This window comes from Agrobacterium sp. rho-13.3 (assembly GCF_033957765.2).
Lineage (GTDB): Bacteria > Pseudomonadota > Alphaproteobacteria > Rhizobiales > Rhizobiaceae > Agrobacterium.
Genome location: NZ_CP192778.1, coordinates 1 through 55,906 on the forward strand (window position 1 = coordinate 1; position 55,906 = coordinate 55,906).

Genomic DNA, 55,906 nt, shown 5'->3' on the forward strand with positions numbered 1-55,906 from the left:
GGATAGTATTATCTATGTGGCAACCGTCAAGGGACACGGCACGCTCACCGGGTATATATTCTATACTATTTTATACTAATTCGGGGTATATCATACCTTTTATACCCGCATTCTATAGCTAGCACTGCCAAATTGTACTATATTTATACTTAGCTAAGCAAATCTATGCTACGCGGTAAAAATCATCTAAATTATCGTAAAATATGGATTATATATGCTTGTAAGCCAGTGGGTTTGCGTGCTAGCATGGCTTCTATATGCGTCGCGCTGGTCGCTCAGCCTTTCCCTTGGGGTTGGCGGTCGCAGCTCAGCACACACAAATTACAAACCAACATATATTTCCTATTGCGCATTCGTCCATATTGGCATATATTTCCCATGTAGAACGCAATATATATTCATCGCAAACGGAGCGATCGCTGCATGTCTTGCCCACCTATCACGCTTTGCAACGTCCCTCAACGCAGGGCCTTCGACATCTCCCCATACATGCCTCTCATTCAGGATATCTGCGCTCTCGCCGCGATCGTCGCGTTCCTCGCAGCAACCTGCATCTGGATGCCAGAAATAGCCCCGCAATCCTTCCAGAAAGGCTGAAAAACATGGATGAAGAACACACCAACGATAATCCCGACATCAAAGAGGAGGTCGCGATCAAAGAGGTCGCAAAGCTGATCGCCGAGGCGATGACCGCTCTGCTAGCCGCGACTGACGCCGCCTCGACCCTGCTCCTTGATAGAGAGGGGAATTGGGAGGATAGCGACGTAGACGGTCTCCGCACCATTGCGATGGATGCAAGCGAGACGATCCACGAAGGGATCAACGAGCAACTGAGTTGGCGCAACCTCGCAATCACATTCGACAGAAACTACGCGGATTTCCGCCTGACGGAGATCACACGATGAAATATATTTGCCAGAATTGCTCAAACAGCTTTGCGGAAAACGAGCTGCGCGAGATCCGCAACATCACCGAACGAGTAATGCCAGGTGAAATCATGCCTGCTGGCGAGTGCCCGAGCTGCGGCGCACTCTGCCACGCTCCGCTGCATGATGCCGAAAGCCCTGTCTTCGATGCGCTTTTGCTCGCCTACGGCTCGCTGTGTGCTCGTATGGACCCAAACAAGCGGCCAAAGACACCCATCGACTGGAAAACCCTCGATGCTGCCATCGCAAAAGGCTCAGGTGGCAAAACCTACACGACCGTGATGGCCGAGCGCTGGAAGCCTCCGAAGCTCTAAATCATGCCCCAAGGTACCAAATGGTACCACGCCATACCAACCACGGAGATGCTGAAATGCACACACCAACAAACACAGATCGCGCAGCTTGGGCAGGAGAAGCCATCGCCACGTATCGAGCAATGCGCGGTAGCGATGAGCCGGTCACGGACGTGAAGGATCTGATCAACGACCTGTTGCACTATGCTCGCCTCGAGCTAGGTCTCTCGATTGACGAGTGCGAGGCGATCTCGCAGAATGCTTATGCCTCCATGGCGGAGGAAATGAGAGAGGACGAGGAATGAGGCGGCTCACACTGCCTCACGCTCCTTCCAGAACCTCCAAACGGGCATGATTCTCTGGCGGGGATCTGTAGTCCCGAATAATGGCGCTTAGTACGGCCTCAAACGACCGCGTGGCGCTCTCCCTGACGGAAGTGAGGGGTTTCCCTTGCGTCCAAAGTGCCAACGTGCCGTGGGCGACCAGCAGCAGCATATCGATCGCTATATCCACTTCAATCTGAAGTCGGCCTTCACGCTCAAGCCGCCCCAACTTCTGGCGAGCCGTTGCCATGGCCGAGGCCGTCGCGTCCGGACACTGACTTACAGTACGGTGGATCATCTTCATCAACTGCGGATGCAGGGCGCTGTAGTCGAGGAAAGCATGCCAGCCGAGCATAAGCCCCTCTATAGGGTCAGCAACATCTCCACAAGTTCGCTTGAACGCGATAAAATCAGTAATCCCATCAGCAACCAGAGCATGCAAAAGGCCGTCTTTGCTGCCGAAGTAATGGTAAAGTGTGGGTTGTTTTACATTCACAACTTGGCAAACAGCCCTAGCGGTAAGCCCCTTCTCGCCCTTTGTTTCGAGAAGTTCGCTCGCAGCAGCTAGAATTTGCCTTTCTGTCTCTGATTTTACACCACTGGTCATAAGGCCCATCATATTTTTTATCCCTTAAATAAAGCGAAAATGGACTCCCCCTACGAGATAGCCAAAAACCAAGCAGTCAGCTGCACGAAACGATTATGCAATCAGGTAGTTCCTCTAGTGACTGGCGTTTACCCGCCAACGTTGCCCATTCGAAACGTTGTCTTTGATTTTGGTGCCGAACGATAATATGGTTTTTCAACAAACGAACCGCACAAGCTGCGTCATGAACGTTCAAAAGAGGGACTTCAATGGCTGACAAGTACGACGAATACGAAGCATCAGCGAAGTTAGACCTTATTGCCGATAAGCTAAAGGAAATAGATCGCCTATTGCAAGCGGCATATCCTCATTTCGATCAGCACGTAATGGAACTCATTAATAAAGCCGATCCGAATAATGATATGGACCCTCACCATTGGGCAAATAAGATGAAGTTGATAGCTGAGACGATTCTCACAGAACGGCTGGACAAGGACGACGCCGCTTTCTCAACCAAAAGCACATCGTCATATGCCGAGCCTGACAACGACGGCCCGAACATCTAAGCGAGGATCAGTATGACCAAGATTGCCGACAAAAAAAGCGCTGTTGAAGCGCTCGATGCAGCCGCAGTCCTTTGGAAAGAGGTCGATGACGAGTTCTCTGCCATATGGATGAAATTGCCAGATGAAGCCAAAAAGCGCCTCAATGCCGAAGGGGGCGAAAAGTTCGACGCGCTGACAATGTCACATCGCCTGAAGGAGATTGCTGAAGCGGCCCGGTCTCAGGCCTCTACGTGAGCGTCACAACCCCATTATGCAGACTGAGCTTCGATCCTTCAGGAATTCGCTCCTCGATCTCTCCCAACGTCCGCTCACAGACATTGGCAATCTCCTCGGCTAAATCCCCGGATGCGTTGTGATGCTGATAGCTCCTTAGCGCGTGAAAGGATGCTGTGACGGTCTTGGTGACCAGCTCCAGCGGTAGGCTCCTCGATGTCAAATGCTCCGCCAGATCGACAGACAGTGGCGAGCCCTCCCTGCGAAGCGCCAAAGATAGCAACTCACGTTCAGAGCCGGTGAGGATCAGCACGCATGCCTGCCCATTCTCGGTCATAGCAATTTCCCTCGATCCTTGAGCCTGTCACTCAGCCTACAACGACTCCACGACCCGTATAGGTAGATAGGCCTAACCCTATCCAATGGACGCCCTTTCATCTTAGGTTAGATGTCAGAAGCTCAAAGCCACCCACTCGCCAGAGGCCGACTTTGAAAATCCTATCACACGATCGATTGGTCGAGCCCCCGGATTGTATTTGATCGCAAGCATACATGAGACACCGGGACCGGTTGCATTTTTTCCGCACTCGCCGAGAGCTATCGTGATCTCTTTTTCCGAGCCGCGCTCGGACATCGGGTTGCGAGAATAGGCCTCCTGGTAAGCGGCAAGAGCCTCAGCTTCGGTGGGGCCAGATGTTTGCCCCCAAGCCGGCACGTTGGTGAAGACACCAAGAATTGCAGATGAGATGACCGCTAATTTCTTCATAGGTAATCCTTTCGATTATCCGCTCAAACGAACAGACCGGAATTAAGGCATCGCTTATTGAAAATGGCGTTGAGATCATCGAGCCGCCACTTGTCGAGCGCGCCGCCTTTTCCGCGCTGTTCCAGTTCGGTGGCGATCTACGGTCTATGAAATCCAAGCAAGGCAACATGGAAACAGCAATCCAGAACGCCGAGGCGTTCGCAATGGCGGTATTCAAGAAACTGACGGAGGCACTGAAATGAGCAATGAATTTAATATCGCCGCACTAAAAAGGACACAGAAGCCATCGACCGAAACCGATATCGCCCGAGCGGATGCTGTGGGCGAGGCGCACGGCTTCGTTGATCGGTCACCACGCGGAAAGCCGGGACGCAAGAAGAGCGACAGAACCGGCCAGGTGCATGCCAAGGTGCTGCCGCATGTCTCGGAAGAAATTGCCGAGGAGGCGTTGCGGCGCGGAGTAGTGCAGGGGGTGATTATCGAAGAAGCATGGGCGCTTTATAAGGAAAATAAGCGCTAGGCCACGCCACGACTTTTGGAAACTGTCACCAGCGGCTAAATGGTCGCTGGCCCACAAATCGTGACATATCTTCCCCTTCGCAGCTTTGCTTCAGATAGCGCCAGATGTACTCAGGAATCATAAACGGGACTTGATGGGCAGCATGGCTTCCAGGCACGTTAAAAAGATAGCCCTTAGCCATCAGCGCCTTGATATCAGCATTAAAATAGGGCGCTGAGAAAACCTGCATTTGGTTGGCTACAGCCCAAGCCAAAATATAGCCCTCATCGTTCGGAAGTTCATTTATAGCAGCGACATGCTCCGCTTCCCACCGCGCTCGCCTCTTTCGTCGGATTGGCTTTTCTATCGCTTCAATCACCCACCTGATAAGCGAGACAGTGAGCACACTTCCACTTAGAACAAGAAGTATGAACGTCACTCCCAGAACCCACCCGGGGAGAGATTTTACATACGACAACTGAAAATAATCAGCAGAAAGAAGGCCAGTTGACGCGATCAACGGGTAATCCCCCCGTTTTGAACGGGGCTCCGCAGTAGAAATCACGCGGCCATTTTCAGTTTCTTTGCAGGCGTTATGCCGCCGATGCCCATATTGGGCCGTTCGTTGTTGTAGGTCCAGAGCCACTGCGTGGCGAATTCCTGCGCCTCCTCGATGCTTTCGATGATGTACTGGTCAAGCCATTCATGTCGGACGGTGCGGTTGTAGCGCTCGACATAGGCATTCTGTTGCGGCTTTCCGGGCTGGATGTGGCTCAAGGTAATTCCTTGCGTTGCGGCCCACTCCATCAGTTTGCCACTGACATACTCAGGCCCGTTATCCACACGAATGGCGAATGGTCTGCCTCGCCATTCGATGATCTGGTTCAGGCTGCGGATGACGCGTTCTGCAGGCAGCGAAAAGTCCACCTCGATGCCCAGCCCCTCGCGGTTGAAGTCGTCCAAGACATTCAACAGTCGGAATTGTCGACCATCCTCCAAACGATCTGCCATGAAGTCCATCGACCAGACCAGGTTCGGCGCATCCGGCACAGTCAAGGCATCGGGCTTGTCCCGCTTCAACCGTTTGCGTGGCTTGATCCTGAGGTTCAACTCCAGCTCGCGGTAGATGCGGTACACGCGCTTGTGGTTCCAGCGATGTCCCCGGACATTGCGCAGGTAAAGAAAGCAAAGGCCAAAGCCCCAGGTCTTCTTTGCCCGCGTCAGTCCGATCAGGAGATCGGCGATCTGCTCGTTCTCGTCGTTTAGCTTGGCGCTGTAACGATAGCAGGTCTCACTGACCTCGAAGGTGCGGCAGGCAAGCGCAATGCTCACCCCGCGCAATGCCACTGCTTTCCCGGCCATCTCTCGGCGTTGAGATGGCCGCGTCACTTTTTTCCCAAAGCCTCCTTCAGCAGTTCGGCCTGCATGCTCATCTCGGCATACATCTTCTTCAATCGCCGGTTCTCATCCTCCAGAGCCTTCATCTGGCTGATCATCGACGCATCCATGCCGCCATACTTCGAACGCCACTTGTAAAAGCTCGCAGTGCTCATCCCGTGTTCCCGGCATAACTCCGGTACAGGAACGCCGCCTTCTGCCTGGCGAAGGATGGCAAGGATCTGTGGTTCGCTAAATCTGCTCGTCTTCATCAAAATCTCCTCGATCATAAAGCCCGAGAAAATTCTACTTTTGAAGCCCGTTAATCGCCGGGGGGATTACCAACGTGCCTAAAGCGATTGGCCAGCTCGTTCCCATAAAATCGATCAGGTCTTTAATTGCTGGCATTGGCCCACTCCTAGCGCTGAAACGCTCTAAACACCCGTGGGCTTCTGCATCGACCCTTCGAGCTGCATAGCCGCGCAAAACTAATATTGCAAAGTGTACACAATACATGTATATTTAAGGTGGTTTCAAAAACCAAGTAATTTTTAATCAGCTCCAATTTTGAAAAGGAAAATTAAAATGGAAGCTATTTCAGGAGGAAAAAGATTTTGGAATTCGAATGGGATGACGAAAAACGGGAAAAAGTAATCGAAGAGCGTGGGGTGGATTTCGTCTATGCCGCGCTGATTTTCGAAGGGCCAGTCGTAACAAGCATTGATGACCGTAAGAACTACGGCGAGATACGATTAAGGTCCATTGGATTGGTTGGGGACGAGTGTTTTATAGTCGTCCATACACGTCGAGACGACGTGACACGCTTAATAACAGCGTGGAAAGGAGGTCGAAATGACCGCATCAAATATGAAGAGAGCATCACTTAGCGAGATAGCGCAGATGAGGACGAGGGGTGAGTTATACCACAACCCCAAAGCCCCGGAAGGTGAAAAGCTTGATGAAGCTTTTTGGAGTAATGCAAAAGTGGAGGGACCGGTTAAACCCCGGTCCGTTCACCTGAAGCTTGATCCAGAGGTTTTTGAGCACTTTCTGACAGAGACCGGTGGTAAAGGGCATTTGACACGGATGCAGGCTGTTTTGAAGGCCTACGCAAACGCTCAACGCAAAAGCCACACCACCTAAGACAAGCCGTCCGAAGAACATTCGGGCGGCTTTATTGATTCCGACGAACAGCAACTCATGAAAAAATATCCCGACGACCCCGGCCCACAGCCACGCTACCGCTGGCGCGAAACTTGGCCGGGAGAAAACCACGAAGATTATTTGGGGTGGGATGGCGACCGCTCATTCGGTCGCATCATGCTCGAAACCCACGGCACCATGCGCAGGAAATGGCGTTGGTCGATCAGCCACATGGATGGCGCTAAGAAAACCATTCTTCCACATAATGGCTGGGTCGATCACCCAAGGGTAGCCGCCGCCAAGGTTGAGCAGCTTTACGAACGGATTGCTGCATTGAATGGACTAAGGCTCAACACCCAGCGCAATCAGAACCAGTCAGGGCCAGCATCATCTGGCGACACTAACAAACCGGCTTCGTGAGCCGCAGCAATAAAAGATGCCCGCGCATCTTCTGCCGTATCATCTTCACCCCCAGCCAGAACGGCATCACATACCATCAGCGCTGTAACGTATGCCTCGCCATGGGTTCCATCAGGCCAATGCCGCAATAGGCACCGTGCCAAGGCCGAGACAGTGCCTAGCGTTTCGAAGCTGCCCCATTCGACCGTGACAGGCGCAATCGGCGGATCGTTTACAGACGACATGCAGGTGCTTTCATAGATGGGTGATCGAGAGGGGAGGGGAAAACCATTCCAACCAGGTCGCGCCGGCCGAGATCCTTTTTGAAACATTCGTTCGTGAAGGCGTAATTTAATTTCACGATCGATGCCGCCGGCAGCTCGTGTTTTTGAAGATCCGCAGAAATCTATTCCAAACGCCAAAACGCAAAAAGCCGCCCGGATCACACCGAGCGGCTTTCTTTATATCAGCGGTATTGGCGCGCAGTCCTTGCAGCTCATTGCTGAGGAAGAGGAAGCCATCAATCGCAAGATTGCGCATGCAGTCGTTTTCACAATGACCAGCGGCGCTACGCGTTGATCGCCGGCCCAATTATGAAACCCTTACAGCCGGGAAGAAATCCCATAGTTCCGCCAGATGCCAAGCCTGCCAAAATCAGCCACCAAACGAGACAGGAGTTTTCCGAATAGAAGGTTCCAGATGCCCCGCCAGGAATTTTTGCGTCGATCACCCCCGCTTTACCGAGGCCGATCTTCTCCCTGACGCTGCCATCCGGCTCGATTAGAGCAGATATGCCATGGTTCGCAGCCTGAACGAGGGGCATGCCCATCTCTGCCGCCCTGAGACGGGACTGCGCGAGGAGGATATCCGAACCTTGAGTAAGGACGAACCAGGAGTTATCCGATACTACGACCATCCATTCGGGTTTGACCGGCGCGTCATTGTAGGCGGCAACAATTTCGCCAGAAAACAGGATTTCAAAGCAGATGGCCAACAGTGCCGGCGCAGCATTGGGGATAGCGACTGCTTTGGACCTGGTGCCCCACTCAAGCGAATAGTCCGCAGCCGGGATGATCCAATTGGCAATGCCAAGAGCCTCGAATAGGCCGCGCCAGGGAATGAACTCTTCGGACGGTATCAAGTGCTGCTTATCGTAGATCGAGGACCACTTGCCCGCCCGACCAGTGAACACCGTGTTGAAGATTCGAACGCCCGTTACTGTGTGTTCAGAGCGCATCCCACCGGCAACGAAGGTAGGTGACCCGACCAATTGGGATACCACGTCGTTTACGACGTGAGGTTCCATTTCAGGAAAAAGGGCGAATGCCGTCTCGGGCCAAATGACGTGCGTCGGCCGCGAACCATCTTCCCGCGGCTGATTGGTTAGCTTCACCATAGAGGCGAGGTTCGCCGCCCTGACAGCAAGATCCGGGTTCCATTTCTCAGGAGGAGTGAACGCAGTCTGCAGAATCCTCACATCTGCAATGGGCTTGCCGTCTGCCGTCGATCGGCCGGCCTGAAGATAGATAATACCGCCTCCAATCATAACCAGGAGGATTGCAGTCACCGTCCAAGACGATCTCCGCCCAGCCCAAAGGGACATCCCAACGAGCGGCAGACATCCCACGACAGGAACAAGCCCATTAGCTCCCACGACGCCGATGGCGCCGACGAGTGGCGTCACCACCTTGCTGAAAAGCACGACCTCACCGACAGCCATCAGCGTGAAACCGGACAGCACCGTGCCGCGCAGCCACTCAGCGACAAAAAACGCCAGGCCGAGGGCAAAAATACGCCAAACCGAACTCGTCCACATCGCGCCCGCGATCGCGAACCCAATCCCATAGAACAGAGCCAGGTAAACCGGAAATCCGAATGCTAGAACCGGATATTTCCAACCATCCCCAGGAGTGATTGAGTAGGCCTCCCCGAGCCAGAGGAGGCCAAGAAAGAAGTACCCGTAACCGAAGAGCCAACCGACACCGAAACCCCGCCACGCCCTTCCCATGGCCGTATCGGCGCGATCGGCAGTAATGTCCATCAGACGCAGAAGAGCTGGAAAAATCAGGAAGATCGCCGCTGCGATCGACAGAGGTGCGTGGATCACCGTCAACGCAGCGCCGAGAGCAAGGCAAGCCAGCGCAAGCGGCCAGCGCTTGAGGGATCTCGTGTTCTTCATTACCGGCCCTACTTCAAAGGCGCGCAGTAAGCATAGGGCTGGCCATCGATCTCGATGATCTTCATCGCGCTGTCAGTTCGAAAGCTCATTCTTGATGTGGATTTTTCGCCTTGTGAATCGCAATCGAGCTGAGATTCGTACCGGCCACCGCCCTTGCTCTTGAAGTTTGATACCGTGCAGACGCCTTCACTCGTTCCCATCTCCGCGCGACCTTTTTTCTGGAAACGTAGAACCCAATCATAGACCTCGAAATTCGGATCTTTACAGCTCGCGGCCTGATCGCGAGGGGTATAGTAGCCATCCGCCCAGGGAACGTTTCTCGACGCCTCGGCCAAACCGGTCATGCTGAAAAGCGACGGACCCATGCCGACAACAGCAACCGCGAGTTTGATGCCCGATCTCATCGACTGGTCCTCTGTTCGTTGACGATCATGTGAGCCACAGCCGACGCCAACTGATTTTGGGCCGACATACCAAGCGAAGCGGCCTGGGCTTCATCCAGAGCAACGCGCGCCAGATCGAGGTAAATGGACCTGGTGTCGCCAGATGCCTGGCTGGAGGCGAAATCCTCGCCCTCGTTGCGGTATGATCCCAAGCCAGCCTCGGCGTTGGATACAGACGTTCCTGAGCCGGTACTCATCGGCTGGCTGGTCGCAATAGCGGGATCGAGTGAGCATGTTGTAGGAAGCGTTTTGGACGGATCTGCTCGCTCGGAAAAATAGCCCGGATACCCGCTTTGGAGTGCCGCCGGCACCGGGATCTGCTTATCCAAGAAGGGCTCCGGGTTGACGAAGTACCAGCTATCATTCGCAGCGCTGGAAATCTCGCTCGCAGAAAGAGGGGGTCGGGATTTGCTACCACAAGTAGGGCAAGCGCCGGTCGCCATCACGCGGCCACCAGCACCCGCCGACTGCAGAACAGATCCACGCACTGTCATGCCGAGATGGAGATGCGTCCCTCCTGTTCCATGGCCTTCGCCACTCGTGCCAGTATTGCCCATGTAGCCAATGGTGTCGCCCGCTGCCACAGTAGGATTTTGCTGCCGGAAGGTGTCCAGGTCCTTGTGGGCCAGATGGTAGTAAACAGTATTGTATTTATCGTTTTCAGCTCGAACAGAGACCCAATTGCCACCCGCGCCATTCAAGCGGAAGGTCGTTTTGCCGCCATGGCCGGCGTAGATCGGGTTATTTTCAACATTACCACCAGTGAAGCCGTTCACAATATCGAGGCCCTGGTGCATGCCCTTGGATGCGCCTGGCCGATTGGAACGGTCAGCACCATATGGCGACATGAGCTGAACGCCATTGTCCTTCATCAGAGGGACGAGGCACGCCATTTGACCACCAGCATTGCTTCCGCCACCGCCAGTAGTTCCACCCGCCTTTGCGGCCATGGTGCAGATATTCACGCTCCCATCGCCACCGGCTGACGAAGAAACACCGACACAGCCATTGTCGATCGATTTTTGACAATTCCCCACGCCGAGCTGGATACAAGCCGCGACCATCGCAGAGTCCACCTTGTAGCCGCCGACGCTCTCGCCGTTGGCCTGCATATCGAGCAACGTTTGGACCGAACCCGCATTGGCGATGGACTCATAATACTGCGCATAGATGTTAATCTGCTGCTGTCCGCTCATCGCAGCATACTGAGCCGACGTGCAGTCGCAAAACGTCGCCAGGTTGCCCTGGTTCATCTGCATAAGACCTGTGCAGCACGAGCCGTTATAGATGGCCGAGTTGCCGCCCATACTTTCGACCTTGTAGGACATGGCCGCGAAGGTAGAAGCATTTTGAGCGAGATACGAGTTCCCGCTGTTTTCGAACATCGTCTGGATCTGCGCCTGGCTGTATTGAGTGTTTGGCGCGAGATACGACCTCGCTTGAGACGGCGCAACATAGGCCAGGAAGACAATTACTGCGAGAATTGCTGTCTGAAGGATATACCGCATTGATCGCCCTCTACCTACTTCAATGGGAATGAGACTTCGCATCCTGGTATCGTGGCGTTCCCTTTGATCGCCTCTACCTGGATACTGTCGGCCTCGATGCGTGCGAAGGTGCCCGTATTTTCCAATGGCTCAACCTGCATACTCGGCCATATTCCACATGCGCCAGGCATCTCCGTCGTCGATGGCTGAGAACCGTCCTTTGGGAGAATGGTGAGGCGAGCGGGGCACGACGAATGGATCGCAGTCACAGCGCTCCCGTTCTCGCCGCTATCGCAGCCTGGGGGCCGTTGAAGCATGATCGAGACAATGTAGGTGGCTCTATCAGTCTGGAATTCGCTTGAAAGGAAATTGGTAGGCCGATAGCCACCGGCCGGCAGTACGGTCTGCTCTCCCTTAACGAACAGCTTGCCGCCACTCGCGCGGATCTTCTCGGCCTCGGAATCCATCACGTCCTTCCAGATTCGGACTAGGTCGCTATCACCAGGTTGGACTTCCGTTTTGACCTCTTTCATCTGCATCCAGCCCGCCTCATCTTGGGCTACTGCGGGGCTCAAACCAAAAGTAAACCCAATATTAAGAGAGGATAGAACAATTGCTCCAATGCTGAGGAAGCTGAGCTTGTGTAGACGTAATTTCCTGCACGCTATATGATCCTCAACCATCAAAAACTCCAGAATTTTCAGTCAAAATACACATATGAACGCTCAAGTGCCCCACCACGATTTCAATGTAAAGCGATCAGCTCTAGCTGAGATCGCTGCCGACAAGCGTTTAGGGCGTTCCGAAACGCGCGTTCTGCTTCACATGATAGCCAACTGTGAGCTGTTTATCCATAGTTCAGGCGTTGAAGATGAGTTTCATCGTTCCGATTTGTCGTTTTTGCAGCCTGGAACCTATGCTTCATTCATATCCAGCGGCACTCGTGACGATATTCGACGCGACCTTGAGTTCGTTTCGGCAAACTCCGTCACCAATCAACTGACAATTCTCCTAGAGGCCGGATACATCCGGCGCTTTAACTCTATCGGTATGCGTACATTGTTCTCATTTATGCTGAAGACATCGATGTTCACTATCGATTGAGATTGCGTCAACGTTCCTATAGGTTCGTGATCAATTTACGAACAGGATTAGACGATGGCACAGAACAACGGAAACGCTCCACAACACAGCGAATTCCTAATCATAGTCGTTCTTATGGGCGTGGTTATTGGAATGCTCAGCCTGCTCTGGTGGGTGGCATCGCCGATGATCGGAAAGGCCTACGCCTGGATTCGGATCGTTGAGACAGGCGGCGGATGGCTTTTCACAGGCTGGGGTCGGTATTTTTGGCGCATGCCCTTCGGAGATAAATATGCCTTCAGCTCTATTTTTCAGAGTAGCGTGACGTTCAACCTTGTCTTCGGCCTGTTTATTTTTGTCCTTGGACTGATCGCCCACCACAAGGTGAGCGAAAAGCACATCAGAGCCAAGGTCCAGCATAAAAAGCCGCTCGGATACAAGGACGTGATGAAGCTGCAGGCTCCTGAGTTTCCTGCAAACCAATTCTTCCTCGATTTTGAAATCGCCAAAGATTATTCGGTTTCAAAAGGACCGGCGAGGATGCCGATGACCGCACTGGAACTGCTGCTTGAGGTGGACGCTATTGAGGGCATTCACCAGGGTGACACCCTCTCCGATCCCGGTGCCGCGACAGGTTGGAAGATCAATGATGATCTTGTTACAGCCAGGCTTGTCCGAGACTTCGGCCCCCTCAATCCTTTTGCTCGCAAGAATTTTCCGTTCCGAAATAAAGACGCCATTCAAACTGCTATCGACGCTCTTCCATGGCACACGGTCTCGATCGTTTACGCTTCGGTCGCTCGACTTTATGCGCTCGACACAATGGAAACGGACGACTTCGAGGCGACAAATGCTGAGATCGAGAACTATCTGAAAGACATCTGGCGAGAGATCAACAAAGGGAAAAAGAGCCTCGGCGCACTCCTGGTGCTCGGCTATATCGATCAAGACGACAAGCGCCTGAAGCTTGAAGCCGCAAAAGAAGCCTTTCCAAAAAAGAAGAACCTCAACGTTCTCACGCTAACGGAATGGCTTAACGAAGAGGTCGAATTCGAGGACAGGCGAGTCAGCCGTGGCGAATCCTTTATAACTACGCAGCGCGCCCGCAAAGAGCTTCACCGCATCCTAACTGAGTTTGGGGACGTATCTCCGGACCGCCTGGTGAACATCAAGGACCACAAAGGCAAGATCAAAAAGCACAGCGACCTGTCGCAGCTCGAACTTGCGAAATACACTCAGATCCAGAAAAAGCAGGAACGAAGCGTAACAGTAGAAATTCAACGCCTCCTCCGGGCCAATGGATACCAATTTGGGCTGGCGTCCAGCCTGCTCAACGAAACAAGAGCGGGCGGCACACTGCCCCCTTCCCTCTTTCGCTGGATGCGCTTCTACGACTACCCTCTATGGAGCTACCTACGCGTGACCGGGATGAATACCCCCACTCCAGAAGTCGCCGGCATGTTCGATCACGCTCAAACTGAGATCAAAAGCGGCATGCCGCTCACGAAACCATACCTGGTATCGGCCGTAGAAGGCGTCCGCGTCGAGGCGAGCAAATACATCACCGACGATATGCGACGCAAATTCGTGATGATCCAGACCGAACGCAGCGCCCGTCAAAAGACGCTCGCCGCTCGTCCTCAGATAGAAGCGACGATTAGAACACTCGCCAAGAGCTTCGCGCAGCAAGCCCAACAGAAACAGGACGAAATCACCACTAGAGAATTATCGGATGGCGCAATCGAGGGCAACCACACGCCGACCGGAGGCGAATACTAGGAACGAGCGCGATTACGGTCGATCAGCTACCTGACAGCCAGGCAGTCTGGTAGGGCGTCTAGCGTCACGCTCCCTTGCCAAACACAGCCGACATCACGTCGTCGGGCACCTTAATGTTCAGCGAGGTCAAAGCTTCCTTCAACTTCGGTTGCTTGGTCTTCGGAATGTCGCCATCGGCCTTGTAGCGAAACAGCGTCCGTGTCGTCACACCCATGTAGTCAGCGATCCGCTTCCGAACGATATGGCTCTGCTGCTTGTTTTCAATGACGGATCGCTCGACTTCCTCAAATAGGAGCTGCGCCGGCTTCACGTCATCTCTGCGCGGTTGCAACAGCATTTCGAGTTCATCTTCGCTCATTTCAACACCGAGCGTCGTATTGAGAGACTTGAGCTGGTTGATGCGATTCCTTGGAACGCCGTCGTACTGCCAGATCCACGACCAGACCAACTGACGGCTCACCTCAACGCCAAGAAGCTCCGCGAATCGAGCTGCGGAGCCGTAGTTATTTGCCAGGACGCCCTTTGAGTAGGCCCGAGAAACAACGTTCTCGATATAGGCCGCAAGCTTCGGATGTGGTGTCTTTTCTTCAGAAGGCATCGCGAGGACCGAGGTCTCCAAATTCGAATTCTTCTATTATGTAGCACCTGAGTCGGCAAAAAAGAAGAACCCGCCGCAGATCGCTGCGACGGGGTCTTTAAATTCAAGCTTGGGAGGATCTTGAATTAGCCGCCAGAGCCAGTCGCGTAGGTCGTAACCAAGCCGACGATAATGGCAAGAATCGTGAGCATCGAGCCAACGATCAGTCCTACAATGTAGGACATGTTGCTACCTCGCGCCTGTTCGCCCTGCTGGATATTGGAATAGAGCTTGTAGGTGGAGATGCCAGCGAGAGCGACGCCGAGAACGCCGAAAATGATTAGGATGATGTTGAGGACGTTTGTACCCGTCGTGGTAACGTCTTCAACGTTCATGTTGGAGTTCTGCGCCGTGTCCCGCGCGGTCTTCAATACGTCGAGCGGCGCTGAAGGATCTACATCCTGAGCTTGCGCGACAGACGTAACCACCGTCGACAGAATTGCCGGCAGCGCAAAGAATGTCATTGCCCCCTTGATAAGCATGGCGTTGGCCCGTGCGCTTGCCTCGTAACCCTTTCGGATGATCATCATAATCCCTCTTATCGATCGATTTCACGTTGAATGTGACGTTAACTCAATGCGTGCTGATACCGTAACGATCCATAGAACCATTTATCGACGTTTTCAACGCTAAAGTTCAGACCTATACGTTAAACTATTTCGACTGATTCACGTTTACGACGGTCATTGACGGATTCAACGATAAGTCTATCCACAAGACGACGGGCGATTGAAGTTTCGTCAACGTTGTTTTGATTAGCCATAACGTCCCAATCCTGACCAACAGTCCCTTCAGGGTAACGTAGAGCGAGCATGCTCAACGCCTCATTTACCGAAAAGCGCTTGTAGCATTCCTCTCGAACGTTTCGGTCCTGTGCTCTTGTCGTAAGAGCCCAAAGGAGCGTCGGCCCTAGGAAATTGTTGAGCACAATCCAGCGCTCAGCCTGTTTCAGCTTGTAGTTGGCGAGGAAGTTGACGCCATCCGCGTTTTTCTTCCCGGTACCATGGACGTGCTTGTAAAGCTGTTCCTTGACCGCATCAGAGAAGCCAAACGTCTGCTGAATCTGCTCCCGCAATTCATTTGTCTCGGCTTTGAGAATAAAGATCGTGCTGGCCATGCTTTGCATAATTTCAAAGTCGCGCAGCAACTGAGACGCCAGTATGATCTCCATGCCCCATTTACGACCAACGCGAACGTCAGCAAGCACCTGCTGAGCGATACCCCCCGCACCACCGGTCATATGGTATTCGTCAAAGCAAAGTCGCTTCGGTGTTTCGGCGATATCCTCATAGCGCCGCTCCCAATACGTCTGGTAGAGCGCGCGCATCGGCCTGGGGAAATCCATGGATGATATTTCTTCAGCATCGCCACCGATCTTCTGAACGAAGAGGTGACGCGCAATCATATACATCAGAGAATTGTTGCGGTAGGAGGCCGCGTCTTGGCCATCCTGCTTCACGTCATTCAGATCGACAGAGATAACTCGCGCCTCGCCGAAATCGAGTTTCGTAGGATAGCTGAAAATCGGATACCGCTCGATTGCTGCGTTGATGGCCTGCTTCATGAACTTCACAGCATCCTCGTCATATTCCGAGATGATGTTCTGTTCGCTAAGGACACGAGCCACATCCTGAAGAAGCGGCATCGCGTAACGCTGCGCACGAATGGCTGAAACGAAATCCTTCTTCTCAACAAGACGGTCGACGATCGTCCACCATTTCTCGCGCGACGAAAGTGGAATGCCGTGCTTTTCGCAGGCTTCATCAACGCGCGGGTCATGGCCAGCTTCCCATGTGTTGGGAGACGAGGAAATTTCCAGATCGCTCTTGAGCTGGAAGATCCGGGTGACGACCTTCTGAACGATCTGTTCGTAATGCTGTTCGCGATCGGTGTCGCCGATGAGCGTTACAAGGAAGCGTTCGATGAACTTCTTCTCACGGGGCAGCGGAGTGCGCCGGCCCAAACCTAGATCAAGAAAATTCACAGAGTTGTCGCGGTCGTTGAATAGGCGGCGATAGTAAGCCTCGTGCTGCCTTTCGGGAGGCAACGCCTCCTGAATCAACCGAATGAAGCCCGAGGACGATACGCCAATGTCGATGACGCAGACAAATGGCATTGTCCGCCCCTTCGAATGAGCTGTAAACTCATAGTTCAGTCGGTTCATAAGAACAGACTTACCCGCGCCAGGCGTCGCAAAAATCAGCGTCAACCAATAGTTCTGCTCCGAAGAGAAGGCATTGTGAGGCGCAATCTTTCCTTCTGTAGTCGTGAATATCGTTTCGCCACGGTCAAAGACAGGCGCCGACGAGTGAAACGGCATGATCATTGCCATGTCACCCATCGGGACGAACGTCGGCTTGATTGAGTCAACACGCTTGACCATGCCTGGCACGGTTTCTGCCAGTGACATCATAGGATTCTTTGTTGTGTCACTCACTTGCGCATCACCCCAACCCATCATCGAGCGGATTAGGTACGATCGGCGACGTTCAAGCGTCTCCTCGCTTTCATTCGGCTCACGCCAGGTGCAGGCGACGATCCAGCTTTTGACGAATGTCTCGCGGTCCTGCTGAGCGATCCGAGACATCTCCTTCAAGTTTAGAAAGAGGTTTTTCGATTTCGGCCCGGTCAGGGAGGCAAATGACGCAAGAACCTGCTTCAGTCCAACGTTGAAAGGACCGCCTTCGATATGGAAGGCCACACGAAGTGGCATATCAGGATCTGCACCATTCTTGATCGACGCCAGAAGGTCATTGAATGGATACATGGACCGTGGAAAGAGCTGCATCGCAGCAAGAGCGTAGGCTCGGCCCCCAAGCTGCAAGGAACGCATGTTGTTCTTCGCGATCATGCCTGCGGACATGATTTGCATGGAAAGTGGTGGAGCAAAGAACTCGGACAGATCGTTATCGTGGGTCGATTTTACGCCCGGATATTTCCGATCGCCAGGGCCGAACGGCTTCCAATTATCAGGTGTTTCGTGAAACAGCAGCCCCTTGCGAACTTCAGCAAGATCGGGCCGATGACCATCTTCATCAGGGCCTAGTTCCACGACCTGGACGCCGGAAGCATCCAGCGCCGAGGCGACACGGCCAACGAAAGCGCCATGTTCTGCGGAGATTGGTTCAAGGCGAGAGAAGGGCTGCATCGCCTTGACGGCTGGCGGGAGGTCGGAACGTGCCTTTTTGTTGTCGCTCCGTGCTTCTTTCAAGTCGCCTTTCAATACCGCGTCTGGCTTAGTCCAGCACGCAACCAGCGTCTTCGAATAGCGCGCTCTTTTCAGCGTCAGTTCGAAGGCCTCGTTCACCAGGACTTCAACTGAAAGCTCCTTGATTTTCGCGGCGTCGCGGATCGGCCGGAACAGTCGCTCAACCTGCTGAAGTGTGTTTCCCGACGTTTCAAAGGACACAGATATGAAATGACCATGCTTTTTGAGAAGAGGCCCGATCTCGCTACCAAAGAAATCACGCATCGCCACCGTGGCTTCGTCAGTGGATAGGATGTCACGCATCCCCTGAACTTCAAGGATAGTGCATTCACTGCCGTCATGCGCGTAGAACACCGGCTGGTCGATATCGGGATCGAATCCGGACAGATGGCAGTAATCGTCAGAGAACTTAGACATCGTCGCCTCCCTCCGCTTTCTGTTTGTTTGCAAGATCGACAGGATTATCGACAGCGGAGATGCAGAAGATATTCGACAACAGGCTTTCCTTTATGCCCTCTGTCGAGGTGATTTTCGATTCGGCCCGGCCGGACAAAACCTCAAGTAGAAGACGCTCTCTGTTGGAAATCGCGCCACCCTCACTGGCGTAGCGGAACGCATCAGCATCACCGGCACGAACAGCGGAGGTCACGGTGGCGTCGTTGCCGAAAAGGTCCATAAAGCTGTCAGGTAAGGGCTTACCAGCGAGCTGACGCTCAAGCCCCTTTTCATAGACTGCACGGATCAGCTTTCGGACAAGGTGAATATCGTCGGCCTTCTCCTCGGGGTCGCTCGAACCAAGATAAATTTTCTTGCGCCTTGAAAGATCAGCCATCTAATTTCACCCGTAGAGCAATCCGAACCATGTAACGATGACAGACGAGATCGTTATGAGACCACCAATCACGATGGCAAGCAGGCACCCCGCTACGCTTCCTCGTGACTGCATCATCGCGTGGCTATCCTCCATCAACGTCGAGTGCAGCTTCATGCCCGCATATCCAGCAAGGACAACGCCGCCAACCCCGGCGAAGATGAGTGCAACGGTGCCGTAGTTCTGGAACATCGAATCCAGATTGGTGATGACATTCGAAAGGTCACCTTCGGTAGAGTTTACGGCCACACGTCACCTGTCGGGTTTACTTGGAAGCTTCAACGGTAACCTGCTGCAAGAACACGATACCTACATCAGTGCCAGCAGGGCTCGACATCGTCGGCTTGCGCTGGAAGTTTCTCGCCATAACCTGCGAAAGATTGTTGCCCAGAGGTTCAAGCGTAGCGAGGCCAACCTTCTGCCAATCAATACCTGCGCGGCCAGATGTGGTGGCAAAACCATCAGAAATCGTTGTTTGGGTATCATTGCGAACTAGCTCTTGGCCAGCTTGCCCGAGGCCCTGAAGCAGGGAGCCTGCGACAAGGCCACTCCATCTGGATAGGGTGTGGCGATCAACTTTTGCCGCCACGCCTGGTCGAACCTCGTCAAGAGTCGCGGCCATTGCTTGAATCGGTGCGGTGCGACCATCACGCAGTGTCATCTGCCTGAATGTCACTGCTGCCTGGTCGTTACTGTAGGTGACCTGGCCTGCCAACACGCCGCCGTGTAGTGGGCCATACGAGCCGTTGCCACGCTGATCGTAGATCGTGGCATAGACGGGCAAGCCCCTTGGATCTTCAGAATTGAAGCCAACCTTCAAGCTCGCGTAGAAAACATCACCTGGCTTGGCTGCGAGGATAACGGGACCGGAAGGTTTGCCTCGCCCGTTTCCGTTGCCAGCACCATTACCGGAGCCGTTGGATTCTTTTTTCGGTGGCTCTTTGTAGCCCTGAATATTGATATTGGGCTGCGCGTTGTTGGCGAGGAGCTGGTTGACCTGCTCCTGCACCTTCGCTGCGAGCTGGTTCCTGCGATCATTCTCGGCCTTGATCCGCTCCCGCTCGGCCGCAACCTGCACCTCCTGTTGCGGGTTCGGCTGACGCTGGACAACAACTCTTTCCGGCACCTTGATGTCTTCCGGCCGGATCGGTTTCACTTCCGGCAATTCAAGGCCAACTGGCGGTTTTTGAGCCAAGGGGCCATCAGCACCCATGTTGACTTCCTCAGCAATGACCGGGGGAGCCACATAGCTTTGATCAGGCTGCTGCTTTGCTTCTTCAGCCTTCTGGTCGTTTGCAGTCGCGCGCCGAGATGCTTCTTCCTGCCCAACGGGACTGAGCATGTCCGTATTGAGGCGCGGAGCATTCTGCGAAAGGTTGGTAGGTGAATTGCCACCCTGATCGACCGAAGGTCCACCAGTCGTGAGCAATACGACACCAGCCGCGACGATCACGGCCGCTCCACCGGCTGCGATATAGTATTTCGATGCTGCCATGGTGGTCGCCCCTTAATAGCCGATTGAGATGACGCGCTCGGAGCCATCTGCTGCCGAAGCGAGGACGCGGGAGGTTGCCGCACCAAAGCGGAAAATGTTCTTGTTGTTTCCGCTGGCGATCGCCTCATAATCCGGAGTGATCACCTTGTACGGAGCCACCAGATAGAGGCTTCCCTGGTAGAGCCAGGCGGTAGCGTTGCCATCATTGGTATCCATCCGGGTAGCACCGCTGGGCGGCGTGCCGTTAAGAAACGCTTGGTAAGCGGAATCTGGGCCACTTTCTACCGGCTTACGAGGCCGCTGCGCCCTGGCAACCGGCTTGGGTTTTTTGCCAGTCGGCGAAAGCCCCTGAACATGGACAAGAACAGGAACGTCGATGAACTTCTTGGTCTGGTCATCGCCGCTACCCGCTACGAACACGATCGGTGTGTTGATGTCCTGCAGTTGGACTGAAAACGAACTCCAGGTCCAGAAACGGCATGGGGTGACCGTGATGAACGTTGGGCGCTCATCAGACAGGGGCGCTGGCGCGTTATTAGCGCCACAGCCCTGCCCGTTGACTGAATAGAAACGTGGATCGAAAGCGATCGACGCAATCGGCCAGGGGTTTCCATACTGGTCCTGAAACGAAATAGGTGACGGGATGTTCTGCGCGAGCCAAAGCTGTTCCGGTCCCTGTTGCGGCCCCTTGATATAGGTGATGTCTCGCCGCCGCGCTGAGGGCAGTGATTTGCCCGCGTAACCGGGATAAGCGGTTGCACCCTGAGCATCGAGCTTCTGGTTATTGACCGCGCCAATGTCACCCGGTCCCAACATCGTGCCAAGATTTTCCTTCACGACGCCTTCTCGAAGCTTTTCAAGCTCGGGATCTGGTAGATCCTTCGGGCCACCAAAAGGATAGGCCGGCTGCGTGATCGGCTCTGCTGGCTTCAACACAGCACAAGGATTGGCCTTGTCGCCGCAATCCTGCGGCCCCGGTCCACGACCTTTTTCCTGAGCGCTGGCGTTACCCGCCAAGAGTGCCATCACGGCAGCGCCAGAAACTAATGTTAGTTTTATCCCCATGTCGGCCCCGTCATCTCGAAACTTCTTGCGTTGATGTGATCCCGTCGATCGCAATACCATTGGGATTAATGAACGACGGATCGACACGAACGACCGTCATGACCAGCACGCGACTTTCCGGCTTCGATACTTCCGGCGTGCGGTAATAAATCACCAAGGGAACCTCGACCTTCCAGTAGAACCGGCCATCAAGCATCCCTGTTTCGGCGATGCGTGGGGGCTTATTCCCCAACAGAGCCGAGACGGTGTAATAACCCTGCTCAACGCGCTTTATCGTATTCGACCCGCTCAAAGCGGTGGAATAAGCCCGCTGAGCATTAGTTGTCAGATAAGCATTCATGGCGTTTTGGATCTGGCGACGCCAATTGAGGTAGTCATAAGAGTTCAGCTCAATGGCTGCATCCGCTGCCATGTTACGAACACGAGCGTCAGATACGTTTGGCTGATCGAGCGTGATCGCCTCACACACTGCTCTCGCATCCTGCGTCCAAACGAACTGCTTTATCGGGAACCAATTGCGCAGCGCGTAGAGAGAAAACACGTTGAGCACGAGCGACATGAACAGTGTAATCGCCAATGCTACGAGGACAAGTCTGAGGCTTTTTGATACCGCTGCGGCAGCACTATTCTCAAAGATGATCTGATCTTTGGTTTTCATTGAGTTGGCCCCTGCGGCATCGGTTCATCTACGACTTTCACCTGACAACCGAACACGCCGCCATCAGCCACATAGGGGATGACCTCGGCAGCTCTGAAGACTTTCGGCACGACTAAAAGATTGACCACGACCGACACGACCAAGGCACTCAAAACGAAAGCAACTGCGCGGTGAAGCGCAGCTATCCGATTGTCTTGAACGCTTGGGGCTTCCATCTTGTCGTCGGATGGAAACCCGAACCTTGGGATCGTGAATGCCATATGATTATTTCCCGTAGGCGTTCATAATGGCGGTCTCATCACCTTCGGTGTATCCGACGTGTGTCTCGAACGTTCCATCTGCTTTAGGGATTAGTGCGAACGGAACGCCGGCCTGAACGGATGGCGGAAGCGTCTTCGCCATGAGCACAAACGATCCGAGATTTTGCTCCAGCGAAGATTTGTGAGCATCCGAAGGCGTGATTGCAGTCAGCTTCTTGTCGAACGCCGCGCGCATGGCCTCCTTGCCACCGATCCCTGGCTTGTCTTTTTCCGCCTGAATGATCGTCGCTCCCGGCGCAATGCCTCCATTTGCGGGAGCCAGTGCGGAAATTGGAATCCAGTGGATCGGAGCCTTCCCGGCAATGTTGTCATAGAGCTTGTGGCAATACGGGCAGCGCGGATCAAAGAATATCTGGATCGGCGGAAGATTGGCCGTCGCTTCAGTCTTTCCCGAATTATCGGTAAAGCCCTCAAGTTGCGAAACGATTTTCAGGATGTCTTTCGAACTTGCCTGAAGCTGAGGATTCGCCGGATTTGTCGAAGCCGGTAGCGGCGCGGGCTGAGCCTGCACTTGTTGGAAAGGCTGAGCCTGCGGTGCCTGGAACTGCTGTGGCTGCTGCGGCTGGAATTGTGGGGGCTGCTGAAACTGCGGCTGCTGATACTGGCCCTGATACTGCTGATATTGACCAGCCATCTGGCCTGCGTACGGCATCTGTGGCGGATACTGAGGCTCGCTCTGACGAACAAACATGTATGTCGCCATCACGGTCATTGCGATCAATGACACTCCTGCAACGCATCCAAGCGCAATTATGCCGGCCTTACCCATCTTCGCCCTCGCCTCGACTGATTCACTCAATTCAGGATTAACCACGAATAACCTCACCCTTTACGTTAATCAACCATCATGGTCTAGGATCATGGTCGATCTCAACGCTGACTTCAGCGTTTTTCGACGGCTCGTCAACTGCCCTTGGCCCGTTTTCTATGCGTTCATTAGTGTAATCACGTTTTAGGTAGTCGATGTGACGCGAATATCTTTCAAATTCTTGAAGTTTAGGTGGAAGCTTAACGCTATCCAAGACGCTTTTCGATATTGCTGCAACGTCGGCTGTGGACACCTTAATGCCCTCATCGCGGAACTGAGATGACAGCTGATCGTTAATCTTACCCTCCATCGATTCAAGTGATCTTCCAATCGCTTGCTTATAACCATCGACGGCGGCGAAGCTCGCTCGGATCTGCCCATCCGTCGCATGAGGATCATTGACCGTCTTTTCGGCCTTTACAGATGCCGCCATCGCTTCATTGGCCAGCTTCTCTATTGGTCCCATCAAATCCTCGTAGGCCTGCAAGCCTCGCTGACGGTAGAAGCCTTGCTCCGTTATCGCACGTTTCGGATCAACGGCATTCTCGGAAAAGGCCCCAAGCTTAGTCTCGTTGTCTTTGATGCCCTCGATCAGATTGTCGATCCTAAGCTGCTGCTCCTCGCCTAGCTCCGTTTCTTTGGAATAGGTATGGAGCGTGAGACGAATAAGCTCCTTCGCGTGCGCCCTCGCCTCCTGGTCGGTCGAGGAAAGCTTGAGGTTTTCAATCACGCCACGGATGGGCTGCATCGTGCGGGCATCCAGTATCGCACCGCCAACAATCTGTTGCTCTGCGACTGTGAAGTTCATTTCGACCTTTGAATACGCTGCTTTTACCGCATCGGCATAGCCGGGCTCGATTATGTCCTTCATGGCGCTGCCTGCGCTGGCACCCCTCGCTACTTCCGTCGCCGCTAGTGCAAGCGCCGTCTTCATCCCTGCATTTTCCGCCCAACCGTCGGCGACATTGACAAGGCGGTTGACCCGATCGGTGGTTGCGAAAACCTCCCTGTCGATTGCCACCTTATTGAGATCGACCTTGAAGACATCCGTAAGCCGCGTAGTTGACCCGTCCTCATTCTGGATTGCCAAATCACCCGGCATGCGATGAGCGGCTGGAAACTCCTGGCTCGTCCGCTTGTCCTGCACCATCGCCTTTGTCGCGATGAGAGTTGGGTTTTCTGGTAGTAGGCCCTGGTCGCGCGCGACCTCAACGAGTTTGAGCGCAGCATAGGTCGCTGCAAGTCTTTCCTGCGCGTGGCCAGCAACATTACCTAGTGGGCGACTGGATGCATCCCTGTGCGTATTCTCATATAGTTCGGCAAGAAGTTTTTCAGGATCGGGCCTTGCATCGTGAATGAAACGGCCGGCCGGCTGAGGCCGCGCGTTTGTTACCTCGATAATGTTCGACTGCGCCTTCTCAAACTCTTGCCGAAGCCCGACAGTCAGCAACTGCCTACGGCCCGGATCGCCGGTCATGCTGATGTGGTTTGCAATCGACGTGTAGAGATCATCCTGACGGCGCGACGATAGATCTCTCGCAATATCAGGATGATGTGACAGAAAGGTTTGGGCAGCATGCTCGCGCTGCGCGTCCAATAGACGGCCATCAGAATTAGAGCTGCGCATAATACGGGCCATCTTTTTCCTCAATTTGATCGCTGTTGGATATGACGGTGAGCGCGACGGCGCGGGCATCTGGTCGCTCGACCGGGGGAATGTCTTGGCGAGCGCTTACATGACACAGGCAATCCATCAGCTCGGAGCGTGTTAGCTCGCCCCTACGGGCCTTCCTAAGTGCTCTCTGATATTTTGAGCTGCTGAATTGGTAACGAAGGTTTCCATAGCCGCCGAAGGCTTGGAGCAACGCACCTCGCGCCTCCCAAAAACCCACAAAATCATCGTTTCTAACGACGACTTCATCCGCATCATATGTCGGCATAGCGCTCTCGTTCGGTTCACCATAACGAGTGCCATACTAATCGTTTTGGTGTTGTCGTCAATTGGAGTGACGTTTTCAAAACTTGGCGAATGTCTATTCGAAACTTGTGAATTACACTCAGATCTAATTGAAGAAGGCATGATCGCACGCATATTCGCGTCTAGTGTCACCACATCGCAAGCGGGTAAAAGAACCGCTCACGTTGTCGCCTATAACATTGATATAGAGAGAAATTCTTTATTTGCGTTGAGGAAGCGATTCAACGATAGTAGACGCTAGAAGCGCCATCGCTAAATGGGGTGAAGATGACTTAATCGTTACCCGCTATCGATGAGCTAGGTTTGTGACCAACAGGACACCAAATGTCGAACTCAGAAATCAAACAAAAAAATCCGCAGATTGAAGACCAAATCATGGATCGCGCTGTGGAAATCCTTACCGCGTACCTGTCGAATCCCACGACGCGCCTCGATCACAAGGACATTCCCGAAGCATACCGGAATATCCGAGACGTTCTGAAAGAGGGACTTGGCCTTGCTGCGTCTGAAGAAGACAAGGGCGATCTGAAACCAGCAGTCCCGATCAAAAAATCATTCACCGACGATCACATCGTCTGCCTGGAATGTGGCGGCAAATACAAAAGTCTCAAGCGCCACCTTGGCCAGATCCACGATATGACGACGACGGAGTATAAGGCGAAGTGGTCGCTTAGTGACGACTATCCGCTCGTTGCGAAATCCTACTCACAGCAGCGCTCCGAGCTGGCACTGAAAAACAATCTCGGTGAACAAGGCCGCATCAACCGCAAGCGGAGCTAGTCAACGACGCTTACCCGTCCGTTTTGACCGTGATTTCTTTCCGCCCATAATTGCGTCAATACTCAGGCTGGCCGACAGCTTATCGATCGCCGGCCAACCTTCTGGCTTTTCAATCTTCCCCTCGTCTATCGCGCGTTGGATCAAAGCGATCTGAGCCTCGCTCGCCGGCTCGGACTTCAAACGCTCCTTAAACGCCTTGTCAGCCCGCTCTTTCGCACCCGTCAGCCAATCTCCAAGCCTTGATCGATCAGTCAACGCTTCTGCCGGGATCTCCTCCCCGAGCTTCTCAGCCAATTTCTGCGCGAACTGGAGCTGAGGCGTTGTCGGCACCGTCAATGCCGACAGATCAACACCTGTTCGACCAAGCTCCTGCTGGATCAAGTTGTCGGCCTGGGCGACAACATCGAGATATGTCGCTTTGCCGGTAGCAACATGATCCAGCTTCACCTCCACATCGCGCGTAAAGTCATACTCCAGAAAACCGAACTTTCCGGTAAGCGCATCGATCGCGCGAAACGCCTTGTCGGCCGGATGCACATGGTTCTTTTTCTCTTCTACATAACCTCTGAACATGATGTTGGTGATGATCGCTGCGTAGGTCGATGGCCGACCAATGCCAAGCTGTTCGAGTTTTTTGATCAGGCCTGCCTGCGAATAGCGAGCCGGGGGCTCTGTCACCTTCGACAACACCTCGCCCTTCTCTGCCCTTAGCGCCGTCCCGACTTCCAAAAAGGGAACATTGCCAACCTCTCCCTCGCCTTCATCGGTTTCGTCAGCCGCGTCCGTTGTAGTGAGGGCTCGCCAACCTTTCGACTTCAAAGTGTTTGATCGCGCCTGGTAGTGGAATATCATTCCGTGCCCCTCGCCCACCATGCCGACCATGACAGATGCATAAACGGCATCAGCTAACTGACTGGCGATAGCCCGCTTGCGAATTAGGTCATACAGTGCCTTCTCATCATTGGTCTCCCCTGCCCGCTCTGTAGCAACGTGCGTTGGCCGAATGGCCTCATGAGCCTCCTGCGCATCTTGCTTGCTGCCAAATTTCCGCGGCCCCTTGGGTAACAGCAGATCCGCTGTTGCGGCATACTGGCGGATTTCAGCGATCGCATCATCGCTTAGGTTCTGGCTATCTGTCCTATGGTAGGTGATCAAACCCTGTTCAAATAACGCCTGGGACACCTTCGCAGTGTGCGCCGGCTTAAACCGGAGCTGAGCGCTCGCCGCCTGGAGAAGGGTCGATGTCGTAAAAGGCGGTGGCGGAGCCTTTTCCACATCCTTCATCTCGCTTTTGATGACCTTCAGATCCCGAACAGAAGCTGCCTTTCCGGCCAATTCTTCATCAAGAATGTACTTGCCACCCTCCGGCAGGTAGCGCTTCACGAACCAGTCTGCCGACCATTTAGCGTCGGCGAAATGAAGCTTCGCTTGAAAATGCCTGGTTTGCTTAAAGCCGGTAATCTCGCGCTCTCGCTCGACCACCAGACGTACTGCAGGGCTCTGAACCCTGCCAGCGCTCGCACGCTCCTTGAGCATGTGACCGAGCACCGGGGAGATGGTGAAGCCAACAAGCCGATCAAGTACGCGCCTGGCTTCCTGTGCGCGAACCAGATCGATATCGATTTTCCGTGGAGCAGACAGTGCTGCTCTGATCGCCGCATCCGTTATGCTATCGAAGGTCACCCTGCGAGGATCGCTCAGCCTCAGCACCTCGGCAAGATGCCAGGCGATCGCCTCTCCTTCTCGATCAGGGTCAGTCGCGAGATAAACCTCATCAGATCTCACGGCCAACTCTCGTAGCTTAGCGACGACACCCTTTCCTCTTTCGGTGAGCTGATACATCGGCTTGTAATGAGGTCCGACGACCCCCGCCTGGTCTTCCGGCAAGTCCCGCACATGTCCAACGCTTGCGGCGACTGTCCAGTCGCCACCCAAACCAGAAAGAATCGAACTGATCTTCTTCACCTTGTTAGGAGACTCGACAATCATCAGCTTCATTGCGATACCCACTGTAATGCGTTAGGTTGTCGGGGGGCATTGCCATGCGTATTAACGTTATTGACGCCGACTATGCGAGCTAAAACCTGTAGGTTGATACGATTATTGTAGAGGCTTAACGTCTATGATCGCTTTCGACAACACATAAAGAGGTAATGAAAATGATGTTGAGCGCTTCATTCACGAAAACGGACATCGAGAACTCGCAAATTTCATCGCGATTACGTGACGCGCTTCTTCTCTCTTTCGCTGACAACGTCGATATGCCGAAGACGATCGAGGTCGATGGACAGGAATATGTTGTCGATGACGACGAAATATCGACTATGTGGAAAGATGACGGGTCTACCTCGAATGTGATCTTCATTTTCCCCGGCTACGCCCGATGGACAAAATGGTCTGACGCCGATGGCCACGACAGCTTCAGCGTTGATTTTACCTTTACGGGTGATCGGTCCCAGGATCTTGCAGCACTCGAAAACTTCAACGCACAGATAACGGACTGAGCATGGCCAGGAAAAACAAAAACGACAACGGTGACGAACCAAAGAACCCGTTGCGGCACCTGCGGCCACGCCTGGTCCCTTTCCGGCTGCATCCGTTCAAGCAACAAGTGCGGAATGTAGCCGAACAGGCCTCGTTCCTATCGAAGCTGAAGTCATCAATAGATGCAGAAGAACATATCTGCCCCAAATGCGATGCCAGGATGGTGTTCAAAGCACAGGAAGGAGAAGGGGCAGCATCTCTCGTTTGCACTTCATGCGACCACTCAGAGCCGCTTTCTATCAACCCGATTGAGGCAATGGAACGCTCACACCGTTTCATGGATCAATCGAACCAGATGTTCTACGTCGGCCTCGGCGCGGCTGTTCTCGCATCTCTGATTTCGATGTGGAATGGAAGCGTCTTTACTTTCCTCGGCGGCATCCTTCTTGGCTCCATACTTTGGGTCCAATCAGCAGGCATGCGCTATCGAGCATGGCAATACTCCAACATGCGCGTTTACGAGCGAAAATCGCCGTTCAAAGAGTGGCTACGATCTGAACTGCCATTCTTTAAAAACAGATCAGCTTAGGCGGGATTAAGGTTCGCGCAAATATTTCCGAGCGTAATCTCCATACCGACTGTGTTGCCAATGATGGCTCCAACATCATCGATAAAGAAGCACAAGACCCCGCCGATGAAGAACACGACAGGTCCGAATGCGGTTTTGTTGTTTCGACCCGTTGCAATGCCGTTCGCCTGTATCGCCGCCGTGGCTATCGCGATCGAGCCAATAAACATAAAAAAGTATGCAAGGCTTTGGTGAAATAGATCACAATAGGGAGTGCTTTCCCCTCCCCCAATATAGGAAAACATATCCAGGGTCCGGTCGCCACCCAAGACGAATGTGTTGGCAGCACGCCAGAGCAGCAATGGCGAGACGACCATTGCGCCGGCTAGAAACAGTCGAAATGGTATGCTGCCCTTTGACGGCAGGCGGGGGGAAACCTCTCCTATAGCATGCTGATATGCATCAACTAACGCCAAGATGCCAATCGTAAGTCCAGCGAGGCCCATAAACGTATAAACAAGCGTTGTCGCGGACGGCAGAACGACGGCAAGTTTGTTAAAAAGGGTAATAAGATCGGGCATACCAGACTTGCTCCGTTACTTCCCGCTCAATTTTTGGAAAGTTTCAGTCTGAGCGTTGATGACCAAGACAGCTTGCGAGAGTGCTTTCTCGAGCTTCTCCACCCGATCCTCCAGGGCTGCGGTTCTGTTCCGAAGCTGCTCAACCTCAAGAGGGATCGATGGAGCGAAGCTCGGCTGGGTGTACGTCCGAGCCTCCGATTGTTCAGATTGGTACTGCCAGCGCGACCCACCCTCGCGAGGCTCGTTCTGACCTTGCTGCTGTTGTTGTGTAGGTTGCTGTGTAGGTTGTTGTGTCGGCTGTTGTGCCGGCTGCTGCTGTGCGTAAACAGGCCCGCTCGCTAGTAGCGATGTGAGTATGATTATTGTTGGCCGATTAAGCATCTCAGGCTTCCCTTGGTCTTTAGCGTCGGGTTTCCCGGTGGCATTCAAAACAGTCGCGCGGGCTACCCTTAATTTGGCGATATGATCTGCCACATCGGGTGGGATACGGCTTCCACTTTTTTGTCAGCCCTCGGCCGAAACCAAATCTTCTGCAGGCTCTTCGTAAACGTTCGGCACAATCGTGCAGAACTCCAGGCGCTCCTGATCTGTCATGAACCGCCAGTCAATGGCATGCTCGATTAGTTTAATGAGCCGCAACTCATGCAGCACATCCAGAGCGGTGTCGGTAAACTCGTTCTCCATCGAACGCGCAGCGAGATCGTGTGCATCGGCAGCAGATAGACCGTTGTGCAGGGCCACGCAGACGCGCTTACCTGTTGACGGCGAAACCATGTAGACAAGCGGTACGTACCGTAGAACGTCATTGGCCTCTGTCACACAATTCTCCTGCCATTTTATTCCCTTATGAACGTTGTCTGGATAATTCTATCCTTTTACAACGTTTGACTATCGGCATATTTTAAGACATTTTGGCTCTTTGGGGTAGGCTTAACGCTTATCAACGTTCCTGCTCAACCATGCTGAACGATTACGAATTAGTAATTCTACCGTCTTTGGGTGTCAACCTAAGACTTACTCGTCTACCAGGCCTAAAATCACCCGTTGCATTTTATTAAACGTTGATCGTCACCAGATGACTGGCGTATGGACGTATTTTGACCATCGCATGCCCCATGATATGATCATGGCTTATGTGCCTCGGTTTTTGACGTTTCTCAAGTCAAGACAACCAGTCAGCGATATATTGCTATAACGTTGTTACATTACTGCATCATCCCCACAACCATCGTTAATCTCCTTATCTCAGCGCACCCCCCCTTTTTTCCATGCTTCACGTCCAAGAACCCATTTAGTTAAATCAGCTCTTCAATTGATTTTGGTGCATTTTCTTCAACCCAACAAACTTTTGTGGTACCACAAGGTACCAACTGCCTTTAGGTGCAGTTACCGGCATTTGCATCGTGGCGCATTATTTTGATACGGGTTGACTGGTGTTGGTGTGTCTTGCATTGATTTAACCGCTGTTAACTGATACTGGTATATGTCAACACGGGTTAAATGCATTCGGTGCGCGTCGATACGCATCAGTATCAGGTCGCAGCACTGAGGCAGCTCAGGAATTCAAGCACCAGGAACGGAACGAAGATGCCAACAATCGCAGTGATGAGCCCAAAGGGCGGAGCTGGAAAATCGACGGTTGGGCTCATGCTCGCAACCACCTTCAACAGAAACGGCGCTTCCGTTGCCATTATGGACAACGACCCTCAGAAGACACTGAAAAAGTGGAAAGAGGGGAGGAAGGGTGAACTGCCCGTCCTAACCAAGTGCGACATTGAAATTGTCGCTGACATCGACAATGACGACTTCTTCGACGTCCTAAAGGATCTTCGCGAGAGAAATCAGATCGTAATCCTCGACACACCAGGTCGCGCGACCCTTGTCCTTTCCCGCGTCATTTTGCGCGCCGACCTCGTCCTCATCCCTGTTCGTCCTAGCCCCGAAGATATAGATCAGGCAATCGAAGCTATTAAGCTGATCCGGGCTGAAATGGAGGGGATTGGTCGAACAGTAGCTTACGCTTGTGTCATGACAGAAACCCCAGGTTCGGACGCCTTTAAATCGAAGATCCATAAAAAGTTCGAAGAGTTTGCAAGGGATGAAAACGTACCGATTCTCCAAACGCAACTTCGAGCGCGCGAAGCTTTCAGAACCGTATTTCTGGACCGTATTGCAGTTCATGAACTAGACCCCGATCAGGTCTCAGGTGTTGAAAAGGCTATTGCAAATGCTGAGGAACTAGCAGGCGAGGTGTTTTCACTTCTGTCTCCACGCAAGGAGGACGCAGCATGAACCAGACGAAAAGATTTACCCTTAGCGGTGTAGCCAGCCTACCTCTGCCTGAAAAAGAGGACGCTCCTACCAGCACGGAGATCGCAGCAGCAGATCGAGCAGCCGAACGAACCGGCTTCATGGAAGTGGAACAAAAGGTAGTTTCCACTCGTAAAAGGAAAGAACCTACCACGCAGATATCGGTACGTCTTCCTCATACCGTCGCCGAACGACTGCGGGACTACTGCGAAGACAACCGCTACACTTATGGTCAGATCATCGAGATCTGGATGAACGAAAAGAACATCTGAGGGCAGGGCAGGGAGTCCATGATGCCGAACTCTACCACCATAGTCGCCGAACTGCCGGCGCAGACGCTTGTCGTCCAGATAAGCATTCGTGTTGCGGATCTACCAAAAGCGTCGGTAGTGCCCGCCCAAGACGACAAAGGCCGCACTCAGGCGCAGCCAGACGTAGTCCTCACAATACCGTATGGAGGATCACCAGCTCGGATGGTTAGAGCTCGGATTAAGGGCCGCTCATTTCGAAGGCTAATGAACGAACTCTCCCTCTATCCGAACCCGCCAGAAAAGCTCGTCTTGACAGGTCGCCTTAACGCGGCAGACGAAATCGAAGGTGCAGGCTTCCTGCGATACACAAAGGATGTATGCGTTGCCGACGACAGAAACCTCGTCGCTTGACGAAACCTTTTACCGACATTTCTTCTCTACTGACAAAGATGCAAGAGAGAAGGCCGAAGCGGAGCTGGATGAGCGTCTAGGACAGCTCGCCTCCGATGGCGTCAGCCGTTACGAGATCACTCGCCAGATGATTTGTTCAATCGTGAACGCTCAAGAGCGCCGCGACGAGGAGATCAAGTCTCAGACGGAATTTGCTACCACAAACGGCCGTCCAAGTTCGACAGGTGATACAGGACCGTCTACGCGATCGTCGCGGCGCAGAACATCGGCGATCTCAAGCATTTTCTGGATCACGGTCATTATCGTAATCGCTGCTTTCGCCCTACCCAAAGTTTGGTAACGGTTGACGTAAACAGGACCGGCTCTACAATGCAAATATCCCTTGCACACATCAGGATATCCCACGTAGGATATTCGGATATTCAATAATGGATATCCCGCGAGGTATTTCAGATGCCACTTTTTATCAAAGACGACGCCGTAGACGAACTTGCCAAAAAGTACATGGCGCTTTCAAACGCGACGACGAAGTCAGATGCCGTTAAGCAGGCCTTACTGCAGGCCCTTGAGCGCCATGAATCCGCCCCCACAGCCATAGAGATTGCACGTAAGTATCGGGAAGCACTGAGAGCCAACGCCGGCCCGAACCAACTTCCGGCCGATAAGCCGTTCCGTGATAGCTGTTACGAGGGGAAATGATGTTTATCGACGCTTCAGCAATCGTCGCAATGCTCACCGATGAACAGAACGGGGATCATATCGCCGGGAGGATGCAAGCGGCCAAAAGCCGCCTGACATCACCGATCGCCGTTTTCGAGGCAACCATTACCGTTGCGCGGATACTCGACCTCCCCATCGGCGATGCCAAAGCCTCCGTCGAGAGCTTTATCGAAGCCCAGGGGATGAATATCGTGTCAATCACGCCCAAGGCAGCGACATTAGCGATCGATGCGTTCGATACTTACGGAATTGGACGGCATCCAGCAGCACTAAATTACGGCGATTGCATCGCCTATGCTTGTGCAAAGGCATACCGCAAACCACTCTTGTTCGCCTCGAGCGGTTTTACCAAAACGGACATCCAACCTGCCTGATACCTACCTGTCACGGCCTGGTTCCCGCAACGGAACGGTCGGTGGCTCGATCCCCATGTCATCCTGTTGTCGAGCCGTGCCTGGACGAGCCTGACCGTCAGGAGATCGGGAAGCCCTGGCTAGCTCGCTCCGCTGCACAAGAGATCTCGCCTTGGTTTTGGATGCCTCGCTTACAGCAGCTAACGAGCTTGACGACGGGCGCACCATGACAGCCCCTGAGCGAGCATAGCTCCGCTTGCCATAATGGGAAACTGCCGTAACGACCGACCGATGCCCCATTGCGGCGGCGACCTCGCCGGCCATCAAATCAAGATGCTCTTTAGCATTCGCCGAGAACTGATGGCGGCAATCATAGATCCGCAACCTCTTCCATTTGGAACCGATCTTCCGACGCCGCACCAAGTCATCGACAACCTGACGGAATATTCGATTTACGTTCGGGCCGTGCGTCTTTCTCCATTCCCTGCCTCGACACCAGACAAGGGTGCGCTCGATCGTCGCGAGTAGGGCAGGGGAGGAGCTGTCATCAATGTGCAGCTCCCTTACTGGCCCATTCCCACGACCAGGAACGCCTTCAGACGCCTGTCGATACTTCGCATTCTCGACAACGAGCACCCAACCTTTGCGCGCGACGAGTTGAGCCGCTCCAAATTCCTTCTGGCGAAGACCTGTCGCCACCATCGCGATCATGAGATCTGCAAGCCGGTGAGCGTTCTCGTCCGTCCGCTTCAGTAGGGCAGCGACAACCTCTTTCAACACTAATGGCTCAATATGACGAAGCAGTTTCTTGGACTTGGTCTGTGGCTTCTCAACGATATCGGTTGCCGTCAGGAAGGTGCCGGCGAACACCCCGCCATATGTCTCGCGCAAGTACCAGGTCACCGCATTTCGATATAGCCGCCACGTCTTTTTGGACAGGCCAACTGTCAATTCCTGAAGGGCATCTACCCACCGCTTAGGATCACTGACATCGCTGCCGCGCTCTTCATGCCACCTCAAAAATCGCCTTGCGTGAGATCCGTAAAGCTCTTCAGTCGACTTACTGACAGACATCATAGCCATCCCACTTTTCGCACTTTAGATTTCCCCCCTACTATATTGTATATGATGTAAGCGAATTGTAGCCGCTTACATTCCATTGCATCCGCTGACATCAGGCAAGCTAACTGCATGTAAAATCATTCTTTTTCTAATTGCCGGCAAGGCTTCCCGAACTCACGTTCGGTTTGCATGGTAACCAAACTGATTTCTTCGTCAATTAGATTGACATGAAAGCCCTCGTAAGTCATCGTGATGGCGCAAATATCCATCTTTTTCAATGAGATATATCGATGGAATTGGCTGTAAGCGGATTACATCCGATTGAATCTATTACTGGATTCGAATTACGGCAGGGAAACATCGATTGAATTCCGGAGAGGTATCAATGAGCAGGCAAATGATGATCGGGGCGATGCTGGCAATGGCGGCGCTCACTGGATGCACCACCACTGAAGGTCAGCAATCGACCGACGCTTTCGTGGCGCGAGAGATGTCGAAGCACGGCGTTCAAGGAAGCACCGCAAAAACGACCTCTGCACCTGATCGCGTTCTCGTAGCACCATCATCTTAGGAGTCTTCATCATGGCATCGGCAGAGAAAAAGGTCGCGGCACCTCTTGAAGAACCGCAAATTGAAATCCTCGTTGCGATCGACGATGGTCATAGCGAGATCAAAGTTGCGTATTTCGAAAATGGTACATCCGGCCCGATCAAGAATTTCTCCTTCCCATCGAGGACGATCCGCGGTTGGGAAGAAATGGACGCAACCGGGGCGGCTCCGCCCGACGCCTATTTCGCTTTTGATGTTGCCAACGCAAACCCGGCCGATCTAGCTCAAGCCTCACCGATGCTTGTAGTAAACCGTGGCCGCTCCGGTAGTGACAACGAAAACCGAACGCATGACTACCCTACATCGGATCGTAATCGCGTCTTGGTCAATCATGCCCTACACACGATCGCTGCCGGCAGGAACGTCTCGTTCACCTTGGCCACTGCCCTGCCCTATTCAGATTTCCACATGCCGGCCTCGGGCAAACACAATGTGGAACTGATCGCAAAGAAAAAAGAGAACATCGCCAAGAGTGTGATGGCGATCGAACCGCGCACGTTGAAACCCAAAACGACAACCTATTCAATCGATGACCAAGCGGTGTTCTCCGAGGGTGTCGCTACCTTCTTTGACTGCATGATGGGTTACGACGGATCGTCGGTGCAATCGAACAAAGAGTTCGCGGCACGGTTCGAACATTCGACCTCATATGCTGTGATCGATATCGGCGGGAAAACCACCGACATTGTGTTCGGTTCGTGGAGCGGAAACTTCGCCGACCAGACGATGATTAAGACGAAAGCCTCGACCAGCCTAAAAGAGGGGACGCTCGATGCTGCTGACCAGCTCGGCGAGCTAATCAAGCAAAAGCTTGAACTACGCAGGGTTTCAGATCCAGAAAAGGCACTTTTCAATAAACAGATATCCGTCTTCGGGGAGCTGCATGATGTTAGCGCTGAAGCTGATATAGTTCTTGATGCGCTCTATCTGAAAATCAGAGAGCCCCTTTTGCGCCACCTGGAAGACGCTTCCGACCTCGCATATGTCATTTTCGTAGGCGGCGGCTCAATGCTTTTGAAGGAAAAGATTAGGACGCTGTTCAACCCCTCTGTGGTCCTCATTCCTGCGCAGCCTCAGTTTGCAAACGCTAACGGCATGCTCAAGGTTATGAAAATGCTGCATGCCGCCAAGGCACCTCGCCGGTAAGGTCATCTCATGGTGAAACGAGCGGCACGCAAACCTGCATCCGATAAGTCGATCCGCAAGGACGGTTTTGTCTTCGCCTCATCGGGCCTTGACGCTGTCCTTGTGGATTATCTGTACAAACAGGTACCAGATGGCAAGCGACGCGATCAGATGAAACGGTTGATGTTACTCGGTTTGATGCAGGAACTTGGCATCCAAAACGACAACATGTCTTTTATTCCGCCTAGACCAATCGGAATTTCAAACCGTGAACATCCGTCAACGTTAGAGGAGCGTTTTCTTGAACGCTCATCGTCTACGGAGACTTTCAATAATGTGCGTTCTCGTCTAATAGAGAACGACAACGACGGTTCAGTTACCGTTGATGATCTTGTTAAACCGAGAACACCAACGTCTAGCGCGGGACCTTCTACAGCATTCGGATCGAATATGGAGGATGAAGATCGTCCAAAAATCGATGTACCGACCGTTGTAGAAGGTCCCGAATCGTCAAACGACACGATCAATGGGCTTAACATCCAAGCGTTTATGGCCTTCAAGGGGTGATGGTTAAATGAATTTCGGGGATCGCCGTTCGCTTATACTGGCTTCAACGTTCCTGGCTTTGTCCTTTGTGACATCCCAGGCACAAGACGCCAGCGAAACAACCGTCTTGACCTTTGGGGGAAACCAAGCAGCGACGGCTCAGCAACAGGCCCAGGCTAACGCATTGGCGGCGGCACAAGCCCAAGCACTCCCAAATGGCGGCGGTTATAACCCCGGCGTGGGTTACTACAATCCAGGCGGCGCGACGGGCGGTCAAGCCTACGGCAACGTGCAGCTTTGTGGTGCGCCACCGTATGTATACCCCTGCTCATACGGTGGCGGTGGACAGCAGAGCCCATACGGGCAACAGTATCAGCAACAACCTGAAGCGAACGCAGCTCAGCAGCAGCAGACTTTTGGTCTGAATGATGGCGCGCCCGCAGCGACATTCTCTCGCCAGCAAGGCAACTTTATCGATCAGTCGCCTTCTACCACCACCGGAGGGACTGGAAACACTGCCGGCCCGATCACGGCAGGCCCTCCCGCGTATAGCGGTTCATACGACGGCGGGACCTATACGCGCGCAGACATTATGAACCCGAACTCGTCTTTTTATTCGGGCGAGGCGAGGGGAAATAATGTTCGTCAGACACAGATCCGCAATGCCGCATATCAGGTTGGTATCAAAGCAGGCTTTGCTGCCGAAGCTCAGAGGATCAACAATTCTCTTCTGAAATATCGGTATTCGATGGATCAGAAGTTTGATTTCCGGTCTTTGTTGGAAGCAAGCGGCGCAATCGTTCCTCCCGTCATCACGACTGTGACAGATGTTATCGAGCGCCGTTCGGCAACGTACCTGTATCTCACGACCGGCGCGTACCAGATCGTGCAACCAGCTTACGTGACAGTAAAAGAACCCGCTTGGCAGGATTACATGATGCTGGACGGTGGCGGCCCGACACCCCCAAGTGGCATCAAAGTTAAGGATGGTGCAGACAAATCCGTTTGGGCTGAAGCTGCTCGCAATGGATGGGAGAGGGGCGTCAAGGAAGCTCGCGCTCAGTTTACGGCTGGCCTAGATCGGCTCGTTCGCGACTATAATGGAATGAAGACCTATCATCGCCTGGCCGACGAGGGCGCGGTGAGCTTGACCAAAGTCAACATCACCCACAAGGGCGGGGCGATTTATCTAAACGGTCGCAAAGCGGTTGGTGAGCGCATCAATGTCAAGCTCACCGTTCAACCAAAATTCAAGAGCACCAAGGCCGTAGCAGCCTCGCTTGAAAAGGACCGCCTGGAGAACAAAGCTCCACGAGGCCGGTAATCATGCTGAAGCTTCATGAGAGATACGGAACCTGGCTCGGTGGCGTCGAAAACTCAGGTATCCGCCTTGACCAGAAGGAAGACCTCCGCGCCCTGCTGACGACGGCGGTCAGAAACACTGTCAGTGACATTTTCATCCAGACTGGTAAGCCGGTCATGGTCTCCCTTCACGGCAAGATGATCGGCATTACCAACCCGGTCAAAAAGAGCGTGATGGAAAACGTCATGCGTTGGATCACGAACCAAGACTCTGTTGTCGCGCGGCTTCAGTCAGGGAACGATTTCGACTCCGCGTTTTCGATTGATGATACAGAGCGGGTCGATGATGACGGCTATCCAATCAAGCATCGTTTTCGCCTCAACCTCACAGCCAACTATTTTGATGGGGATCTCGGTTATCAGGCCTCACTTCGATACATCCCGTCAAATCCGCCCACATTCGAAACAGTGGGCTTGGAAAAGGAAATCATCCCTCATCTCGACAGTGGTATGGGCTCCGTAATTTTTGCGGGTGAAACTGGTTCAGGCAAAACCAGCACTATTGCTGCTGCCATCATGGACGTTCTGGCCGGCAACACGACGATGAAGGGCAACATCCTAACGTATGAGGCCCCGATCGAGTACACATTCGATCATGTGCCGTCAGCGACATGTATCATCTCTCAGACCGAAATCGGGCTTCATCTCCCCTCCTTCGCCGCTGGTGTGCGCAATTCGCTACGCCGCAAGCCTGGTCTCATTCTGATTGGAGAACTTCGCGATGCTGAGACAATCTCGGCATCTGTAGAGGCCGCTAACAATGGCCATCCCATCTACACGACAACCCATGCCAACAGCACGGATCTTACCTTCAAACGCCTGTTCGAGAAGTTTCCTTCGGAATATCAGAGCCAGGCATTTTTCTCCATTCTAGCTACCACCAACATGATCGTGGCTCAGCGCCTAGTACCCCGGAAAGATCATCCAGAGAGATATGTTTGTCTGCGCGAGTGGATAGTCATCGACAACGACATTCGTCGTGTTCTTGAAGAGGCCGGGCCAAGCAAATACGACCGGGTCATGCGCAAACTGCTAGACAGCGGGGAGCTTGGCGACAAGGGACGTTCGATCAAGAAAACTGTCGAGATGCGGTGGCGCGAAGGAATTATCAGCGACGAAACGGCTCTGTGGGTGCTTCGTAATTTCGGCTACCACCGCGTCAAGATTGAGGATCTACACTGATGTGGTCGAGGCGCGCTTTCCTTTCGGGCCTTGCTGCATCTGCATATGCGGCTGCTGATCATGCATTCGGCGCATCTCAGGCGGAGACAAAGGAAACTCGTCGAGCAGTGGAAGCCGTAATGACTGACTACGGTAATCCTAACGACGTTCGAGCATACCTTAAAAACAATCCAGTTGGATTTGATCGCCTCTGGCTCAGGCGACCGTCTGGCGAGGAGATCATCGCGCTGTATCGAGACTACCGTCTCGGCCTTGCAATCGTTCCCTCTCAATGTTTGAACCTCTCGTATTTTTGGCGTGACGTGAACGATAGGAATGTTGGAGTCACCGTCGCGGTTGGCCTCTTCGATGTTCTCTCACGTATGCAGGTCTCGCTATCGACTATGGCCGGCACTCCAGTGCCGTTCATCTTGAACAGTGGCTATCGAACACCTGAGCACAACGCAAAGCTTGAAGGCGCAGCCGTTGCCTCGGAGCATTTGAACGCAAGGGCAAGCGATCTAGGTGTGCCAGGCTTCGCCCCGCCAATCGTTGCAAATTCCGGCAGCATGCTCGGCGCTGGCGGGATCGGCGTCTACCCGAGTTTCACGCATGTCGATGTCGGCGCACCTGGTCGTCGTTGGAGAGGATGAACATGATCGATTATCGTTGGTCAAAGCTATCGCCTAATTTTTTCGGCCTTCACCCATCATTCCTCATTTTCTTCCCACTATGGCTCGGAGCGGTTTCGACCAGCAGTGGATTAGGCTACATCGTCTTCATCGCAGCACTTCTCTATATCGTGTACCTGGTGCTCGCAGGACGTAGACAGCTTGGCCCTCTCGAATACACGAACTACCTATGGTGCCGGTTCGTGCTCGGCTTTGAATGGCGCGTCCGCGAATGGTAGAAAGGCTCGACAAAAGATCCGACATGGTTGTTGCTGCCGAGTTGATGCTCCGCCAGTTCTTTGGGCGGAAATCGGCAGATAGCAGCGTGAAGCAAGCTCAAGACGAGATCACCAGGCAGATCCTTAAGTTCATAGGTGGTGACGACGCGGAGCGGGACTTCGTTCGGTCTGAGATTTCCTTGCATAGCGACAAGGGCGTGTCGCCAATATGGCTGTCATCCGAGTTCACTCTTCCCCTATTCGCGCTCGCTGCAGAAGATCTGTGTGATCTCCTTTCGCCAAGCGGAAAGGGCTTTATTCGGTGCGATGTGGCAGCGGATGAGGACGCATTTTTCGGCCTCAAGCTCGTGTCTGTTACCTCTGAGGAACTGTCGGAAACGAGAAATCACGAGTTCGACCTCTACGCTTTGGCCGGCACGAAACGCTACCTGGATAGCGCGGCCGGAATGCGCAGCGTTCACGACCTGGTGGCGAAGAGATTGGCGGCACTGAACACGAAACCTTGGTAGAGGGCAGAAGTATGGATACGGACGTCGATGAAGTCGCCGGGGCTCGACAGGCACCACCGCAGAATTTGGAAACCAAAATCGCGCTGGTTCGCCGCCTGTTCCCCAAAGTCGATGCCGAACCGTTCGCAGCGAAGATCGCCTCGATCGATGAAGCTAAAAACGGACGGGTCATCCTTCATTTTCACGAAGACGACCGGCTCGACGTTGAACCTCAAAAAGAACGTGTCAGACAATTTGGGTTCGGTGCTCAAGCAAAAGCGTTGGGCATGGCAATTGCAGATTCAACACTTGCCCGATTTTTCCAGCATCCCGACGATGATTGGGGCAGGGCGAAAAGTCCTTCAAAGCCGATCAAACTTGCCCCACTTACCCGCGCGGAATGCCAAGCCCTCGCCGAGAAATGGCAAGCAACAGGTTTCACCGATATTTCGATCTCTAAGAGGGGCGTCCTCGTGGAGATTGAGAGCCGGTCCTGGCTGCTTGATCGCGGGGATGAGGCGATGCTCCAGGGAGAAACTTCAGACAAGGCTATCACAGCGCTGATGTTGAAGGCATCCCGCGATTGGAACAACAGGATCGAGTTAATTGGAACCGAAGACTATAAGGCACGAGCTTGGAAGATCGCCCAGGAGACCGGGGTGACCGTGGTCGGCTACGAACCGCCCGCAAGCCTCGAAATTGGGGGTAAAAACCCGCAAGCCGGACCAGAAAACGTGCCCAATGTCTCCCAAACTGAATTAGATCAGAAACAATCCAACAACGTTGAGACACAAAAGGTTGAACGTCCTGATGTAACAACAATGACGGGAAAATCAGTTGTCACTACTATCGTGACCGGAAGCACAGCGATAAAATCAGCTCCGAGTTTGGCATTGAGCGATATTGTGGCCGCAGCGAACGACGATTCGTACGATGAAGCTCCGTTCAACGATGACGGGCCGTCCATCTGAACGCTCATTTATGTCATTTGTGGCTATTTTGTACGCATCACATCATTGACATGCGATGGTTTGACATGATTATCGTAGAGGTCGTGCATAGTTTTGCGCGACTAATCTAATTGTTTGCGAACCACAATTATCTAGGATTGATGTCATGGCTCTTTCTGTACGGGACTTCAGGACCAGGCAAGGCTCTGGACCAGTTAATCTGGGAAACGTCCACGTTAAGGTGGAGGATTATCTCAGAGATCAACAGGGTCGGGCGTATGCTGTGCAAGGCACAAACCTAAAAGACGGTTCAGAGGTCGTCATTCGGCTTGCTGACCCTGATCGTTTTGCGAAGCTGTACCTAAATCCCAACGAAGATCTCGCTCTCCGCGTCAAGCAGGCCGAAGAGCAAATAGCAAGGCGCACAACGATGCGTGAGATCGGAGCGGCGCGCGGGAACAAAGCGGTGCCTATCGACGGGGTTATCTCCATTTCCAACGTTCGGCCGGATCTGGAAAACGGTGAGCTTTACGGCCGTTGGCCGAATGCGGTGGTAACTGATCCTGAAAAGGAAGTTGCTATTCCGGCCACATTCGAGGTTCGTACCACCCTCGCAAAGCATGACGGTAAAGAATTTAAGACAGCGTTCATCCAGGCATATTTCCCGAAATCGGCTCTTCCTTCAGAGGAGGTCAATCGGGCAGCTCTTGATAAAATGCTGAGCGGTAGGCTACTCGACACGGGTGCCGACATGCGGACGAATATTGCGGTAACCGTCAAACTGGAAGACGAGACCGGAACTTACGCGTTTCGGCCGAAGATGACGCAAGATGCGTCCGGGGCGTACACCACGACGAAAGACGTTGAGACCGCTTTGTCGGGCAAGATAACCCGACTTAATGAAGCGGTCGCAGCAGTCGCTGTTGCAGCGAAAGCGGGCATACCGTTCGAAAATTTGCATATCGAGCTGCCGAACCAGGTTGGCGATAAACATGATGCGCTTCGGAGCCTCTACGAAAGTGTAGCCGATGGCTCGACACCGGCTACGTTTATCCCCGGTGCTACACTGCAACCATCTCGGTTCATGGTTGATGCCGTACTCGGCCGTAAGGTGGATCAGAACGGCAACGTCTCAAACGTTCGCACGCCTGAACAAGACTTGGTGGATCGCGGTTTCGTCAACGGCATGCTCGGTGTTCGCTACATCTCCAACGAGACCGGTGAAATCGTTTCACCGGTCGTTAAGGCGATGTTCCCTGATGGAAAGCTGCAAAAAAAGGAGAGCGAATATTTTGTTCGTCACGACTTAGCGGCTGTCGGGTATGAAACCTTCTTGGCCACACATTCTCCTTCGTCGGAAGACACTCCCAGGCTAGGCCATATTGAGCCTGCAAGACAGCCATCTGAAGATCGTCAACCGCCAGCGCCTGACAACGATTATGCGGTCGATGAAGAAAACGATCACATCTATTCCGATCCAGCCCCTGATTTTTAAGGGGTATCAGCATGAGCGACCAAGCTAAGGTTTTCATGCCCGAATTTCGGACCGAAGGCTTTGGGGCGGCAATCTTGTCGTCCCGACTTTCCGGGGTCGGGAAAAGCGTCGGATTTTTGTATTTCGAAGAGCGTACTGATCCTCGTATCAAGCGCCTCTCACAGGTTCTTCAACGAAATAACCTCCAGGTAATCCGCGAAGGTACTCGTGGTACCGGTCATGCTGTGTTTCTGCCACCCGGCCTTCACCTTGGCCGTCGCCAGTGGGCTGCATTGGGCGTGCCAGAATTTCGCCTCCAGACACAGCAGTTTTACCACGATTTGTCGTCTCCTGCGTCTCTGAAACAACTCCAAGACCGTGCTTTTGCTGATCTCGGCGTCAAGCCAGAGAATGTCGCAGCTCGCCGGATAGCATCAAACAGGTACATGCAGGATGTATTTGACGGCATTCTCGGCCGCGCAATCGTCCAGAATGGCACCTGGCATGCGGAGTGGGAGCCAGGTAAAGACGGACGCAGAAAGGGGGAGGCTCGACCTGACTCCTTCATGCGCGGCATCACTGCTGAATCCTTTTCCGGTTCGGCTCGCGGCATCGCTATGATGATCGCGAATGGTGAGAAATTCGACAATCCGCGAATGAATTTGCTGTACTCCGCGATCATCGCGAGTGCGCCGCACCTTTCCGATACGCCTGGATTTCGACGCCTAGACCTCAATGAAGAGGTGGAGGGGCAACTCGCAACTCTGATAACTCCTGTCGGCCGACGCGCTGATAACATCCACGATTTCAATATTAGCCTCGATTCCAACCTCGCCGCTCATCAGGAGCGCAATGGCACTCGGCTCAAGCTACAGCAATTTTCGACTCCATTTCCAATCGCGCGATCGGCCTTCGATGTCCTTTTGCCTCAAGATGGTGACCGACTTCTTGAACCGACGATTGGCAACGGTACGCTCGTGTCGTCATTCCTTGGCCGGAACATCGATATCACTGGCGTAGAGCTTGATCCCGCTCGTGCGGGGCGGTCTGGCAGGCTTCTTGAGAGCGCAACTGTCATCGAAGGTGACTTCGTCAAGGAGGCTGCGAGCCTCGGCCTCGGCCTCGACTTCGATATGTTTGTTGCGAACCCGCCGTTCGAAAACCTTGAGACGAACCAGCTCGTTCACGACAGGCTTGGGTCTCGAATGACGCTTCGTCGTCTCGACCACCAAATTGCGTATGAAGGTCTCCAGCGCTTGAAGCCCGAGGGTAGGGCGTTTCTTGTTTTGCCGGGCGATATGATCACCAACGGGGCGCTCGACGGCGCCAGGCGGTTTTGGGACAATTACCTGCGACAGACCTATCACGTTGCTGGATCTGCTTGTGTTGACGGGCGGCTATACCGGAAGATGGGTGCTGAATTTCCGGTCCTTCTTTACGCCCTTGGTCCGATGCGGGATGTTCCGCTGTCAACCGAAGAGCTACGAGACCTCGAGGTTGAAGCCCTTCCTTTATTGGTCACGCATGATGAACTTCTATCGTGGGCAGACGTAACCCGCGAGCGGATGATTGAGCTGACGGGTCTCCCTTCGACCGAGCCGGGATATACCGATCAGGGCCGGGTCCAGCGGGAGCCGGCTGCTGCCGTGGCCAGCAGGCCGTCATCGCCGCCAGTCGCATCATTGCCAAAGCATGGCAATGATGCTTCGGACGGCGCGGTTGCATCCGAATATCCAGGAACGCCAAGCAAGACTGCGGGTAAACCACGGTCGCAAACGGCGCAACCGGCTGGTTCAGCAGTTGAACCGAACGAAATACCGGAAGCTGTAGCGGACCCGGCTCCCATACCACCGGATGGTCAAGAGCCGACAGCTTCCGGTATTCCGGCGACAGCGATTACATTGGTTGATGACACTGAAGACGACGTGTTCGTCAGGTCATATGAGCCGTTTTCGAACTGCGGCGAAGCACAGACGAAAATCCAGAAGAGCTTGCAGGGGCTTACATATCGGGCACTGATCGACGTTGAGGCAAAGCACGGTGATGTTGACGATTTCGTTGCCAGCAAGCTCAACATTCCGGTTTCCGAACTCGGGAAGCGGTTCAGCCCTGAACAAGTGGATGGTGCAGCTCTCGCCTTTGCTCGTAAGATGGAGGGACGAGGCTTTCTTTTTGCTGATCTCATGGGCGTCGGTAAAGGCCGCGAGCTTGGTATGATGGCAATGGCAGCTTTTGCCGAGGATCGACCTGTGATCTTCTGGTCTGAGCAGCCGAACCTATTCACCGATTTCGTCGCCCGCGATCTTTGCGACGTTTACGCGACGTCCGCTGATGAGATGAAGAAGCAGGGTCACATTCGCCCGTTCATCTTCAATCAGAGTCCGGACGCGGCGATCCGCGACGAACATGGTAAGCCACTTTACGGCGTTGGTGACACAAAAACAGCAAAACGAGATGGGATCTCGACGGACCACAACATGGTTATGGCGACATACAGCCAGGTCCAGACCGTTAACGGGATCTGGAAAGTCGATGCGATCCTTGAGTGGGCTCGCGGCCAAGCACAGCTTGGGAAGAAACCCGAACTTATTCTCGATGAAGTGCATAAGGCTGCGGGAGAGGCTTCTAATACAGGCGTTCAGATCGAACGTCTGGTAGACGGCATCAAACATCTCGGCGGAACAATCACATATAGCTCTGCCACACCCCTTAAATCCGGCAAGAACATTAGAATTTACTCTCCGATCCTACCGGATACGGGAATGGATGCGGCATCTCTTACGGCATTGATTGAGGGCAATCCTCTCGCTCTTCAGGAGGTTTTGTCAGGTGAGATGGCCCGCATGGGCACCATGATTTCACGGGAGGTGGATAGCTCCGGGGCGATCCGCACATTTGTATCCCTCGAAGAGCTGGACCCAACGAGGCATGCGACAATTGTCCAAGCCGTGGATCGGGCAGCGATTCTCTTACGGGAGCTGGTCGAAATGGCTCCCGAGATCGATCGCGCGGCGGCATTGATGGGGTCTCGTTACTCTGGGGGCGGGGGCGGTGCGGCGGCAAAGGTCAACGTCCAAACCACCTCACCTGTTGCTCAGTTTCATACATTCTCACAGTATCTGATGGTCGCGGTGAAATCCGTCTATGACCAAGATCTCATTCTTGATGCGATCGCTGCCGGCACGAAGCCGGTGGTCGTGGTAGAGAACACTGGCAAAGAGGTACTGTCCCGTCTTGCCAACAGGATAGGCGAAACTCAAATCGAAGATGGTCTTGTCGCAAAGGTGATATCGCGGTTGCCGAATATCGGCGATGTGCTGATCGAGAATGCTTCAAAGCTGCTTGATGTTAAGATTACCGATCCCACCGGAAATGAGATCCACCTACGCCTGGAGGAATATGAGGCGTGGCTGGATAGGTTCACTGAGAATGTCGAAGCTGCGAGGCTCGATCTACTGACTCTCGATCCTATCGACAGGATCAAGGCATTTGCCGCAAAGCATGATCTTTCCGTGGGGGAAATTACAAAACGCTCGCTCGAAGCCGAGCCACGACCAGACGGCAGCTATGCAGTGGTTTCCCGCAAGATCGTGGACAAACGCGAAATCATCCGCGACTTCAACAATGGTGATGTTGATATCGTCGTTATGAACCGTTCAGCGGCCTCCGGTGTGTCCATGCATGCTTCACCATCAGTTGGTGTAGACCTCCGGCCACGCCGCATGATCAAACTACAACTTCAATCTGAGATTACGGCGGAGCGTCAGATTGACGGTCGTATCCAGCGTTACGGACAGGTCCACGATGGCCAGTATGTGGTGCCGATGTCAGGCTTTGCAGCCGACGACAGGCTCTGCCAGCTTTTTAACCGCAAGAACCGATCGTTAACAGCAACATCAAACGCGACGCGTGAAAACCGCTCAAATATTGATGAGGCTGCCGATCTAATGAACCCGGTGGGCGAGGGGGCAGTCCGACAATATCTCAATGAGAACCCTCATATCGCCGTCCAGCTCGATCTGCCCATTCCGAATGAAGGCGGCGGTTCGGAGATCGACAGTTATGCACGCCGCTTAATGGGTCGGCTCGTTTGCTTGCCGATCAAGATGCAGGAGACGGTGCTTTCGGAGATCGACACCCTGTTCCGAATGCACATCGACGCTCTCGATGCGCGCGGGCTTAACCCGCTCAAGCTCAATCAGCATGACTGGAAGGCGACGCTTGAGCCTGTGGCCACGCTGATTGCAGGTAATGACGCCGCTGACAGCATGGGTAAACGACCTCTCAACCTGGTGAAGCTGAAATACCAGGAAACCGTCTAACCTCTGTCATTCGCAACGATCGAGGATCATCTTGAACGTGGTGAGCGGAATCTGGTCGATGAGGAAATGGGGCGGTATGTATCGCCCTCCGAAATGATTGGCCAGCTGTTCAAGCTCTCGGGGGAGCCCGAGTGGTCCGCCGCCGCATGGGACCGGACTATGAACCGGCGATCGGAAGATCGCTCTCTAGGGCTCGATGAGATCTCTAACGAGGAAGCTTTGGCAATTTGGCAGCGCCGAGCCACTATCGATCTGTCAAAAGCCTCGGTGAACGAAAAAAGGATCATTCGCGCAATTTCCTATGCAGATTTCGTTCAGGCGAATATCGAGATGCTCGAACCCGGCAATTTTGTCCAGTTCGACACGACATTGTTTCCTGCAATGAAGGATAGCCGCATAGCGTTGGAAATGGCGCGGGTTCTCGATAAGGAAATCCGCTTCGTGCCTGGGCTGATCACGCGTGTGCAATTTAGGCCGACCGATCCTCTAAACCTCAGTGCCTGGAAGCTTGACGTAGCGTCGCCTGGGCAAACCCACGTCGACACGGTAGGCCTAACGGGTGCCTTCGGCGTGCTGGCCGACATGACCTCGGAGGAGCGCAAGGAGGCATTCCCAGGCCATGAAACTCCACGGTACGCTTTTACGGTGAGTGCGATCGGCGTTTACGGTGAGTTTTTGGATAGCAAACCTGAATACGCGAGCCAACATCTCACACCCTATATCTATGGGGACCGCCATGCGGCCAACATCGCCGATATCAAAATTCCGCGGTACCTCGAAAATCCTATCCAATACCTTTCGACGCGGAACGAGGGCTTCCGTGACTTCATAAGACACGCCTTCGATGACGCGCCTGCCGGGCAAGTGAAACGTGAGCGCTATGCTCTCGATGGTAACATGTTCCAAGCTGTGAAGATCAGCCAGGGCAAACAACGCCTTGGTGAAAAGGCCATCTATACGACCTCATCCGGCGAAGTACGTCATGGCGTCATTCTCAAAAATGAAAACGTGTCGAAGCTGATCGGAAAGCTCGAAAGTAACGTTGCCGCCCTTTCGGTGCCGCTCGATAAGACGCATCCAGAGTTGATTCAATCTTTCATAGATGTGTATCGCCGGATCTCAACTCTCAACGATCTTGGCTATGCTTACTCGAACTATGGGCAGATCGATTCGAGAGCGCGCGAATATCTCGTCAATGACTTAGCAACGCTGTTTTCCGATGGCTTGGATACTCCAGGCGTCTACGATTACGCCGATAAGCATCTGCTCAGCATCGTCAACGACATGCGTAAGGCCATGTCATCGAAGGCGGTAAGCGAGGTTTATGTGGGATCGGATGTATTTATCGAGGCCGGCACGGACATCTCGAAAACACAGACCATCGAGCGGGAATGTTTCCAAGACACTCATAAGAAATGGGTTGAAGTCAAAACGGGCTTTTCGCCTCTCGGCCTCGCTACCCATGCGAAGGGCATCGGGGGTGACGACCTACATCTTGTCTTTGCCGGTTCAACCTCGGTCCTCCTCTTCCATAAGAAATCAGAACTGGTCGCGAAAGCGGGCGGAGATATGGAGCTGCTGGATCGTGGTACCAACAAAATCGACAAAGCGAAACTGACCAAGGGCGTGCTTGCGACTTCATCTTTCCGCACCGAAGACGTTGCTCGTCTCCTACACGTCGTTGCGAAGGAGTCCAGCAGCAACATTATGGTTCGAGGTCCAATTGCTGGTGTTCAGGGCGCTCTGACGCTCCACCACGCGAAGGCTCACGAGTTTGCGGTAGATCTCGCTCTGAAGAACGGAAACCGGCGTCTTGAAATGTGAAATTAACAGAATTGTCAGCTTATTTGACGAATACACCAAAATGGATGTACGGTTGCACGAGAATCGGATCAGTGCGCGATTCTCGTGGGCCATTGTCCGCGCAACACAGGGAAATAGCAACCGAAGCAAATTGAATATGAACAAGGGCTTGAAACGCGAAAAGGCCCGTCTCTCGACAAGGCCTTTTCCGATGATTGCAAGTCTGAAAGCTAACTTGCCGAACTAAACAGGGTTTCTGACGCTCCTGCAGGGTTCTGGTCAACCGATCTCTCGGTTAACGCAGTTGATGGTTTAAATACCATTTCTGCGAACGGGAGACAAGTGCTTTCTAGCTATTTGCAGTCGAACGGCCCTCTCTTGGAGAGACCAGAGGACATGACAAAAGCACACACCGCAATGCAGCATGCACAGCCGACAACTATGAACGGATTGATTGGTGATATTGAAGAACGTCTCAAGCGTATAGTCGGAGCAACACGCTCGAATAACCTATCGCGTTCAAGCCGTTTAAGCCCATCGACCTACATGGAAGCTTGCTACAGCGCTTCTGACCGTTATCGCAGCGAGGACCGCGCGAAACATTACGAGTTCCTAGACTTCATTCATCGCATTCGCTGCGCCATCAATGCATTCGCTTCTAGGATGCAGGCGGCAGCTTGCGAGCGGACCTATCTTTCGGCCCTTATCGACGTGATGGTCCTTCGTCCTTCAGCGGTACTGCGGGGCAACTATCACGTCAGGTTGTCAGCAAGGGAGGCGGAAGAGTACGTTTGCCTCTCCGCTTCGTCCTGCACCGCCGCTCGGCGCGGCCTACTCGAAAAAGGCCTTATCTCGATCGAAGGAGATCAGGTAGATTTGTCGCCGTTTATCGAAGCACTTCAGCCTTTGTTCGAGCCGGTAGAACAAGAGAAAAGAGGGGCGGAAAAATCAGTTTCCCTCCCGAAGGATCAAGCACCTCTGCCAAAAAACAAGGACCTTCCCCTAACAGTTAATGTTCCTTTTAAAAAAGAAACAATAACAATGTTTGGCAGCGAGGATTTGTTTTCCCGCGAGGCAGTTAAGGAAACGATCGCTCTTTCACCGAAACTTCAAAAAGCCATTGAGGATCTGCTCGGATGCGATTACCGCGATGCTCCAGACGATGAGATCGTCAAAGTTCTTCGCGCTGCGGCTATAAATCTTCTGCCCGTTGGGTACGACAACGGCCGTGCTTGGGATCGTGGTATCAGACATCATGGGCTCCGGACGCTGGCGATCCTCGTCGCCGCACTCGAAAGCACCGGCATAAGCCATCGCGGAAAGTGGTTTTGGGGACTTGTGAAACGAGAAACCGTAGACGTTTCATCAAATCTCAGAAAGTTGGTCTCTGCTCGCGACGAAAAAACAAATGCTCAAGCGTCGGCTGCTACTGCTATCGTCAAGCGAGAGGTGCGAACCGCTACCAACGAACGCCATGCAGAAATTTGTAAGATCGCACTCAGCGCCATGGACGAGCTAAAGGCATCTGGCAAGGTAGAAGCTGACGAATATTTCTGGATGACCGCTCCGAGTAAATTCCAGATCAAGGTTGAAGATAACGTTGTTAAAATAGCTATACGTCAATCAACGCGGAGTGACGATAAATCAACGTTGCGTATTATCGCAGAGGCTGTTGCTAAACGTGTCGGTCACACAAAAACAATCTATGATTTCGGTGCATTTGCTGGTATCGACTCCTTGTCAGCGTTCAGATGATCGATTTGAAATGGATTTGCTTGGATGAGCACCGTAGACGAGACGACAAACACGGTACTGCACGCACCGCTGATTGAATTGTTGTCGCATCGTGGTGATGATAAGCTGCGGACAACGCGTCGGGTAAACGCGTTCCTGGCTGTTTTTATGGATATTGAAGTTACTAAGCTTTCTGAGGCTATCAGGTCTCGAAAGGACAAAGCGGACGGATAGGAGAGGGTGATGGTGGGATACCGTGGTGTGGTGCTTGGTGGTGGCTTGCTTTTTGCGGCTGCATTCGGTGGTGCTTCGGAAAGTTTTGCGGCTGCGTGCGGCGTTGAGCAGGCGGCGCAGGCCGCTCTACAGCGGCGTCTGGCGGTTATAGACGCGGCAAAGGTCAACCCGTCTGAGTTTTTTACTGGCGCGAATTCTTGTATCAGCCCCGATCTTCTGAAGAGTTTTGACCTATCGGCCATGATCCCCGACCTTGCGGGGTTCCTCTCGGGTGGCATCCAGGGGATCGCTCAGCAGGCCATCAACCAGGCCAAGCAGAAAGCCTGCGATATTTTGAACGAACAGGTCAATGGCGTGATTGGTAAAATCAATGACACGACATCCTCGTTTAATTCGGGGCTTACCGGCGATCTGGCCGGTATTCTCGGAAGCTCGTTTTCGATCAGTGCTCCGTCAGGTGCCAATTACGGCTCTTACGATCTGTCGTCCCTTGGTGACGGCTTTGACTTCAACGGCCTTCAGGGTGCCGTGAACAACGTCGGGAGCAGCATTAACACTACCGTTTCCGAAGGTGCCAGCTCGGTCGTTACGACGATGGACAATGCGGCTCAAAGCGCTGGCAGCGCCGCCTCGGCCGTCGAAGCTGAAATACCGAATGTAACCGTGACGCCGAACAACGGCACAAGCGGTGGCGCGAGCTGGCTGAAGGATTGATTGGAGTAGACTTTATGCGGAAGTTGATATCCTCGGCTCTGTTTTCTGCTGGTGTGGTGTTTGCCGCGCCTGCCTTGGCGGCTGGCGACCAGAGCGGGATCATCACCTGGCAGACGTTTTTCCAACAACTGCTCTCTTCGGTGAAAATCGACACCGCGCAGACCAACACCAGTAGCCAACAGGTCGCAAACACCTCACAGAAATCGGGTGAGGCGAAGATCAGCTCTGTTTTGCAGAGCCGGGTGAATATGAAAATGGCTGAGGCGAAATCACGTTATAACTACGAGACCGGCCAAGGTTACAATGCGTGCATGATCTCTGTTGGCATGTCTGACATCGCCAAGGCGCGTGAGGAACGGGTTCAGCATGGCAAGAGCGTCGGCTCGCGCGACAGCGCCTGGCTCGCTGAGGGGAATGGAAACACGGAAGACACTCTCAGCTCTATGATCGCGCTCCGCAAGGAAGTCTATTGCTCCGATCAGGAGAAAGAAGATCTCGGCCCCTACTGCCAGACCTCATTGAACGGCTACGACGCCGGTAACACGGATGCGTCGGTATGGCTTGCACATCGCGGATATGGTGCCGAAGAAGCCATGACGGGCATGGATTACGTGGACACGGTAGCACCTCTTCCAACCGTGCCGGAAAAAGGCACGACACGCTCTGATCTGGCTCTTCAGAGAGCTGAAGCAATTCGATCCGGCGTGATGCGGAACGCCGCCCGGACAACCCTGCAGAACATCATTCTGGACGGCATGTCCGGTACATCAGCGACGGAGTGAAAAAATGAAAAGCATTGCAAAGCTCTTCGGATTTACGGGTCTCGCTTCGGCACTTATGGCCAGCTCAGCACTTGCTCAGTCATGCCTGGTGACCGGGGTGCCAGTCGTGAACGCTCGAACCGCCTTACTCGGCCAGACTGTGACGGCGTATATGGCAGCGGGTACAGCGCAGTTGATCGCCCTCCATGAATACCAGACTGAGATGCTGATCAGTGCCTTGAAGACGGGCGTGGCGCAGACAGCGTCAAGCAATGACCAGATATCCACGACGGTCGTAAAATCCAATGAAGCGACCGCTTCGGCATATGTATCCAGCGACCAGGCCATGCAGATCATGGAAGAGTCTGACCGCTACCAATCGCTCGGCTATGATTCGTGTGGCGTGCAGTCCACCATGGAAACTTTCCACAGCGCTTACAAAAGCACATTCACAGCCGGTCCTGCCTATACAGGCAGCGTCAAAGCGAAACCAGGCGTCATTGCAGATCCAAAGGCCTATTATTCTGATATCCTCAACGGCTCAAATCTGAGCGCGCAGGCTCTTTTCAACGGGGACACGGCGGCTGCGTCCGAATACATGAACGCTGTCATGGGACCGCCGGACACGATCGAGAAGTCTCAAGCCGAAGCGGCGACAGGCGGCATCTTCTTGCAGGAAAAGCTAAACCGCGATGCCCGTAAATCGGTTGCCTTGCGGGCCATGGATGAGATTGCAAAAGAAAATGCACCAAATGGGGCCAAGGCTGCGCTGGACGGTGTAATTGAAGGGTATATCGGCGACGATGGCGGGGAGAAATGGGCCGCGTCGATGGCCGGTAGCCATGAGCGGGGCATCCTGCTGGATGCAGTACGCATTGAAGCTGCCAACCTCGCGTCCCTCGCCTACGAGATCCGGCAACAACAGCGGACAGAGATGGTCACCGCGACCTATGCGCTATCGCGCGCTGAAAAGCTGATTGGGGCGAATGGCAAGTCGAGACCCGCCATCATGCTGCCTGGCAATCAGCAGGCATCGAAATAAGGGGAGACGCATGCACAAGCTATCTAAACTGGCGGCTTCGACTGCCTTCGCAATAGCCACATTGCCTTTCGTCACCGTGGAGGAGGCCGCTGCTGGCGGCGGCTTTTGTCCGATTGCCCCCGATGCCGCTTGGACATCCGTCCACGACACAACGACAACGGCGCTTAACACCGCCTTCGACACGAACAAAAACCTGATTTTGCAACAGATGACGTTCGCTTATCAGCGCATGATGAGCGCGGTTAAGGTCGACACCAGTCAGCAGAATGTCGATGGCCAGAAGGTATCGCAGGCCATTCAGAAGTCGGACGAGGCGTTAGCCAGCACGATGACGCAGACCGATGTGAACAAGCAGATTACACAGGCGCACGCTGATTTCGGTCCTGATGGGCAATCTGTGAATGCCTGCGAGACGGCTGTTCTGATCGATGAGGCCTCCAGCGCAATGTCGGTCTACAAGAACTCGGCAAGGGAATACATGACTCCAGAGCGTGTTTATGCTGCACCTGGCTCGACAAAAACACCGCAGGAAGCGATCCAAGATACGCTCGCCAAGCATCGCCAGAAATACTGCACTGCATCAGAGGCGGCAGCGGGCCTATGCAGCGGAGCCGGCAGTGAGCCAGCCGCTGACGTTGAAGTAGCGACAATCTTGAATGCCTCGGCTTCAGCGGACGCTAAGGACGCTTTCATCAATAACCTTGTGGGATTGCCGCTTGCGAAACCAACTGCGCAGGAAGCCTCCACGGCGCGAGGCTCCATTCTGATGATCGAGTCGATGCGCGCGGAGGCCGTGAGATCACCGGCAATGGTGTCGATCGCGGCGATCCGTGCAATGAATGAGGGCGGCGGCGGAGCTGATGCCGATGGTTCTTCGTTCAATGCATCGCTCGATGCACTCATGGACACATATGGCGGCGGCAGCGGCTACAACGCCTGGTACACAGAGCTTGCCACCAAGAACGAGCGAGGGCTGATGCAGGAGCTGAACAAGCTTCGGGCTCTCAGCATCAAAATGAGGACATTCCGATCGGAGAGCAATTCCCGCATTGCCGCGACCATGGCAGCAGTTCTCGCCCTAGATGCGGATCAGAGGTAATTCACTATGGCGAAACTTTCCAAAAGCCTCTTTGCCGGCGATCCGGCTCCCGATTTTGAAGCTGGCGACGATTTTGCACAGCACGTTTTTGCGGAAGAGACATCCACTGAAGGCTCGCCTCATGCTCCAACCGCGTTTGAAAGGCTTGTCGCAATTTCTGAGCGGACATCAGGTGAGGCGCTTCCTGTTTCGAGGCCAATAAGCGCGCATGAGGTCGAGGACGATCTCGATGTCGTGCCAGGCAACGGGGAATAAAAGTTGGAAGTTGTTCGCGATAAAGAGCACGCCAAGCCGCTAGTTGATGCCCGTAGGCTGACGCGCAAAGCGAAGCCGCTGGTTGCGCCAGCCGATGCAATCTCTGCGATCCGGGAATCAAAGGTGATGACGGAAGATCAGGTTAACCAGCTTGAGCTTTGCCCCACCTTCCAAACGCAGGACTACGTCATCTTTCTCATCAATGACACCAGCGGGAATGAGCCCAAGCTCGTCCTTTGGGCATATGCGGAGAAATTGTCTGACAATTCAGGATTCTTGCTCTCCTACGGGTCAGGCAGCGCGAACACCGTCATGAAGATCCGCGCATGTGCCAAGCTCACGCTCGATCCCTCATTGCAAAATGCGCGATTTCAAGTTGCGTGCGAGCTGAATGATGACGGCGAGGAAGTGACGTTCAAGAACGATCTTCAAAATGAGCAGTTCGCCAGCTCGATGACCGAGATCGTCAACGTGGAAGGTGGCGGTAGGAGTCGCCTGGCTATCTCTTCAACGGAAGAGCATCTGCATGATGTGCACGATCAACCAAGCCAAGAAACTAGCGCGGCTGAAGTTGAAGAAGATTTTTCCGACGACGGCGGCGGAGACTGAGCTATGCAATGGTTTGACCTGAAAAATCTTGGAGCGAAGCTAGAGCGGTCACAGGAAGCGAGTGGAGCTTACTTTCTCAAATTGTC

General features: G+C 53.5%; 66 protein-coding genes (1 of these 66 cut by a window edge). 39 read left to right on the forward strand and 27 right to left on the reverse strand.

The genetic code is table 11. The features are described from left to right. The first annotated feature begins 602 nt into the window (after positions 1–602). Genes RMR16_RS26175 through RMR16_RS26185 form a run of 3 tightly spaced genes read left to right on the forward strand, consistent with a single transcriptional unit; the run spans position 603 to position 1,524 of the window. A complete protein-coding gene (locus RMR16_RS26175) occupies positions 603–905 on the forward strand; it encodes a hypothetical protein (RefSeq protein WP_432331065.1) in 303 nt (100 codons plus the stop codon). Beyond that, the gene (locus tag RMR16_RS26180; RefSeq protein WP_234625063.1) at positions 902–1,240 is read left to right on the forward strand and encodes a hypothetical protein; all 339 of its coding nucleotides are present in this window, start codon (positions 902–904) and stop codon (positions 1,238–1,240) included. The genes RMR16_RS26175 and RMR16_RS26180 overlap by 4 nt, the downstream gene beginning before the upstream one ends. A gap of 56 nt (positions 1,241–1,296) precedes the next feature. Beyond that, positions 1,297–1,524, forward strand: coding sequence for a hypothetical protein (locus tag RMR16_RS26185; protein WP_234625062.1), 228 nt, complete (start codon positions 1,297–1,299; stop codon positions 1,522–1,524). Positions 1,525–1,540: 16 nt separating this feature from the next. Here the strand turns inward: RMR16_RS26185 and RMR16_RS26190 are convergent, their stop codons facing one another. Continuing rightward, a complete protein-coding gene (locus tag RMR16_RS26190; protein ID WP_320188606.1) occupies positions 1,541–2,161 on the reverse strand; it encodes a TetR/AcrR family transcriptional regulator in 621 nt (206 codons plus the stop codon). A 236-nt stretch (positions 2,162–2,397) separates the two neighbouring features. Here RMR16_RS26190 and RMR16_RS26195 point away from each other — a divergent pair, with 236 nt between their 5' ends. Both RMR16_RS26195 and RMR16_RS26200 read left to right on the forward strand, forming a co-directional pair. Next, the gene (locus tag RMR16_RS26195; protein ID WP_234625060.1) at positions 2,398–2,694 is read left to right on the forward strand and encodes a hypothetical protein; all 297 of its coding nucleotides are present in this window, start codon (positions 2,398–2,400) and stop codon (positions 2,692–2,694) included. Positions 2,695–2,706: 12 nt separating this feature from the next. Continuing rightward, entirely contained in the window at positions 2,707–2,928 is a 222-nt protein-coding gene (locus tag RMR16_RS26200) for a hypothetical protein (protein WP_234625059.1), read from the forward strand. Here the strand turns inward: RMR16_RS26200 and RMR16_RS26205 are convergent. Both RMR16_RS26205 and RMR16_RS26210 read right to left on the reverse strand, forming a co-directional pair. Next, entirely contained in the window at positions 2,921–3,244 is a 324-nt protein-coding gene (locus RMR16_RS26205; protein ID WP_320188607.1) for a hypothetical protein, read from the reverse strand. The genes RMR16_RS26200 and RMR16_RS26205 overlap by 8 nt on opposite strands. A gap of 114 nt (positions 3,245–3,358) precedes the next feature. Then, a complete protein-coding gene (locus RMR16_RS26210) occupies positions 3,359–3,673 on the reverse strand; it encodes a hypothetical protein (RefSeq protein WP_320188608.1) in 315 nt (104 codons plus the stop codon). 238 nt (positions 3,674–3,911) lie between these two features. Between RMR16_RS26210 and RMR16_RS26215 the strand changes: the two genes are divergently transcribed. Beyond that, complete coding sequence (locus tag RMR16_RS26215) at positions 3,912–4,193, forward strand: chromosome partitioning protein ParB (RefSeq protein ID WP_320188609.1); 282 nt, start codon at positions 3,912–3,914, stop codon at positions 4,191–4,193. 25 nt (positions 4,194–4,218) lie between these two features. On the opposite strand, the gene RMR16_RS26220 is transcribed toward RMR16_RS26215, so the two are convergent. Together RMR16_RS26220 and RMR16_RS26225 are read right to left on the reverse strand one after the other, a co-directional pair. Continuing rightward, positions 4,219–4,692, reverse strand: a complete 474-nt coding sequence (locus RMR16_RS26220) for a hypothetical protein (protein WP_320188610.1) — start codon at positions 4,690–4,692, stop codon at positions 4,219–4,221. A 41-nt stretch (positions 4,693–4,733) separates the two neighbouring features. Beyond that, positions 4,734–5,821 (reverse strand): IS3 family transposase gene (locus RMR16_RS26225; protein ID WP_320188611.1). Its coding sequence is split into 2 segments (ribosomal slippage): positions 4,734–5,560 and positions 5,560–5,821, totalling 1,089 coding nucleotides; the frame shifts between segments, so codons are not numbered across the junction. 342 nt (positions 5,822–6,163) lie between these two features. Here RMR16_RS26225 and RMR16_RS26230 point away from each other — a divergent pair. Genes RMR16_RS26230 through RMR16_RS26240 form a run of 3 tightly spaced genes read left to right on the forward strand, consistent with a single transcriptional unit; the run spans position 6,164 to position 7,112 of the window. Then, entirely contained in the window at positions 6,164–6,436 is a 273-nt protein-coding gene (locus tag RMR16_RS26230) for a BrnT family toxin (RefSeq protein ID WP_320188612.1), read from the forward strand. Then, positions 6,402–6,692: a hypothetical protein gene (locus tag RMR16_RS26235; protein ID WP_320188613.1), complete on the forward strand. Its 291-nt coding sequence runs from the start codon at positions 6,402–6,404 to the stop codon at positions 6,690–6,692. Before RMR16_RS26230 ends, RMR16_RS26235 begins: the two co-directional genes overlap by 35 nt. A 57-nt stretch (positions 6,693–6,749) precedes the next feature. Further along, positions 6,750–7,112, forward strand: coding sequence for a hypothetical protein (locus RMR16_RS26240; protein ID WP_320188614.1), 363 nt, complete (start codon positions 6,750–6,752; stop codon positions 7,110–7,112). On the opposite strand, the gene RMR16_RS26245 is transcribed toward RMR16_RS26240, so the two are convergent. From RMR16_RS26245 to RMR16_RS26270, 6 genes are read right to left on the reverse strand one after another with little or no spacing between them, the layout of a single operon-like run. Then, positions 7,058–7,423, reverse strand: coding sequence for a DUF982 domain-containing protein (locus RMR16_RS26245; RefSeq protein ID WP_320188656.1), 366 nt, complete (start codon positions 7,421–7,423; stop codon positions 7,058–7,060). The genes RMR16_RS26240 and RMR16_RS26245 overlap by 55 nt on opposite strands. Before the next feature lie 25 nt (positions 7,424–7,448). Next, entirely contained in the window at positions 7,449–7,631 is a 183-nt protein-coding gene (locus tag RMR16_RS26250) for a hypothetical protein (RefSeq protein ID WP_320201742.1), read from the reverse strand. Positions 7,632–7,659: 28 nt separating this feature from the next. Further along, positions 7,660–9,270, reverse strand: a complete 1,611-nt coding sequence (gene lnt / locus RMR16_RS26255) for an apolipoprotein N-acyltransferase (RefSeq protein ID WP_320188615.1) — start codon at positions 9,268–9,270, stop codon at positions 7,660–7,662. An 8-nt stretch (positions 9,271–9,278) separates the two neighbouring features. Beyond that, positions 9,279–9,674 (reverse strand): hypothetical protein, encoded by a 396-nt coding sequence (locus RMR16_RS26260; RefSeq protein ID WP_234625055.1) that lies wholly within the window; start codon positions 9,672–9,674, stop codon positions 9,279–9,281. Next, the gene (locus tag RMR16_RS26265; protein ID WP_234625054.1) at positions 9,671–11,221 is read right to left on the reverse strand and encodes a M23 family metallopeptidase; all 1,551 of its coding nucleotides are present in this window, start codon (positions 11,219–11,221) and stop codon (positions 9,671–9,673) included. The genes RMR16_RS26260 and RMR16_RS26265 overlap by 4 nt, the downstream gene beginning before the upstream one ends. A gap of 14 nt (positions 11,222–11,235) precedes the next feature. After that, a complete protein-coding gene (locus tag RMR16_RS26270; RefSeq protein ID WP_234625053.1) occupies positions 11,236–11,883 on the reverse strand; it encodes a hypothetical protein in 648 nt (215 codons plus the stop codon). A 34-nt stretch (positions 11,884–11,917) separates the two neighbouring features. Here RMR16_RS26270 and RMR16_RS26275 point away from each other — a divergent pair, with 34 nt between their 5' ends. After that, positions 11,918–12,304, forward strand: coding sequence for a hypothetical protein (locus RMR16_RS26275; protein WP_234625052.1), 387 nt, complete (start codon positions 11,918–11,920; stop codon positions 12,302–12,304). A 54-nt stretch (positions 12,305–12,358) separates the two neighbouring features. Then, a complete protein-coding gene (locus tag RMR16_RS26280) occupies positions 12,359–14,062 on the forward strand; it encodes a hypothetical protein (RefSeq protein ID WP_234625051.1) in 1,704 nt (567 codons plus the stop codon). A 64-nt stretch (positions 14,063–14,126) separates the two neighbouring features. Here the strand turns inward: RMR16_RS26280 and RMR16_RS26285 are convergent, their stop codons facing one another. The 12 genes from RMR16_RS26285 to RMR16_RS26340 form a co-directional block, all read right to left on the reverse strand. Continuing rightward, the gene (locus RMR16_RS26285; RefSeq protein ID WP_320188616.1) at positions 14,127–14,660 is read right to left on the reverse strand and encodes a hypothetical protein; all 534 of its coding nucleotides are present in this window, start codon (positions 14,658–14,660) and stop codon (positions 14,127–14,129) included. Between the two features lie 125 nt (positions 14,661–14,785). Next, positions 14,786–15,229 carry a hypothetical protein gene (locus tag RMR16_RS26290; protein ID WP_234625049.1) on the reverse strand — a complete coding sequence of 148 codons (444 nt, stop codon included), beginning with the start codon at positions 15,227–15,229 and terminating at the stop codon, positions 14,786–14,788. Between the two features lie 119 nt (positions 15,230–15,348). Continuing rightward, on the reverse strand, positions 15,349–18,324 hold the full coding sequence (locus RMR16_RS26295) for a hypothetical protein (protein WP_320188617.1): 2,976 nt from the start codon (positions 18,322–18,324) through the stop codon (positions 15,349–15,351). Beyond that, entirely contained in the window at positions 18,317–18,739 is a 423-nt protein-coding gene (locus RMR16_RS26300) for a hypothetical protein (protein ID WP_234625047.1), read from the reverse strand. Before RMR16_RS26300 ends, RMR16_RS26295 begins: the two co-directional genes overlap by 8 nt. Before the next feature lie 6 nt (positions 18,740–18,745). Next, a complete protein-coding gene (locus RMR16_RS26305; RefSeq protein ID WP_234625046.1) occupies positions 18,746–19,027 on the reverse strand; it encodes a hypothetical protein in 282 nt (93 codons plus the stop codon). Positions 19,028–19,043: 16 nt separating this feature from the next. Beyond that, positions 19,044–20,231, reverse strand: a complete 1,188-nt coding sequence (locus RMR16_RS26310; RefSeq protein ID WP_432355571.1) for a DotG/IcmE/VirB10 family protein — start codon at positions 20,229–20,231, stop codon at positions 19,044–19,046. Between the two features lie 54 nt (positions 20,232–20,285). Beyond that, the gene (locus RMR16_RS26315; protein ID WP_432355573.1) at positions 20,286–21,290 is read right to left on the reverse strand and encodes a DotH/IcmK family type IV secretion protein; all 1,005 of its coding nucleotides are present in this window, start codon (positions 21,288–21,290) and stop codon (positions 20,286–20,288) included. A gap of 58 nt (positions 21,291–21,348) precedes the next feature. Next, positions 21,349–21,996, reverse strand: a complete 648-nt coding sequence (locus RMR16_RS26320; RefSeq protein WP_234625043.1) for a DotI/IcmL family type IV secretion protein — start codon at positions 21,994–21,996, stop codon at positions 21,349–21,351. After that, the gene (locus tag RMR16_RS26325; protein ID WP_234625042.1) at positions 21,993–22,256 is read right to left on the reverse strand and encodes a hypothetical protein; all 264 of its coding nucleotides are present in this window, start codon (positions 22,254–22,256) and stop codon (positions 21,993–21,995) included. Before RMR16_RS26325 ends, RMR16_RS26320 begins: the two co-directional genes overlap by 4 nt. A gap of 4 nt (positions 22,257–22,260) precedes the next feature. After that, a complete protein-coding gene (locus tag RMR16_RS26330; protein ID WP_234625041.1) occupies positions 22,261–23,037 on the reverse strand; it encodes a hypothetical protein in 777 nt (258 codons plus the stop codon). A gap of 124 nt (positions 23,038–23,161) precedes the next feature. Then, positions 23,162–24,763, reverse strand: coding sequence for a hypothetical protein (locus RMR16_RS26335; protein WP_234625040.1), 1,602 nt, complete (start codon positions 24,761–24,763; stop codon positions 23,162–23,164). Further along, on the reverse strand, positions 24,738–25,064 hold the full coding sequence (locus RMR16_RS26340; protein WP_234625039.1) for a hypothetical protein: 327 nt from the start codon (positions 25,062–25,064) through the stop codon (positions 24,738–24,740). Before RMR16_RS26340 ends, RMR16_RS26335 begins: the two co-directional genes overlap by 26 nt. A gap of 362 nt (positions 25,065–25,426) precedes the next feature. Here RMR16_RS26340 and RMR16_RS26345 point away from each other — a divergent pair, with 362 nt between their 5' ends. Beyond that, positions 25,427–25,882, forward strand: a complete 456-nt coding sequence (locus RMR16_RS26345; protein ID WP_234625038.1) for a MucR family transcriptional regulator — start codon at positions 25,427–25,429, stop codon at positions 25,880–25,882. Here RMR16_RS26345 and topA read toward each other — a convergent pair whose 3' ends face one another. Next, positions 25,883–27,880: a type I DNA topoisomerase gene (gene topA / locus RMR16_RS26350; RefSeq protein WP_320188619.1), complete on the reverse strand. Its 1,998-nt coding sequence runs from the start codon at positions 27,878–27,880 to the stop codon at positions 25,883–25,885. It lies immediately after the preceding gene. Positions 27,881–28,041: 161 nt separating this feature from the next. On the opposite strand from topA, the gene RMR16_RS26355 reads away from it, so the two are divergent. Then, positions 28,042–28,386: a hypothetical protein gene (locus RMR16_RS26355; RefSeq protein ID WP_234625036.1), complete on the forward strand. Its 345-nt coding sequence runs from the start codon at positions 28,042–28,044 to the stop codon at positions 28,384–28,386. Positions 28,387–28,388: 2 nt separating this feature from the next. Beyond that, positions 28,389–28,955 (forward strand): hypothetical protein, encoded by a 567-nt coding sequence (locus RMR16_RS26360; protein WP_320188621.1) that lies wholly within the window; start codon positions 28,389–28,391, stop codon positions 28,953–28,955. Here the strand turns inward: RMR16_RS26360 and RMR16_RS26365 are convergent. Then, on the reverse strand, positions 28,952–29,515 hold the full coding sequence (locus tag RMR16_RS26365; protein ID WP_320188622.1) for a hypothetical protein: 564 nt from the start codon (positions 29,513–29,515) through the stop codon (positions 28,952–28,954). The genes RMR16_RS26360 and RMR16_RS26365 overlap by 4 nt on opposite strands. 504 nt (positions 29,516–30,019) lie before the next feature. Next, a complete protein-coding gene (locus RMR16_RS26370; protein ID WP_320188623.1) occupies positions 30,020–30,334 on the reverse strand; it encodes a hypothetical protein in 315 nt (104 codons plus the stop codon). Between the two features lie 768 nt (positions 30,335–31,102). On the opposite strand from RMR16_RS26370, the gene RMR16_RS26375 reads away from it, so the two are divergent. From RMR16_RS26375 to RMR16_RS26395, 5 genes are all read left to right on the forward strand, one after another. After that, positions 31,103–31,807, forward strand: coding sequence for an AAA family ATPase (locus RMR16_RS26375; RefSeq protein WP_234625032.1), 705 nt, complete (start codon positions 31,103–31,105; stop codon positions 31,805–31,807). Next, on the forward strand, positions 31,804–32,097 hold the full coding sequence (locus RMR16_RS26380; protein WP_320188624.1) for a hypothetical protein: 294 nt from the start codon (positions 31,804–31,806) through the stop codon (positions 32,095–32,097). The genes RMR16_RS26375 and RMR16_RS26380 overlap by 4 nt, the downstream gene beginning before the upstream one ends. A 361-nt stretch (positions 32,098–32,458) precedes the next feature. Continuing rightward, a complete protein-coding gene (locus RMR16_RS26385) occupies positions 32,459–32,827 on the forward strand; it encodes a hypothetical protein (RefSeq protein WP_320188626.1) in 369 nt (122 codons plus the stop codon). A 113-nt stretch (positions 32,828–32,940) separates the two neighbouring features. After that, a complete protein-coding gene (locus tag RMR16_RS26390) occupies positions 32,941–33,186 on the forward strand; it encodes a type II toxin-antitoxin system VapB family antitoxin (RefSeq protein ID WP_320188627.1) in 246 nt (81 codons plus the stop codon). Continuing rightward, positions 33,183–33,581, forward strand: coding sequence for a type II toxin-antitoxin system VapC family toxin (locus RMR16_RS26395; protein WP_320196645.1), 399 nt, complete (start codon positions 33,183–33,185; stop codon positions 33,579–33,581). Before RMR16_RS26390 ends, RMR16_RS26395 begins: the two co-directional genes overlap by 4 nt. Positions 33,582–33,584: 3 nt before the next feature. Here RMR16_RS26395 and RMR16_RS26400 read toward each other — a convergent pair whose 3' ends face one another. Then, a complete protein-coding gene (locus RMR16_RS26400) occupies positions 33,585–34,634 on the reverse strand; it encodes a hypothetical protein (protein WP_320188629.1) in 1,050 nt (349 codons plus the stop codon). Positions 34,635–35,007: 373 nt separating this feature from the next. Between RMR16_RS26400 and RMR16_RS26405 the strand changes: the two genes are divergently transcribed. From RMR16_RS26405 to RMR16_RS26500, 20 genes are all read left to right on the forward strand, one after another. Then, the gene (locus tag RMR16_RS26405; protein ID WP_320188630.1) at positions 35,008–35,193 is read left to right on the forward strand and encodes a hypothetical protein; all 186 of its coding nucleotides are present in this window, start codon (positions 35,008–35,010) and stop codon (positions 35,191–35,193) included. Positions 35,194–35,204: 11 nt separating this feature from the next. Next, positions 35,205–36,377, forward strand: a complete 1,173-nt coding sequence (locus tag RMR16_RS26410; RefSeq protein WP_234625026.1) for a ParM/StbA family protein — start codon at positions 35,205–35,207, stop codon at positions 36,375–36,377. 9 nt (positions 36,378–36,386) lie between these two features. Further along, on the forward strand, positions 36,387–36,923 hold the full coding sequence (locus RMR16_RS26415) for a hypothetical protein (RefSeq protein ID WP_234625025.1): 537 nt from the start codon (positions 36,387–36,389) through the stop codon (positions 36,921–36,923). Positions 36,924–36,930: 7 nt separating this feature from the next. Then, entirely contained in the window at positions 36,931–38,226 is a 1,296-nt protein-coding gene (locus tag RMR16_RS26420; protein WP_234625024.1) for a type IV secretory system conjugative DNA transfer family protein, read from the forward strand. A 2-nt stretch (positions 38,227–38,228) separates the two neighbouring features. Beyond that, on the forward strand, positions 38,229–39,446 hold the full coding sequence (locus tag RMR16_RS26425; protein WP_234625023.1) for a type IV pilus twitching motility protein PilT: 1,218 nt from the start codon (positions 38,229–38,231) through the stop codon (positions 39,444–39,446). Positions 39,447–39,565: 119 nt separating this feature from the next. Beyond that, entirely contained in the window at positions 39,566–40,078 is a 513-nt protein-coding gene (locus RMR16_RS26430) for a YcbK family protein (RefSeq protein WP_234625022.1), read from the forward strand. Between the two features lie 2 nt (positions 40,079–40,080). Beyond that, positions 40,081–40,335, forward strand: a complete 255-nt coding sequence (locus RMR16_RS26435; RefSeq protein ID WP_234625021.1) for a hypothetical protein — start codon at positions 40,081–40,083, stop codon at positions 40,333–40,335. A 23-nt stretch (positions 40,336–40,358) separates the two neighbouring features. Further along, complete coding sequence (locus RMR16_RS26440) at positions 40,359–40,844, forward strand: hypothetical protein (protein WP_234625020.1); 486 nt, start codon at positions 40,359–40,361, stop codon at positions 40,842–40,844. 11 nt (positions 40,845–40,855) lie between these two features. Next, positions 40,856–41,794 (forward strand): LPD7 domain-containing protein, encoded by a 939-nt coding sequence (locus RMR16_RS26445; RefSeq protein WP_320188632.1) that lies wholly within the window; start codon positions 40,856–40,858, stop codon positions 41,792–41,794. A 145-nt stretch (positions 41,795–41,939) separates the two neighbouring features. Continuing rightward, positions 41,940–43,268, forward strand: coding sequence for a hypothetical protein (locus tag RMR16_RS26450; RefSeq protein WP_320188633.1), 1,329 nt, complete (start codon positions 41,940–41,942; stop codon positions 43,266–43,268). Positions 43,269–43,279: 11 nt separating this feature from the next. Next, positions 43,280–47,569, forward strand: a complete 4,290-nt coding sequence (locus RMR16_RS26455; protein WP_432355575.1) for a strawberry notch C-terminal domain-containing protein — start codon at positions 43,280–43,282, stop codon at positions 47,567–47,569. A gap of 159 nt (positions 47,570–47,728) precedes the next feature. Beyond that, a complete protein-coding gene (locus tag RMR16_RS26460) occupies positions 47,729–49,393 on the forward strand; it encodes a hypothetical protein (protein ID WP_320201740.1) in 1,665 nt (554 codons plus the stop codon). Between the two features lie 375 nt (positions 49,394–49,768). After that, complete coding sequence (locus RMR16_RS26465; protein ID WP_320188637.1) at positions 49,769–51,127, forward strand: hypothetical protein; 1,359 nt, start codon at positions 49,769–49,771, stop codon at positions 51,125–51,127. A 222-nt stretch (positions 51,128–51,349) separates the two neighbouring features. Beyond that, on the forward strand, positions 51,350–52,054 hold the full coding sequence (locus RMR16_RS26470; protein WP_234625015.1) for a hypothetical protein: 705 nt from the start codon (positions 51,350–51,352) through the stop codon (positions 52,052–52,054). 14 nt (positions 52,055–52,068) lie between these two features. Further along, positions 52,069–52,836, forward strand: coding sequence for a hypothetical protein (locus RMR16_RS26475; protein ID WP_234625014.1), 768 nt, complete (start codon positions 52,069–52,071; stop codon positions 52,834–52,836). Positions 52,837–52,840: 4 nt separating this feature from the next. Further along, positions 52,841–53,857 carry a hypothetical protein gene (locus RMR16_RS26480; protein WP_234625013.1) on the forward strand — a complete coding sequence of 339 codons (1,017 nt, stop codon included), beginning with the start codon at positions 52,841–52,843 and terminating at the stop codon, positions 53,855–53,857. Between the two features lie 10 nt (positions 53,858–53,867). Next, positions 53,868–54,956 (forward strand): hypothetical protein, encoded by a 1,089-nt coding sequence (locus RMR16_RS26485; RefSeq protein WP_320188638.1) that lies wholly within the window; start codon positions 53,868–53,870, stop codon positions 54,954–54,956. A 6-nt stretch (positions 54,957–54,962) separates the two neighbouring features. Further along, positions 54,963–55,211 (forward strand): hypothetical protein, encoded by a 249-nt coding sequence (locus tag RMR16_RS26490; RefSeq protein WP_234625011.1) that lies wholly within the window; start codon positions 54,963–54,965, stop codon positions 55,209–55,211. Between the two features lie 3 nt (positions 55,212–55,214). Next, complete coding sequence (locus RMR16_RS26495) at positions 55,215–55,820, forward strand: hypothetical protein (protein ID WP_234625010.1); 606 nt, start codon at positions 55,215–55,217, stop codon at positions 55,818–55,820. Positions 55,821–55,823: 3 nt separating this feature from the next. Continuing rightward, a protein-coding gene (locus RMR16_RS26500) for a hypothetical protein (RefSeq protein WP_320188639.1) crosses the window boundary here: on the forward strand, positions 55,824–55,906 show its 5' portion. 1,432 nt of this gene lie beyond the right edge of the window; the window shows 83 of its 1,515 coding nt (coding positions 1–83); the start codon lies at positions 55,824–55,826; its stop codon lies beyond the right edge, outside the window.

Bases quoted from the DNA above. Each gene is read 5' to 3' on its own strand.
- RMR16_RS26205 (WP_320188607.1), bottom strand. From the start codon at position 3,244: ATGACCGAGAATGGGCAGGCATGCGTGCTGATCCTCACCGGCTCTGAA.
- RMR16_RS26445 (WP_320188632.1), top strand. From the start codon at position 40,856: ATGGATACGGACGTCGATGAAGTCGCCGGGGCTCGACAGGCACCACCG.
- RMR16_RS26190 (WP_320188606.1), bottom strand. From the start codon at position 2,161: ATGATGGGCCTTATGACCAGTGGTGTAAAATCAGAGACAGAAAGGCAA.
- RMR16_RS26320 (WP_234625043.1), bottom strand. From the start codon at position 21,996: ATGAAAACCAAAGATCAGATCATCTTTGAGAATAGTGCTGCCGCAGCG.
- RMR16_RS26260 (WP_234625055.1), bottom strand. From the start codon at position 9,674: ATGAGATCGGGCATCAAACTCGCGGTTGCTGTTGTCGGCATGGGTCCG.
- RMR16_RS26285 (WP_320188616.1), bottom strand. From the start codon at position 14,660: ATGCCTTCTGAAGAAAAGACACCACATCCGAAGCTTGCGGCCTATATC.
- RMR16_RS26455 (WP_432355575.1), top strand. From the start codon at position 43,280: ATGAGCGACCAAGCTAAGGTTTTCATGCCCGAATTTCGGACCGAAGGC.
- RMR16_RS26465 (WP_320188637.1), top strand. From the start codon at position 49,769: ATGACAAAAGCACACACCGCAATGCAGCATGCACAGCCGACAACTATG.
- RMR16_RS26295 (WP_320188617.1), bottom strand. From the start codon at position 18,324: ATGTCTAAGTTCTCTGACGATTACTGCCATCTGTCCGGATTCGATCCC.
- RMR16_RS26440 (WP_234625020.1), top strand. From the start codon at position 40,359: ATGGTTGTTGCTGCCGAGTTGATGCTCCGCCAGTTCTTTGGGCGGAAA.
- RMR16_RS26325 (WP_234625042.1), bottom strand. From the start codon at position 22,256: ATGGCATTCACGATCCCAAGGTTCGGGTTTCCATCCGACGACAAGATG.
- RMR16_RS26360 (WP_320188621.1), top strand. From the start codon at position 28,389: ATGGCCAGGAAAAACAAAAACGACAACGGTGACGAACCAAAGAACCCG.
- RMR16_RS26250 (WP_320201742.1), bottom strand. From the start codon at position 7,631: ATGCGCAATCTTGCGATTGATGGCTTCCTCTTCCTCAGCAATGAGCTG.
- RMR16_RS26175 (WP_432331065.1), top strand. From the start codon at position 603: ATGGATGAAGAACACACCAACGATAATCCCGACATCAAAGAGGAGGTC.
- RMR16_RS26290 (WP_234625049.1), bottom strand. From the start codon at position 15,229: ATGATGATCATCCGAAAGGGTTACGAGGCAAGCGCACGGGCCAACGCC.
- RMR16_RS26420 (WP_234625024.1), top strand. From the start codon at position 36,931: ATGAATTTCGGGGATCGCCGTTCGCTTATACTGGCTTCAACGTTCCTG.
- RMR16_RS26375 (WP_234625032.1), top strand. From the start codon at position 31,103: ATGCCAACAATCGCAGTGATGAGCCCAAAGGGCGGAGCTGGAAAATCG.
- RMR16_RS26345 (WP_234625038.1), top strand. From the start codon at position 25,427: ATGTCGAACTCAGAAATCAAACAAAAAAATCCGCAGATTGAAGACCAA.
- RMR16_RS26415 (WP_234625025.1), top strand. From the start codon at position 36,387: ATGGTGAAACGAGCGGCACGCAAACCTGCATCCGATAAGTCGATCCGC.
- RMR16_RS26180 (WP_234625063.1), top strand. From the start codon at position 902: ATGAAATATATTTGCCAGAATTGCTCAAACAGCTTTGCGGAAAACGAG.
- RMR16_RS26210 (WP_320188608.1), bottom strand. From the start codon at position 3,673: ATGAAGAAATTAGCGGTCATCTCATCTGCAATTCTTGGTGTCTTCACC.
- RMR16_RS26435 (WP_234625021.1), top strand. From the start codon at position 40,081: ATGATCGATTATCGTTGGTCAAAGCTATCGCCTAATTTTTTCGGCCTT.
- RMR16_RS26270 (WP_234625053.1), bottom strand. From the start codon at position 11,883: ATGGTTGAGGATCATATAGCGTGCAGGAAATTACGTCTACACAAGCTC.
- RMR16_RS26195 (WP_234625060.1), top strand. From the start codon at position 2,398: ATGGCTGACAAGTACGACGAATACGAAGCATCAGCGAAGTTAGACCTT.
- RMR16_RS26380 (WP_320188624.1), top strand. From the start codon at position 31,804: ATGAACCAGACGAAAAGATTTACCCTTAGCGGTGTAGCCAGCCTACCT.
- RMR16_RS26475 (WP_234625014.1), top strand. From the start codon at position 52,069: ATGCGGAAGTTGATATCCTCGGCTCTGTTTTCTGCTGGTGTGGTGTTT.
- RMR16_RS26430 (WP_234625022.1), top strand. From the start codon at position 39,566: ATGACTGACTACGGTAATCCTAACGACGTTCGAGCATACCTTAAAAAC.
- RMR16_RS26480 (WP_234625013.1), top strand. From the start codon at position 52,841: ATGAAAAGCATTGCAAAGCTCTTCGGATTTACGGGTCTCGCTTCGGCA.
- RMR16_RS26390 (WP_320188627.1), top strand. From the start codon at position 32,941: ATGCCACTTTTTATCAAAGACGACGCCGTAGACGAACTTGCCAAAAAG.
- RMR16_RS26355 (WP_234625036.1), top strand. From the start codon at position 28,042: ATGATGTTGAGCGCTTCATTCACGAAAACGGACATCGAGAACTCGCAA.
- RMR16_RS26485 (WP_320188638.1), top strand. From the start codon at position 53,868: ATGCACAAGCTATCTAAACTGGCGGCTTCGACTGCCTTCGCAATAGCC.
- topA (WP_320188619.1), bottom strand. From the start codon at position 27,880: ATGAAGCTGATGATTGTCGAGTCTCCTAACAAGGTGAAGAAGATCAGT.
- RMR16_RS26275 (WP_234625052.1), top strand. From the start codon at position 11,918: ATGAACGCTCAAGTGCCCCACCACGATTTCAATGTAAAGCGATCAGCT.
- RMR16_RS26265 (WP_234625054.1), bottom strand. From the start codon at position 11,221: ATGCGGTATATCCTTCAGACAGCAATTCTCGCAGTAATTGTCTTCCTG.
- RMR16_RS26240 (WP_320188614.1), top strand. From the start codon at position 6,750: ATGAAAAAATATCCCGACGACCCCGGCCCACAGCCACGCTACCGCTGG.
- RMR16_RS26235 (WP_320188613.1), top strand. From the start codon at position 6,402: ATGACCGCATCAAATATGAAGAGAGCATCACTTAGCGAGATAGCGCAG.
- RMR16_RS26245 (WP_320188656.1), bottom strand. From the start codon at position 7,423: ATGTTTCAAAAAGGATCTCGGCCGGCGCGACCTGGTTGGAATGGTTTT.
- RMR16_RS26300 (WP_234625047.1), bottom strand. From the start codon at position 18,739: ATGGCTGATCTTTCAAGGCGCAAGAAAATTTATCTTGGTTCGAGCGAC.
- RMR16_RS26410 (WP_234625026.1), top strand. From the start codon at position 35,205: ATGGCATCGGCAGAGAAAAAGGTCGCGGCACCTCTTGAAGAACCGCAA.
- RMR16_RS26185 (WP_234625062.1), top strand. From the start codon at position 1,297: ATGCACACACCAACAAACACAGATCGCGCAGCTTGGGCAGGAGAAGCC.
- RMR16_RS26395 (WP_320196645.1), top strand. From the start codon at position 33,183: ATGATGTTTATCGACGCTTCAGCAATCGTCGCAATGCTCACCGATGAA.
- RMR16_RS26400 (WP_320188629.1), bottom strand. From the start codon at position 34,634: ATGTCTGTCAGTAAGTCGACTGAAGAGCTTTACGGATCTCACGCAAGG.
- RMR16_RS26460 (WP_320201740.1), top strand. From the start codon at position 47,729: ATGAACCGGCGATCGGAAGATCGCTCTCTAGGGCTCGATGAGATCTCT.
- RMR16_RS26280 (WP_234625051.1), top strand. From the start codon at position 12,359: ATGGCACAGAACAACGGAAACGCTCCACAACACAGCGAATTCCTAATC.
- RMR16_RS26200 (WP_234625059.1), top strand. From the start codon at position 2,707: ATGACCAAGATTGCCGACAAAAAAAGCGCTGTTGAAGCGCTCGATGCA.
- RMR16_RS26470 (WP_234625015.1), top strand. From the start codon at position 51,350: ATGGTGGGATACCGTGGTGTGGTGCTTGGTGGTGGCTTGCTTTTTGCG.
- RMR16_RS26365 (WP_320188622.1), bottom strand. From the start codon at position 29,515: ATGCCCGATCTTATTACCCTTTTTAACAAACTTGCCGTCGTTCTGCCG.
- RMR16_RS26425 (WP_234625023.1), top strand. From the start codon at position 38,229: ATGCTGAAGCTTCATGAGAGATACGGAACCTGGCTCGGTGGCGTCGAA.
- RMR16_RS26335 (WP_234625040.1), bottom strand. From the start codon at position 24,763: ATGGCCCGTATTATGCGCAGCTCTAATTCTGATGGCCGTCTATTGGAC.
- RMR16_RS26405 (WP_320188630.1), top strand. From the start codon at position 35,008: ATGAGCAGGCAAATGATGATCGGGGCGATGCTGGCAATGGCGGCGCTC.
- lnt (WP_320188615.1), bottom strand. From the start codon at position 9,270: ATGAAGAACACGAGATCCCTCAAGCGCTGGCCGCTTGCGCTGGCTTGC.
- RMR16_RS26450 (WP_320188633.1), top strand. From the start codon at position 41,940: ATGGCTCTTTCTGTACGGGACTTCAGGACCAGGCAAGGCTCTGGACCA.
- RMR16_RS26215 (WP_320188609.1), top strand. From the start codon at position 3,912: ATGAGCAATGAATTTAATATCGCCGCACTAAAAAGGACACAGAAGCCA.
- RMR16_RS26340 (WP_234625039.1), bottom strand. From the start codon at position 25,064: ATGCCGACATATGATGCGGATGAAGTCGTCGTTAGAAACGATGATTTT.
- RMR16_RS26490 (WP_234625011.1), top strand. From the start codon at position 54,963: ATGGCGAAACTTTCCAAAAGCCTCTTTGCCGGCGATCCGGCTCCCGAT.